The organism is Candidatus Nitrososphaera sp. 86-2 (assembly GCF_056726185.1).
In genome coordinates, this window is the sequence record NZ_JBWZON010000001.1 from 1,873,287 (window position 1) to 1,929,277 (window position 55,991).

At 51.6% G+C, this 55,991-nt stretch carries 61 protein-coding genes (2 of these 61 cut by a window edge); 17 read left to right on the forward strand and 44 right to left on the reverse strand.

The genetic code is table 11. From position 1 onward, the window contains the following. The 3 genes in view from ACYOR7_RS11240 to ACYOR7_RS11250 are tightly spaced (each overlapping or abutting the next) and all read right to left on the reverse strand, a layout consistent with a single transcriptional unit that may run on beyond the window. Positions 1 to 846, reverse strand: partial view of a glycosyltransferase family A protein gene (locus tag ACYOR7_RS11240; protein WP_479913988.1) — the 5' portion only. It extends 24 nt beyond the left edge of the window; the window shows 846 of its 870 coding nt (coding positions 1–846); it begins with the start codon at positions 844 to 846; its stop codon lies beyond the left edge, outside the window. Then, complete coding sequence (locus ACYOR7_RS11245) at positions 818 to 1,357, reverse strand: DapH/DapD/GlmU-related protein (protein ID WP_479913989.1); 540 nt, start codon at positions 1,355 to 1,357, stop codon at positions 818 to 820. Before ACYOR7_RS11245 ends, ACYOR7_RS11240 begins: the two co-directional genes overlap by 29 nt. Then, entirely contained in the window at positions 1,299 to 1,985 is a 687-nt protein-coding gene (locus ACYOR7_RS11250; protein WP_479913990.1) for a hypothetical protein, read from the reverse strand. Before ACYOR7_RS11250 ends, ACYOR7_RS11245 begins: the two co-directional genes overlap by 59 nt. Positions 1,986 to 2,680: 695 nt before the next feature. Between ACYOR7_RS11250 and ACYOR7_RS11255 the strand changes: the two genes are divergently transcribed. After that, positions 2,681 to 4,096 carry a polysaccharide deacetylase family protein gene (locus tag ACYOR7_RS11255; RefSeq protein ID WP_479913991.1) on the forward strand — a complete coding sequence of 472 codons (1,416 nt, stop codon included), beginning with the start codon at positions 2,681 to 2,683 and terminating at the stop codon, positions 4,094 to 4,096. Positions 4,097 to 4,245: 149 nt separating this feature from the next. Here ACYOR7_RS11255 and ACYOR7_RS11260 read toward each other — a convergent pair whose 3' ends face one another. The 15 genes from ACYOR7_RS11260 to ACYOR7_RS11330 all read right to left on the reverse strand — a co-directional run bounded on the left by ACYOR7_RS11260 (position 4,246) and on the right by ACYOR7_RS11330 (position 25,037). Further along, a complete protein-coding gene (locus ACYOR7_RS11260) occupies positions 4,246 to 5,256 on the reverse strand; it encodes a hypothetical protein (RefSeq protein WP_479913992.1) in 1,011 nt (336 codons plus the stop codon). Positions 5,257 to 5,299: 43 nt separating this feature from the next. Next, positions 5,300 to 8,230, reverse strand: coding sequence for a beta strand repeat-containing protein (locus ACYOR7_RS11265; protein ID WP_479913993.1), 2,931 nt, complete (start codon positions 8,228 to 8,230; stop codon positions 5,300 to 5,302). A gap of 1,086 nt (positions 8,231 to 9,316) precedes the next feature. After that, positions 9,317 to 10,732 (reverse strand): hypothetical protein, encoded by a 1,416-nt coding sequence (locus tag ACYOR7_RS11270; RefSeq protein ID WP_479913994.1) that lies wholly within the window; start codon positions 10,730 to 10,732, stop codon positions 9,317 to 9,319. Positions 10,733 to 11,079: 347 nt separating this feature from the next. Further along, a complete protein-coding gene (locus tag ACYOR7_RS11275) occupies positions 11,080 to 11,346 on the reverse strand; it encodes a hypothetical protein (RefSeq protein WP_479913995.1) in 267 nt (88 codons plus the stop codon). Between the two features lie 900 nt (positions 11,347 to 12,246). Next, on the reverse strand, positions 12,247 to 12,552 hold the full coding sequence (locus ACYOR7_RS11280; protein WP_479913996.1) for a hypothetical protein: 306 nt from the start codon (positions 12,550 to 12,552) through the stop codon (positions 12,247 to 12,249). Between the two features lie 1,270 nt (positions 12,553 to 13,822). Then, complete coding sequence (locus ACYOR7_RS11285; RefSeq protein WP_479913997.1) at positions 13,823 to 14,182, reverse strand: type II toxin-antitoxin system VapC family toxin; 360 nt, start codon at positions 14,180 to 14,182, stop codon at positions 13,823 to 13,825. 40 nt (positions 14,183 to 14,222) lie between these two features. Next, complete coding sequence (locus tag ACYOR7_RS11290; RefSeq protein WP_479913998.1) at positions 14,223 to 14,483, reverse strand: antitoxin VapB family protein; 261 nt, start codon at positions 14,481 to 14,483, stop codon at positions 14,223 to 14,225. 427 nt (positions 14,484 to 14,910) lie between these two features. Then, on the reverse strand, positions 14,911 to 15,384 hold the full coding sequence (locus ACYOR7_RS11295) for a hypothetical protein (RefSeq protein ID WP_479913999.1): 474 nt from the start codon (positions 15,382 to 15,384) through the stop codon (positions 14,911 to 14,913). A 391-nt stretch (positions 15,385 to 15,775) separates the two neighbouring features. Continuing rightward, on the reverse strand, positions 15,776 to 16,249 hold the full coding sequence (locus ACYOR7_RS11300) for a hypothetical protein (RefSeq protein WP_479914000.1): 474 nt from the start codon (positions 16,247 to 16,249) through the stop codon (positions 15,776 to 15,778). A gap of 331 nt (positions 16,250 to 16,580) precedes the next feature. Continuing rightward, entirely contained in the window at positions 16,581 to 16,985 is a 405-nt protein-coding gene (locus ACYOR7_RS11305) for a hypothetical protein (RefSeq protein WP_479914474.1), read from the reverse strand. Positions 16,986 to 17,577: 592 nt separating this feature from the next. Then, on the reverse strand, positions 17,578 to 19,695 hold the full coding sequence (locus ACYOR7_RS11310) for an AAA family ATPase (RefSeq protein ID WP_479914001.1): 2,118 nt from the start codon (positions 19,693 to 19,695) through the stop codon (positions 17,578 to 17,580). Further along, the gene (locus ACYOR7_RS11315; protein WP_479914002.1) at positions 19,692 to 21,029 is read right to left on the reverse strand and encodes a metallophosphoesterase family protein; all 1,338 of its coding nucleotides are present in this window, start codon (positions 21,027 to 21,029) and stop codon (positions 19,692 to 19,694) included. The genes ACYOR7_RS11310 and ACYOR7_RS11315 overlap by 4 nt, the downstream gene beginning before the upstream one ends. 255 nt (positions 21,030 to 21,284) lie before the next feature. Further along, positions 21,285 to 22,850, reverse strand: a complete 1,566-nt coding sequence (locus tag ACYOR7_RS11320) for a helicase HerA domain-containing protein (protein WP_479914003.1) — start codon at positions 22,848 to 22,850, stop codon at positions 21,285 to 21,287. Continuing rightward, positions 22,843 to 23,688: a DNA double-strand break repair nuclease NurA gene (locus ACYOR7_RS11325; protein WP_479914004.1), complete on the reverse strand. Its 846-nt coding sequence runs from the start codon at positions 23,686 to 23,688 to the stop codon at positions 22,843 to 22,845. Before ACYOR7_RS11325 ends, ACYOR7_RS11320 begins: the two co-directional genes overlap by 8 nt. Before the next feature lie 38 nt (positions 23,689 to 23,726). After that, complete coding sequence (locus ACYOR7_RS11330) at positions 23,727 to 25,037, reverse strand: NAD(P)/FAD-dependent oxidoreductase (protein ID WP_294808103.1); 1,311 nt, start codon at positions 25,035 to 25,037, stop codon at positions 23,727 to 23,729. A 95-nt stretch (positions 25,038 to 25,132) separates the two neighbouring features. On the opposite strand from ACYOR7_RS11330, the gene ACYOR7_RS11335 reads away from it, so the two are divergent. Both ACYOR7_RS11335 and ACYOR7_RS11340 read left to right on the forward strand, forming a co-directional pair. Further along, a complete protein-coding gene (locus ACYOR7_RS11335) occupies positions 25,133 to 27,823 on the forward strand; it encodes a DNA-directed DNA polymerase I (RefSeq protein ID WP_479914005.1) in 2,691 nt (896 codons plus the stop codon). A gap of 48 nt (positions 27,824 to 27,871) precedes the next feature. Then, a complete protein-coding gene (locus ACYOR7_RS11340) occupies positions 27,872 to 28,807 on the forward strand; it encodes an arginase family protein (RefSeq protein WP_479914006.1) in 936 nt (311 codons plus the stop codon). A 97-nt stretch (positions 28,808 to 28,904) separates the two neighbouring features. On the opposite strand, the gene ACYOR7_RS11345 is transcribed toward ACYOR7_RS11340, so the two are convergent. The 4 genes from ACYOR7_RS11345 to ACYOR7_RS11360 form a co-directional block, all read right to left on the reverse strand. Further along, the gene (locus tag ACYOR7_RS11345) at positions 28,905 to 30,815 is read right to left on the reverse strand and encodes a threonine--tRNA ligase (protein WP_479914007.1); all 1,911 of its coding nucleotides are present in this window, start codon (positions 30,813 to 30,815) and stop codon (positions 28,905 to 28,907) included. 48 nt (positions 30,816 to 30,863) lie between these two features. After that, positions 30,864 to 31,037, reverse strand: a complete 174-nt coding sequence (locus tag ACYOR7_RS11350; RefSeq protein WP_479914008.1) for a hypothetical protein — start codon at positions 31,035 to 31,037, stop codon at positions 30,864 to 30,866. A gap of 359 nt (positions 31,038 to 31,396) precedes the next feature. Then, positions 31,397 to 31,987 carry a hypothetical protein gene (locus tag ACYOR7_RS11355; RefSeq protein ID WP_479914009.1) on the reverse strand — a complete coding sequence of 197 codons (591 nt, stop codon included), beginning with the start codon at positions 31,985 to 31,987 and terminating at the stop codon, positions 31,397 to 31,399. Positions 31,988 to 32,069: 82 nt separating this feature from the next. Next, positions 32,070 to 32,780: an MIP/aquaporin family protein gene (locus ACYOR7_RS11360; protein WP_479914010.1), complete on the reverse strand. Its 711-nt coding sequence runs from the start codon at positions 32,778 to 32,780 to the stop codon at positions 32,070 to 32,072. 357 nt (positions 32,781 to 33,137) lie between these two features. Here ACYOR7_RS11360 and ACYOR7_RS11365 point away from each other — a divergent pair, with 357 nt between their 5' ends. The 3 genes from ACYOR7_RS11365 to ACYOR7_RS11375 all read left to right on the forward strand — a co-directional run bounded on the left by ACYOR7_RS11365 (position 33,138) and on the right by ACYOR7_RS11375 (position 35,742). After that, positions 33,138 to 33,848 carry a YsnF/AvaK domain-containing protein gene (locus ACYOR7_RS11365; protein ID WP_479914011.1) on the forward strand — a complete coding sequence of 237 codons (711 nt, stop codon included), beginning with the start codon at positions 33,138 to 33,140 and terminating at the stop codon, positions 33,846 to 33,848. Positions 33,849 to 34,047: 199 nt separating this feature from the next. After that, on the forward strand, positions 34,048 to 35,019 hold the full coding sequence (locus tag ACYOR7_RS11370; RefSeq protein ID WP_479914012.1) for a mechanosensitive ion channel family protein: 972 nt from the start codon (positions 34,048 to 34,050) through the stop codon (positions 35,017 to 35,019). Between the two features lie 153 nt (positions 35,020 to 35,172). After that, a complete protein-coding gene (locus tag ACYOR7_RS11375; RefSeq protein ID WP_479914013.1) occupies positions 35,173 to 35,742 on the forward strand; it encodes a YciE/YciF ferroxidase family protein in 570 nt (189 codons plus the stop codon). Here ACYOR7_RS11375 and ACYOR7_RS11380 read toward each other — a convergent pair. From ACYOR7_RS11380 to ACYOR7_RS11400, 5 genes are all read right to left on the reverse strand, one after another. Then, positions 35,729 to 36,856: a zinc-dependent alcohol dehydrogenase gene (locus ACYOR7_RS11380; protein WP_479914014.1), complete on the reverse strand. Its 1,128-nt coding sequence runs from the start codon at positions 36,854 to 36,856 to the stop codon at positions 35,729 to 35,731. The two genes, ACYOR7_RS11375 and ACYOR7_RS11380, sit on opposite strands and share 14 nt — an antisense overlap. Before the next feature lie 292 nt (positions 36,857 to 37,148). After that, positions 37,149 to 37,481, reverse strand: coding sequence for a luciferase domain-containing protein (locus ACYOR7_RS11385; RefSeq protein ID WP_479914015.1), 333 nt, complete (start codon positions 37,479 to 37,481; stop codon positions 37,149 to 37,151). A gap of 80 nt (positions 37,482 to 37,561) precedes the next feature. After that, complete coding sequence (locus tag ACYOR7_RS11390) at positions 37,562 to 37,846, reverse strand: winged helix-turn-helix domain-containing protein (RefSeq protein ID WP_294807013.1); 285 nt, start codon at positions 37,844 to 37,846, stop codon at positions 37,562 to 37,564. Then, the gene (locus ACYOR7_RS11395) at positions 37,836 to 38,480 is read right to left on the reverse strand and encodes a hypothetical protein (protein ID WP_294807016.1); all 645 of its coding nucleotides are present in this window, start codon (positions 38,478 to 38,480) and stop codon (positions 37,836 to 37,838) included. Before ACYOR7_RS11395 ends, ACYOR7_RS11390 begins: the two co-directional genes overlap by 11 nt. Positions 38,481 to 38,515: 35 nt before the next feature. Beyond that, the gene (locus ACYOR7_RS11400) at positions 38,516 to 38,683 is read right to left on the reverse strand and encodes a hypothetical protein (RefSeq protein WP_294807019.1); all 168 of its coding nucleotides are present in this window, start codon (positions 38,681 to 38,683) and stop codon (positions 38,516 to 38,518) included. A gap of 106 nt (positions 38,684 to 38,789) precedes the next feature. Between ACYOR7_RS11400 and ACYOR7_RS11405 the strand changes: the two genes are divergently transcribed. Together ACYOR7_RS11405 and ACYOR7_RS11410 are read left to right on the forward strand one after the other, a co-directional pair. Beyond that, positions 38,790 to 39,113 (forward strand): TFIIB-type zinc ribbon-containing protein, encoded by a 324-nt coding sequence (locus tag ACYOR7_RS11405; protein ID WP_294807021.1) that lies wholly within the window; start codon positions 38,790 to 38,792, stop codon positions 39,111 to 39,113. 37 nt (positions 39,114 to 39,150) lie between these two features. Next, complete coding sequence (locus tag ACYOR7_RS11410; RefSeq protein ID WP_075054845.1) at positions 39,151 to 39,411, forward strand: Fe(2+)-trafficking protein; 261 nt, start codon at positions 39,151 to 39,153, stop codon at positions 39,409 to 39,411. Here the strand turns inward: ACYOR7_RS11410 and ACYOR7_RS11415 are convergent. Further along, complete coding sequence (locus ACYOR7_RS11415; RefSeq protein ID WP_479914016.1) at positions 39,408 to 39,878, reverse strand: hypothetical protein; 471 nt, start codon at positions 39,876 to 39,878, stop codon at positions 39,408 to 39,410. The genes ACYOR7_RS11410 and ACYOR7_RS11415 overlap by 4 nt on opposite strands. 82 nt (positions 39,879 to 39,960) lie before the next feature. On the opposite strand from ACYOR7_RS11415, the gene ACYOR7_RS11420 reads away from it, so the two are divergent. Further along, a complete protein-coding gene (locus ACYOR7_RS11420; RefSeq protein ID WP_294807030.1) occupies positions 39,961 to 40,965 on the forward strand; it encodes an adenylosuccinate synthetase in 1,005 nt (334 codons plus the stop codon). On the opposite strand, the gene ACYOR7_RS11425 is transcribed toward ACYOR7_RS11420, so the two are convergent. Further along, entirely contained in the window at positions 40,962 to 41,288 is a 327-nt protein-coding gene (locus ACYOR7_RS11425) for a hypothetical protein (protein WP_479914017.1), read from the reverse strand. The genes ACYOR7_RS11420 and ACYOR7_RS11425 overlap by 4 nt on opposite strands. A 63-nt stretch (positions 41,289 to 41,351) precedes the next feature. On the opposite strand from ACYOR7_RS11425, the gene ACYOR7_RS11430 reads away from it, so the two are divergent. Next, positions 41,352 to 42,041 (forward strand): hypothetical protein, encoded by a 690-nt coding sequence (locus ACYOR7_RS11430; protein ID WP_479914018.1) that lies wholly within the window; start codon positions 41,352 to 41,354, stop codon positions 42,039 to 42,041. Continuing rightward, the gene (locus ACYOR7_RS11435) at positions 42,031 to 42,795 is read left to right on the forward strand and encodes an orotidine 5'-phosphate decarboxylase (protein ID WP_479914019.1); all 765 of its coding nucleotides are present in this window, start codon (positions 42,031 to 42,033) and stop codon (positions 42,793 to 42,795) included. Before ACYOR7_RS11430 ends, ACYOR7_RS11435 begins: the two co-directional genes overlap by 11 nt. Here ACYOR7_RS11435 and ACYOR7_RS11440 read toward each other — a convergent pair. The 7 genes from ACYOR7_RS11440 to ACYOR7_RS11470 form a co-directional block, all read right to left on the reverse strand. Next, the gene (locus tag ACYOR7_RS11440; protein ID WP_294807042.1) at positions 42,764 to 43,195 is read right to left on the reverse strand and encodes a bis(5'-nucleosyl)-tetraphosphatase; all 432 of its coding nucleotides are present in this window, start codon (positions 43,193 to 43,195) and stop codon (positions 42,764 to 42,766) included. The genes ACYOR7_RS11435 and ACYOR7_RS11440 overlap by 32 nt on opposite strands. Before the next feature lie 31 nt (positions 43,196 to 43,226). After that, complete coding sequence (locus ACYOR7_RS11445) at positions 43,227 to 43,397, reverse strand: hypothetical protein (protein WP_479914020.1); 171 nt, start codon at positions 43,395 to 43,397, stop codon at positions 43,227 to 43,229. A 59-nt stretch (positions 43,398 to 43,456) separates the two neighbouring features. Continuing rightward, positions 43,457 to 44,647: a DUF373 family protein gene (locus ACYOR7_RS11450; protein WP_479914021.1), complete on the reverse strand. Its 1,191-nt coding sequence runs from the start codon at positions 44,645 to 44,647 to the stop codon at positions 43,457 to 43,459. 94 nt (positions 44,648 to 44,741) lie between these two features. Next, positions 44,742 to 45,335, reverse strand: a complete 594-nt coding sequence (locus tag ACYOR7_RS11455; RefSeq protein ID WP_479914022.1) for an RlmE family RNA methyltransferase — start codon at positions 45,333 to 45,335, stop codon at positions 44,742 to 44,744. Next, the gene (locus ACYOR7_RS11460; protein ID WP_294807054.1) at positions 45,332 to 45,766 is read right to left on the reverse strand and encodes a helix-turn-helix transcriptional regulator; all 435 of its coding nucleotides are present in this window, start codon (positions 45,764 to 45,766) and stop codon (positions 45,332 to 45,334) included. Before ACYOR7_RS11460 ends, ACYOR7_RS11455 begins: the two co-directional genes overlap by 4 nt. Before the next feature lie 89 nt (positions 45,767 to 45,855). Continuing rightward, the gene (locus ACYOR7_RS11465) at positions 45,856 to 46,224 is read right to left on the reverse strand and encodes a VOC family protein (RefSeq protein ID WP_479914023.1); all 369 of its coding nucleotides are present in this window, start codon (positions 46,222 to 46,224) and stop codon (positions 45,856 to 45,858) included. A 66-nt stretch (positions 46,225 to 46,290) separates the two neighbouring features. Beyond that, a complete protein-coding gene (locus ACYOR7_RS11470; protein ID WP_294807058.1) occupies positions 46,291 to 47,814 on the reverse strand; it encodes a 4-hydroxyphenylacetate 3-hydroxylase family protein in 1,524 nt (507 codons plus the stop codon). A 260-nt stretch (positions 47,815 to 48,074) separates the two neighbouring features. Here ACYOR7_RS11470 and ACYOR7_RS11475 point away from each other — a divergent pair, with 260 nt between their 5' ends. After that, positions 48,075 to 48,803, forward strand: coding sequence for a helix-turn-helix transcriptional regulator (locus ACYOR7_RS11475; protein ID WP_294807061.1), 729 nt, complete (start codon positions 48,075 to 48,077; stop codon positions 48,801 to 48,803). A gap of 222 nt (positions 48,804 to 49,025) precedes the next feature. Here ACYOR7_RS11475 and ACYOR7_RS11480 read toward each other — a convergent pair whose 3' ends face one another. Further along, positions 49,026 to 49,748, reverse strand: a complete 723-nt coding sequence (locus tag ACYOR7_RS11480; RefSeq protein ID WP_479914024.1) for a hypothetical protein — start codon at positions 49,746 to 49,748, stop codon at positions 49,026 to 49,028. Positions 49,749 to 49,956: 208 nt separating this feature from the next. Here ACYOR7_RS11480 and ACYOR7_RS11485 point away from each other — a divergent pair, with 208 nt between their 5' ends. Next, positions 49,957 to 50,166 (forward strand): hypothetical protein, encoded by a 210-nt coding sequence (locus ACYOR7_RS11485; RefSeq protein WP_479914025.1) that lies wholly within the window; start codon positions 49,957 to 49,959, stop codon positions 50,164 to 50,166. Between the two features lie 6 nt (positions 50,167 to 50,172). Here ACYOR7_RS11485 and ACYOR7_RS11490 read toward each other — a convergent pair whose 3' ends face one another. Further along, on the reverse strand, positions 50,173 to 50,679 hold the full coding sequence (locus tag ACYOR7_RS11490) for a hypothetical protein (protein WP_294806505.1): 507 nt from the start codon (positions 50,677 to 50,679) through the stop codon (positions 50,173 to 50,175). A 72-nt stretch (positions 50,680 to 50,751) separates the two neighbouring features. Here ACYOR7_RS11490 and ACYOR7_RS11495 point away from each other — a divergent pair, with 72 nt between their 5' ends. Beyond that, complete coding sequence (locus ACYOR7_RS11495; RefSeq protein WP_479914026.1) at positions 50,752 to 51,303, forward strand: adenine phosphoribosyltransferase; 552 nt, start codon at positions 50,752 to 50,754, stop codon at positions 51,301 to 51,303. A gap of 2 nt (positions 51,304 to 51,305) precedes the next feature. Beyond that, positions 51,306 to 52,103: an S-methyl-5'-thioadenosine phosphorylase gene (locus ACYOR7_RS11500; RefSeq protein ID WP_479914475.1), complete on the forward strand. Its 798-nt coding sequence runs from the start codon at positions 51,306 to 51,308 to the stop codon at positions 52,101 to 52,103. Here ACYOR7_RS11500 and ACYOR7_RS11505 read toward each other — a convergent pair. The 5 genes from ACYOR7_RS11505 to ACYOR7_RS11525 are packed head-to-tail and all read right to left on the reverse strand — an operon-like array spanning position 52,095 to position 54,653. Beyond that, positions 52,095 to 52,403, reverse strand: a complete 309-nt coding sequence (locus tag ACYOR7_RS11505; RefSeq protein WP_294806514.1) for a hypothetical protein — start codon at positions 52,401 to 52,403, stop codon at positions 52,095 to 52,097. The two genes, ACYOR7_RS11500 and ACYOR7_RS11505, sit on opposite strands and share 9 nt — an antisense overlap. A 5-nt stretch (positions 52,404 to 52,408) precedes the next feature. Then, on the reverse strand, positions 52,409 to 52,816 hold the full coding sequence (locus tag ACYOR7_RS11510; RefSeq protein WP_294806517.1) for a hypothetical protein: 408 nt from the start codon (positions 52,814 to 52,816) through the stop codon (positions 52,409 to 52,411). A 34-nt stretch (positions 52,817 to 52,850) separates the two neighbouring features. Continuing rightward, complete coding sequence (locus ACYOR7_RS11515; RefSeq protein WP_479914027.1) at positions 52,851 to 53,213, reverse strand: helix-turn-helix domain-containing protein; 363 nt, start codon at positions 53,211 to 53,213, stop codon at positions 52,851 to 52,853. Positions 53,214 to 53,218: 5 nt separating this feature from the next. Continuing rightward, positions 53,219 to 53,710: a ferritin-like domain-containing protein gene (locus ACYOR7_RS11520; RefSeq protein WP_294806524.1), complete on the reverse strand. Its 492-nt coding sequence runs from the start codon at positions 53,708 to 53,710 to the stop codon at positions 53,219 to 53,221. Positions 53,711 to 53,750: 40 nt separating this feature from the next. Beyond that, positions 53,751 to 54,653, reverse strand: coding sequence for a PfkB family carbohydrate kinase (locus ACYOR7_RS11525; protein ID WP_294806527.1), 903 nt, complete (start codon positions 54,651 to 54,653; stop codon positions 53,751 to 53,753). A gap of 87 nt (positions 54,654 to 54,740) precedes the next feature. Between ACYOR7_RS11525 and ACYOR7_RS11530 the strand changes: the two genes are divergently transcribed. Together ACYOR7_RS11530 and ACYOR7_RS11535 are read left to right on the forward strand one after the other, a co-directional pair. Then, complete coding sequence (locus tag ACYOR7_RS11530) at positions 54,741 to 55,319, forward strand: UbiX family flavin prenyltransferase (RefSeq protein WP_294806530.1); 579 nt, start codon at positions 54,741 to 54,743, stop codon at positions 55,317 to 55,319. A 185-nt stretch (positions 55,320 to 55,504) separates the two neighbouring features. Further along, complete coding sequence (locus ACYOR7_RS11535; protein WP_294806533.1) at positions 55,505 to 55,903, forward strand: Hsp20/alpha crystallin family protein; 399 nt, start codon at positions 55,505 to 55,507, stop codon at positions 55,901 to 55,903. An 8-nt stretch (positions 55,904 to 55,911) separates the two neighbouring features. On the opposite strand, the gene ACYOR7_RS11540 is transcribed toward ACYOR7_RS11535, so the two are convergent. Then, positions 55,912 to 55,991 carry the final stretch of a KH domain-containing protein gene (locus ACYOR7_RS11540; RefSeq protein ID WP_294806536.1) on the reverse strand. It continues 517 nt past the right edge of the window, so 80 of the gene's 597 nt are visible here — the last part of the coding sequence; its start codon lies off the right edge, out of view; its stop codon occupies positions 55,912 to 55,914.

Genomic DNA, 55,991 nt, shown 5'->3' on the forward strand with positions numbered 1-55,991 from the left:
TTTAATCATCTTTTTTTGGCGCGTGCTGACTTGTCTGCGTATGTCCTCCGGGAACTTGGAGTAATAGCCTGCCTTGGCAGGCTTGAAAAAAAGGTAGTAGCGCAGTATGTTCAGCGCTCCTTTTCTGCCCACCGTCTTGTTTGTCAAAAAGTCCCACCCTATCCTAGCTATTGCGTAGGGAGGATAATAGCCAAGACATCTCATCCCGTAACCAAACTCCTTAAAGTTGTGGCTGTGGCCCAGCGCGTCATGATGGAATAGCTCAAGGTCGTTCAGTATCTTGATACTTCCCTGCTGCTTTACCATCATTGCCCTCTCTAGAATCTCGCTTTCATAGCCCAAGATGCGCAGATAGCCGCCAGGATAGTGCTTGAAAAAGAAAGACTGCTTGACAAAGCGCCCGCCTCCGTGCGGGGCCTTGGCGTTCATCGGCCCCCAGTCACCGGAGCATATCACAAGGTCAGGATTGTTGGCAAACTCTTGCAGTATCCTCTCGGCGTAATTGGGAACAAAGGACGCATCGCTGGGGACAATGACATGGTAATCATAGCCTTGCAAGATTCCCATATTCCAGAGCAATGGTATCCGTGTATAGTCGCGTGTCGTGTTGTGCGTCTGCTGGACTCGTATCAGTTCAGGGTATCTCTGCTCATACTTCAGCACCGTTTGATACATCCCATCGGTCGAGCCATCGTCTATTACCATTATCTTTGCCGGCATGACCGTCTGCGCCAGCAGGCTATCCAGGACTTTTCCTATAGACTTGTTGCCGTCCCTTCCAAAAACAATCGCATAATACGACTGTTTTTGGCTGTTGCTATCGGACCTTTGTCCCTGCTGATACATCCTTTGTCACCACGGCCCCCATGCAGAGGAAAGCTTTGTCCCCTATGGTCACATGATCGCGGATTTTTACGCCCATACCGATAAAGACGCCATCGCCTATCACAGAAGAGCCGCCTATCACAGAGCCGGCCACGATGACGCAGTTCTTGCCGATGTTCGCGTTATGGCCCACATGTACGAGGTTGTCGATTTTTGTATTCTCGCCAATGATGGTGCTGCCCAAGGTCCCCCGGTCGATGCAGGTGTTTGCGCCGATTTCTGCATTCTCGCCAATGATGACATTGCCGATGTGGGGCCAGCGTTTAGTATAGTTACTTTCAGGATCAAAACCAAAGCCCTCCTTGCCTATCACGGCATAAGCGGCTATTGTCACGTCTTTGCCAAGGACGGCATTTTCAATTATAGCCGTAGGATGAATGTAGGGCTTGGGCCGTGGCAGCGTCCTGAGATAGCTATGCGCTTCTTGTTGCGACGGGAACTGTTTTTTGTTGTTTTTGTTTTCTGTGCTCATTTACCATTTCCACCCAAAAGTTTCTCGCCCTATCAATTACCGAGTAAGCATCGACCCTGACCTTGTCAAATGGGTTTTCGGTTTTGATCCACCATACAGGGTGGCAGACAAAGAGCAGGCGCTCATCGGTGTGCGTACATATGCAGCCATTTCTCCACCATCCGCCACTATCAGCGATGTATTTGTAGCTATGCTGTTTGACGAGGGCCGCCCTGTCTTGCAGGGTTGCCGGAATGTGGATGTCAGGCGTTATCCCCACGAGATGCTGCGAAATGTTTACGCTCATAGTCTTGAGCATCGCACAAAAGGCAGCGTGGATTGTCTGAAGGTCCAGATCATAGTTGCCATCGTAATGCAGGGCAAGTTCATGGCCCAGCTCGCCTATTTCCTTCCATACCGCCATATTCTCAGGCGACAAGGCGTTATACCATTCAGAATGAAGCAAGACATAGTAGGTTGCCTTTATGCCGTGCTTGTTTTCCAGCCTTGCCATCTGCAAGGCGTAATCAGGGAATATGTCAATATCATGCGCCAAGACAATGTCCATGCGTTCGGTCGCTGTCCCTGCCCTGTCTTTTATTTTCTCTAGGACTTCCTCATAATGGGCCAAAGAAAACTCGCAGGGCATATACACCTAGTCCTCCTTGTCCACGTTCAGCCAAAAGGACTCGATTGACAATTTGTTCCCATCTAGGCCGCCAATTATGGTATAATATTTCTGTGCAATGGCACAGGCTGACGCTTTTTGCGTAAGCATACTTCTCTTATGGCTTTCTATAGTAAGGATAGATTTAGGCTTTTCTAGCTCTGCTACTGTAACAAATATAGCGATTTCTACATCGACTAGGAAACCGATAAGAGCCGACGTTGGGACAACAGAAATGATATACCAACAACAGATCATGCCTATTCTGGCAACATCAACGGGAAACGTGGGCAGGCCCACTCACCTTTCATTAGCTGAAGGAAAGCATATGCAGACAAAGAGTGAGAGCTAGAGCGAGAATAACAAAGAAATTAACGTCAGTCTACGCAGGGACATGGAGCGTATCTGGATAGACGTGCTCTTAAGCTGATCAAAAGTTTCTATTGCCGTCCTTAGGTCCTCTTTTAATGCTGCCTTTCGTCAATGTTGCGCCAGAAATACGCTAAATCCTTCATTTTCTTTGGCTTCAAGATTTCCACACAGAGTCAGCTAGGCCGATATCTGCTGATTACTGACCGAAATTGCCATGTCACAGGCTAGTGTGTATTAAAACCCTACAAAGATTAGCTAATAAACGGTCGTGATTCGTATATAGAAATTTCTACCGTAATTTTTACATGTATACATCTTACCTGCCGACCGACGATAGTAGGAGTAGGAAGAGAAAAGGAGTCGGCATCAAGGGAAAGATAAGCGCCAAAACCGTCTTGGCGCTGTCTGCGGCTTTGGTGCTAGTTCTTGGCATCCTAGTTTCTGCCCCGCGGTCGGCGTATGCAGAGCAACAAAACAACAGCAACAGCGAACCTGGAGCGTGCAACTGCGTCATATTTAGGCTTGACGACGTCCAGGATTACTGGCTAAGTAACGTACAAGTGGCCGTGATGGAAAAATTCATCGATGAGCATGAAAAGCTCAACCTCGGAGTCATAACGAACTACATCGGAGAAGATGACGCCATAGTAAATGAAGTAAAAGGAGGAATTGACTCCGGCAACTTTGAGATAGTCAACCACAGTCAGAACCACGATTCGTACACAGACATGTCGGCAGAAGAGCAGCACAACGACTTGGTCAGTGCAAACGGAAACTTAAATTCGCTTTTTGGCGTCAGTTCCGTTGGTGCATTTATCCCACCATACCATGAATATAATGAAGACACACTTGCAGCACTTCAAGACCTGGACATGAAAGTCATTAGCGCGCAGTTTAACTTGGAGCTACCGCAAATTTACAACCCAGGCAACCCCGACAGTCCTGACAACAAGATCTACAAGGCATTTGCAGGCTCGGACATCAAAGATGACTTTGGCATCTACCACTTACCACAAACCATAGGCTTCTACGACCATGGAACCTTCCCGCATGAAAAGGTAGAAGTTCAAGACATAATGGCAAGCATTGAAGACTCGATATCATCGTACGGATATGCAGTAGTGACGCTGCACCCGCAGGACTTTTCAGTCAAAGATGATGATGGCGTGGCCACCAACAATGTTTCAGAAAGCGACATGGATGATCTTGATGAATTGCTTGGTATGATACACGACAACGGATACTCTACAAAGACATTCTCCCATGTAGTCGGTGGAGGTTCAAATGGTTGGACAGATGACAATGATAGTAACAATAACAACAACAATGGAAATAATAACACCTCACAGCAAGGCTCAAGCCACAGACCAGCATACAATGAATACCTAGCATACTTTATCAGAACCTATCTTGCAGAAAATGGCACATCCAGTCTGCCAGAGCACAGCAACGAGGACAACTACAATAACAACTTCCTAATGGCCGCATATCCGGTCGATTATCTCTTCACCTTCGAAATAACGCATGCCACACATGATGAACAAACCCTTACTGCGGACGACCAGCATACAGTTGTTACCGTAGATGATGGTCCAATATCATACTGGCAGGATCTCACAGATGGCCAGAAGGTATGGTTAATCCAGACATTCGGCCAGATACACAGTACAACTGAAGTAGATGAATTGATCGACAGTCTGATGGCAGGAGCAAGCGACTAGCTGAAGTAACTGGAATCAACAACAGCTTCCCACTTTCTTTTTCCTCTTTTCTTTTTGCATATATGTATGGCTTTTGCTTCTGAACTTGCAATGGACAAAAACGAGTTTAATTTAGACGTTGAAAAATTTCCAAGCTTTTCTTATCGTACCTATTTGAATGAGGCTTTTATCCTCGCAAAAAGCGATATCTGAAGGGCGATTATCACAGAGATGAGGGCCAGGATGGGCAGGATGATGGAGTTTATCTGGCCGGAAGCCTGGCTCAGCTCGTTCACAGCGCTTCCTGCCTGTTCAATGTCGCTCTTTATGGCAGCCCTTGCATCATTCACCGACTGTGTCAAGTCGCTTCGCGTGGCGTTAAGCTCGTGACTCGTCTTGTCAAGCTCTGCCTTGAGCGAATTGACAGATTCCTGCACCTCCCCGATGCTGCTCCCGCTTGAAATCACCTTGGAGTCGTGGGTGAGAAATCCCCTGTAGAAGGCGATAGCATGTATAATATACGTGCCCTCCTTGTCAAGCCTGACATCTGCGTAATAGATGCCTTCATGGAGCTTGACAAACTTGCCGGCGAGGTTTATCGTGTCGTTGCCCGAATGGATGTGCGAAGACGATAGCAACTGGTTTGGATCCTCCACGTTTACGAGCGCCCCATCAAAGGTCACCTGCACGAATATCCGGAATGTCTTGCCAACCGATATTTCTGTAGGCGAGTCTAGCTTGACCGACAGGATGCCGGGCTGGGATTGAAGCGGCCCGACTGAATGCGAGTCCGAAAAGGACACCGTTCGGGTCTCCTTGTAAGTGGGAACTATGGTTGAGGCGGCCTCGATGAGGTAGCGGCCGAACACAAAGTTCTTTGACGGCTGCGGCCACGCAAAGATCTGCGCGGTGAACGAGCCGCTTGAATCTGCCTTTGCGGACTCTATTCTGACGGCCTTGTCAGCGGGGTCGAAGATCCTGAAGACTAGAGTGTCGTTTGGAAAGCTCTTGCCGTATACGACGAGGATATCTCCGGGCAGAAAGCTGTCTTGGTTTACAAGAAATATCAGGCGCGGGCCCTGGATCTGATTCTGGGCCTGGGCATGGGTCGGCGCAATAAAGTTAGCAACGATCAGAGTGATAATTATTAGAAAACTTGACGGAAGAACATAATTTGTCATTTTAAAAACAAAAAGGAGGAGTAAGTAGGCTACTCTAGCCTACTTAACTCACGGTTATGGTCGACTCGGAGACTGTTGACAGTGCTGCTGGACTGGAGATGTTGGTGACGACGAATGTCCTAGCCGTGTATGTGCCAGATGCATCCGGAGTCCACGACAATCCAATGTTGGTCGAGCCGTTTGCGTTCAGGGTGCCTTGCTGCCACTGGAGGTAGACGGTTTCTCCGTCAGCGTTCCTTACCTCAACGATTGCGGCAAATGGCCTTACTGTGCCCTGGTTGTTGGTGACGGTCGACGACAGCACTACCTGCTGGCCTGATGTGACCTCAGTTATGTCCTTGCCGCTGAAGTCCTTCAGTACAGGGTTTGCAGCTGTTGTTGCATTTACGTCTCCACCTGATGCGATGCCGACTGGAACAACGAAGGTGAAGTCCTTGCTCGGGTCCACGACCTGCTTGACTCTGTCTGCATAGTCAGCTGGGTACTTGTCGGTGTACTTCACCATGACGTTATCTCCGACCTTTGCAGAGACTGAACCCGTGGTCACACCAGTTGTTGTCGTAATCATTCCGGTGAACACTCCGGTGTTGGGGCCTGTCTCAAGCGCAGTCACAGAGACTCCGACTGGATCAGAGGTTGAAGTTACCTTCAACGTAACCGAATCGACTGCATCTCCATCAGTGTTTGCATCTGGATCCGTGACAGTGATTTGGGTCGAGCCGTTTGCGTCAACGGTTGTCTTACTGGAGTTCATGATTGGGTCCGCGCTGATGACCTTGATCACTTGGGCTACTGTTGCCTTGCTGCCGGATGAGTCCTTCTGATCAGTGTATCTGATAGAGAGGATGTCTCCAGGCAATACAAATCCAGTTATTTCCTTTGTGGTATTTGGTGGGAAGAGTGGTGATGGTGCAGGGTTTGTAGTGATCGGGCTCAGAGTCAGCTTGGTTCTGAATATTCCAGTGTTGGCACCTGTTTCCTCTCCTACTGCAGTGGTCATTGTGTTGGCGCCGCTTCTGTCAGAAGTTACTCTGATGTATTCGACTCCACTTTGAGTTGTGTCGATACCTTGCGGGTTGGCATTAAGGTCTGGATCCTTCACTTCGATGAACAGCTTTGTTCCCGGACCGACGAGTGTTGGAGTGACTGCGATTGTGCCAGAGCTTGTCTTGACGGTTCCGTCAAACTCTCTGTCAACGCCAGTGCTCAGGTCGCTTGCTATGAGATCATTGTAGTGGATTTCGACGGAGGTAGAGAACTTGTTGCCAGTGAGGTCAGAGATCTTGAAGTCCTTTCCTACAGTGATTGTCTTTGTGAAGACGCCGGTGTCTACTCCTGTTTCCTTGAGGTCGCTTATGGTAACGAGTGTCTGGTCATCGCTCTTGCCCTGGACTGTGACAGAAGCCTGTTCAGCAGTGGCTGAATCCTTGTTCAAGTCTGGGTCAGATACGGTTATCGTCAGGTTGCCACCGTTCTGAAGCGCAGAGACGTTTGACGTTACTGTACCATCATAGGATCTCACCGTGACGGATGCGGAGGATGTTGTGCCACCAGATGTGTATGTGAACTTCAGCTTGGCGCTATCCATGTTGATGTTGGTTTCTGTTCCAGCTTTGACAGTATAGTCCGCTGTGAAGACGCCTGTGTTTGGACCTGTTTCAGTGAAGGTCGTTGTTCCAAGACCAGTCATTAGGATTGGGTTGATCTGTGTAGAACCATCCTTCTTTGTCATTGTCCATGCGTTAGATCCAACTGAGATTGTGTCGACGCTGTTGGAATTGGTGTTCTGGGTCGGATCAACGATTGTCACTGTAAATTTGGATCCATCTGTAGATAGTGCTCTTGGAAGCGGAATTGTGCCTCTGTTAATGGATATCGAAGCTGTTGGCTTACCGATGCTGAATGTTGCTGTGCTTGTCTGTACTGGGTCTTCTGAATTGTCAGATAGTTTGAATTCAATCTGATCACCATCAGATAGGCCACCTGATACTGCACTGTTGATGATTGACATGTCGATGTTGTTCGCAACGAATACGCCGCTGTTGATATCTGTCTCTATGAAGGTCATAGTCAGTGCGCTACCGAGTGTCAGAGCGTTGCCCTTTGCCTTCAAAGTCATCGAGCCTAGACCGTTTCCAAAGTACACTTGGTTACCAGTGCTCTGGCTTGCCGGGAAGGTAACGATGAATGAATCGACAGACTTGCTGTTGCTGTTGAGGTCAGGGTCGGTTATGGTGAGGCTGAATTTGTCAGTTACACCCGCTTGTGATGGACCTGTGAGTGTACCTGCAGTGTGGGTCAGATGGGTTATCAGCTTGAATATCTTTTGGCCTGATGGATCAGCTGCTGGATCTTTGTAGCTGATTGTGATATCAGGATCGCCTGCGATGGTCGCGTTTGTCAGTGTGATGCCTGTCGCTGTGATAGAGTCAGATGTTCCTGCAGAGATTGGAATCTTGTTGTCCGTAGTGTCCGGTAGGAATAGGCCAGAGCCAAAGGTCGTTTCCTTCAGGGATGTGCCGTTTACAATTCCGGTAACGCCTGCAACAGTTACATTGAGGGCGCTTGATGCAATGGTGTCTCTTGATTGGGTATCAATGTTTCTGTCAGAGTCATTGATCTGAAGCTGGATACCATTACCAAGGGTTATCGGCATCAGTGTTGTCATAACACCATCAACGTTCTGAAGCGTCACAGATTTTGACGAGGTGATGCTGCTTATTCCAGGAGTTACAGTGTTGAATGCAACTGGACCATTTCCTGCCACGTAAACATCCTTGTCGTTAATTGTCAGTGTGGCAGATGAAGGGAATGTCGCTGTTAGCGATGCACCGTCTGTTGGAGCAGATGCTGCAACCGCGATAACCAGTTCAAATGCATTGGTATTCTGTCCTGTCTCCTTGAATTTTGCACCTGTCAGTGTGAGTGTGCCTGCTGATGTCGTTGCAAGGCCTGTCGCATTGAAAATGTCCACCTTTGTCGGGTCAATGTTTGCATCTGTATCTGTAAGGGTGAGAACTACATTGTTTCCACTACCCGCGGTATTCCTGTCAACACTCGCTACTGCATTGCTCTTTGCAAATTGAACTGTCTGAGTTTGACCACCATAGGTAACGACTACAGAGTCCCCGTCTTGCAAGTTCGACGCGGTAGTGATTGTTTGATCATTGGTGTTAACGGTCGCCGGACCGGTGTTAACTCTTAGGACGAACGCTCCGCCCGTACCGGTGAATGTTGGAGCTGCTGGATTCAGGGTATTTGAGGTGGTAACAAAGAGCTCAAACGTGCCCGAGCTACCAATGTTGCTCAAAGTCATATCCTTTGAACCCAACACCGACGATCCGCGCTTTACATCCACGTGTGCAATGATTGTGTCTGAGGCTGTGTTCTTTGCTGTATCTGTGATGACCACCCTTAACAGGTTAGGTCCATAGAATTTGTCAGAACTTGCTGTTATTGAAGTTGCCGCATATGCAGCGTGCGGGACCACTAGAACAGCTGCTACTGCGCCAAAAATTAGTAGCGCTGAAATGGCGATTCCGCCGTACTTCTTCGTACCGTATGTATAATCCATGCTATACGCACCGATTGTAAGGCGAGTAAACTATTCAGACTATATAAGGCTAATGAACAATTTGTTCATTCCCCCTCAGAGACTTGACATAACCGTGTCAGGATGATCTTAATTATAGCAATATCCAAGCACATTGTTCAAATTACTATCGAAAATCTAGGAATTTGTTCTCAGAGAGCTTGTACTCGCTTTCCATTATATAAATATTATATGCATTTTAATTAGGTAAACTACAATTCGAAGTTCACATTGCAAAGCTGGTAAAGAAACCCATATTCGTGCATCCACCCTATCATCACTTCATAGTATAAAGATCTGCCAGGACTCCAAGAATAGAGTCTCCTGACGAAAAGATATCCCTAATTGACAAACATGCACGAATTCATGATATATCTTTTATCCATCCGTTGTTAAGCTAATAGGCGTCTTAAGCTGACGATCAACAGAAAATGCAATCAGACCGCTACTACAAATGCGAAGAAATATTCATTTTCTCTTGACATGTTCGCGTACACGCAAGAGGAACAACCTCTTGTTGCCATCTGTCAGGTTGACGCGCCTTTCCTCCAAGAATGTTCTGGTCGTCGTAGTTGCAGTTTTAGATACACGATTTTCCTTGCACCATTGAAAATATTCTACGACAAGGGTAGGAATCATCGCTTTTTGCTTCTCTATGCGCAGGGCTTCTAGTTGGTCGCAAGCTACTTTTTCTACGTCATGCACTAGCCGACGCCACATATCGGGAAGATTGTTTTTGTTTCTTATCCCCTTTTGCTGCCAAAACAATCTCCCCAGATAGCCAGGAATTCGTTTTCCACCGACATCATCTCCTGACTGCAATATGGCATACTGCACCAAGTCTCTTACAAGTTCTTTCTTTGTGCACTTTTCCAGCACACCAAGGGGGCCAGATTGCATGCTGCCTTTTCTGAGGTCAGCGCCACTGCCGCCTCGGCTACCTCTACCTATCCTGTAGCTTCGGATAGCTCTACGGGTGCTCCCGTCGCGGACTACAAGTTCATTGTTCCTTTTGATCCCTAGTTCGTTTGCAGCTAGGTACCTCGACAGAAAGCGCCGGACTGCAGCCCTCTTGGCGTCGTCTCTAGAGTACCGCCAAGATGACTCGCGAATATCGTCACTACTATCATCATCGTCTACATAGGAGAGAAGTTCTGCCAGAATCTTGTACCAGTCGCAAACCTCTGTCAGAATAAAGGTCGCGCCATCGGCCATCCAGAGAAACTCGTACCTGCCAACGCGGCCAACATGTGAGGCGAGCTCTTCACAGATTGCGTTGCAAACTGCTTTGGCCGCCTCCTTTCCTGTCTCTCCAGCATCAGATTCGCAGAGGTCCTCCGCATTGTCGGAGGCAGGAGCATTGTTGCCAGCGTCGCCCCTCTTTGCATCTTTCCCACCAGCAGAATCATGGCCATCGGCAGCACGCGAGGAGCAGAGCGGACCGCGCTGATCTGCGTGTTCCCGAACATTATAATCCTCTGGTTTGACTGCATAGTTGTCAACTTTGCTGTAGCTGTCGTCGGCTTTTTCTGCTCCAGCGATGTCAGGAGCAGGAACGACAACACCCCCACCATCACAAACACTGTCTTCAGCCTCCCCATCATCAGGACTTGAAGGCTGCAGTTCTCTTTCGACCAGTTCCCGGATCGCGTCAACGTTGCTTTGTGTCAACGTCTTTACCCTTGCCACCAAGCATGATACGCCGCGTCGTTTTGCAATGTCAAGGAAGCCGTGCCAGCCTCCAGCTTTTGTGATATCCCACTGAAAAAAGGGCGCGCTGTAGTCTTCTCGCCGTCTTTTTGCAAAAAAGAGTTCAAAACCTGCTGTCTTTGCCTCTGCTGTGATTTCAGTTACTGTTTTGTCTAGATCTCGTTTTTCAGCCACTCATGATCTAACGCTCTTTATTAGAAGATTCCAAGCTTTAAATTTTTCGGTACAAGAGTATAGGCGAGAGAACATCAGTTAACAGATAATGAAAGAAATGGCGGCGCAACGGAAGATGCATGTAGAGAGATGGGAAGATCAGAGACTGCCAAACACCGGTAGCTACGAAACACCCTCTCTCATCTCCCTCAATATTTCTCTCTGGCAAGTACAGCGAATTGTATTTTTCCCCGCGTGTCAGGACACAGATGCACCTGGGGTAGTTTCTCTTACGACGCTGCAACAGCCGTCACAAAGGTCACACACGTCACAAGGATGATGATGCATGTGATTGCTCGCAAAATACATCAACAATAATAGTCGTCATCCGCCGCTGCCTCGCATTCTTGCGAGATGTCAGTATGCGCAATATCTGTGTCCTTGAGATATCCACTAGTTGTGCTTTCGCCGTACGGATCCTCATCCTCTTCCTTCTCTTCGCACCCTTTCTCCCCTTCTTCGTCTTCTTCCGCAGGTAAAGATTCTAGTTCGGCAAACTCTGGTTCCTCCAGTACAAGTAGCCTGCACATGTCAACGATGCGACTGGCGAATTTGACCTTTTCCGCATAGTCCATGTTTCTAGACGCAATCTTGTAGCCCTTCCAGGATTTTCTCAGGCATGCCCATGCAGCGGCTACTGTAAGATCCGACCGAAGGTCCTCGGCGCCGGTGTGGCAGATGCCGTTTTTGTCATAATAGCAATAATTGCCACTGTTTATTCGATTTGGAGATCGTTTTCTTCTTGCACCTGCGGTAGTGACCTCACTATCTGTCTGGCTGCTTGGAAAAACGTACGAATTTCTAGAGTCACCGAGAAATGCCCTTTCCTTTTTGTTCAGTTGTCGGTATCGGAGGTAGCACCCACGGCATCTCCCTCGTCCAAGGGCGCTTTGCCGGCTCCTCCTGCATCCGCAGTCGATGCAGCTTTTTGAAAGCCTCTTCGTATACGGAAACCGTATCGCGGCAATACGATATGGATTGCACCTGCGGCAACGAACACTTCGCCTGTCGATAGGGACATTGCAGAGGCGGCAATAGTGATTTATCCCCATTTGAACCTGCATCCATACAGGTGGAAGCGTAGGCACTTCTTCGCTATCTGTCGTAAAGTTGTACTACTTCTTGGTATTAAGCATGTTGATGGACAGAATCACAGGTCAGGCGTACTTCAAAAACAACTCGACCGGGCCAGACAGGGTCGTCCGACGCAACTATCGACAATATACCGAACGGAGTTACCACAGAAACACGGACACATAGGACTTCTCTTATGTGGACAAGTTCTAGGAAAGAGCTCTTACTCCTGCAACAATGCTGAACTTCTGCCAAATTAGCCAGCACGGGGATTCCCCATTACCATCATCATCTACACTCGTACATTACCGCCTGAGTCGATGTAAGGCCAACAAAAAGTGAAAGGTCACTGATTACTGTGTGACGGCTCAAAAGTCAATCCGTTTTTTGACCGGCTTGTCCTAGACGGTAAACGTGTCAAGCGACGGGGTTCTGTTCGGGTCCGTTCGCCGGTTGTGGTGGATGACGCCCCACTGCGCCAACATGCTCCACTCCTCTTCACCCATCGCTGGATAGCGCGCCCTGAACCTGGCCTTCTCCTGCGGGTCGAGGGCACAGTTGAAGATATAGTCGGAAAACGCGGCGACCTCGGAGGGCGAGTACCGCTGAAATAACATGCCAACCCATGCATAATCTGAAATTATCCTGAGCGCTTCGGCGTTTGTCGTGCCCCACTTACGCTCCTGGACATACCTGACATGCTCCATAAAGGACAGGGGTACGGCCAGGTGCTTTGTGGGTTCGTCGTGTTTCCCGCGTTTTGGCTTGCCTGCGTACGGGTCCCGGCCCCCGTGTTCATCGTACCATTTTTCCTTAACCGCTTCACAGATGAACCGGTTAACCGCGCCGTAACCATCCTTTGCAATAATCCCCAATGCGTGCCTAAACCACTGGTCTTCGGCGCCTTTCGGTCTAAACGCGTAAAGTTTTCCTCGCATACGCTCAAGGTATAACCGGTTATACCTTTAAGGTTTTTCGTGCTTGTTTTAACACTTGTTCTTTTTAAAGAAACGTTGAGCTCAAAGGCAAAAAAGGGCACCCCCCTCCGCCGTTGGCCATACAGACTATCCATATACATACATACAACAACAATACATACAACACCGGCATATCCACTATGACAGGCAATCCATTGCCTGGCATCCATCATTGGGTACTGTATGTATAAAAATTTTTTTTCAGACAATTGCCGCAATTCCTCCCCGGAGGGGGGGGTGGGTACTTTCCCCTATGAGCTCAAACGCGTTTTGGAGCAGCTTTTGTCACCGGAATCTGACACACCGGCAGCCGCTTTTCACCGGCAGCCGCTTTTCACCGGCAGCCGCTTTTCACCGGCAGCCGCTTTTCACCGGCAGCCGCTTTTCACCGGCAGCCGCTTTTCACCGGCAGCCGCTTTTCACCGGCAAGCCTTATTATCCGCGGCTCTCCATATTGTGGAACGGGAGACATATAGACCGGAGATGAGGACCACCAGTGGAAGCCAGCCGGGAACACGGACCTGAAACAACTGTCACCGGAATCCGGATGTTTTTACGCGGCTTTCAAAGTGGCGGCAAACGGGTGTACTTTGAAGCCATAGAGCAGCTGCTCACCAGATTGCACCCGGTCTTGGAGGTGGATTACGCGGACCTCCTGGACTTTATGGACAACCAGCCGGACGGGCCCAGCAAGTTCGTCCTGCGGCACACACCGGCTCGATGCTCCTCGGCCGGCCGACCTCGACCATCCAGTTCTTCCACAACGAGGTGCTTGCCATTCTGGTTCCCAGGTAAAGCAAATCAGTTGTCCCTGCTCCCCAGTCTCTAGCCTTTCAGCCAAGTGACCCTATCTTAGCCTTGCCTGCATCTTTTCGGTAATCATATTACCTGTATGCAATGTGCTACTATTACTACGGTATAGAACTTGTATATCACTATCAGACTTGTCCGATAGTAGTTGACCGAAGTTCAGATTCTCCCGATGGAGCCACACATGCTACTACCACCACCCTTCCACTTGCAAGCCCGGCACTCGCTCAAAGTGCTTCTTGTTCCTTGTTACGAGTGTCTGCTTGATTGCAAGGGCAATCCAGGCAATAAAGAGGTCGCGGTCTCCGATGGTGCTTGATTTGAGTTCGCTGTAAAGCCGACCCCACAGGAGCGCGGAATCCTCATCCAGCACCACCAGCACTGAAAACTGTCTGAGGTAGTCGCGTGCGCTTTCAACGGCCCCTTTGGTTTTCGACCGGAATGTACCGGCATAGTATTCGGCTACGCTGATGATGGTTGTGAACAAGAGCTCGCCACTGTCAGAAAGCTGGGCGACCTTGGCGATGGCTTTCTCATCGTTTTTGGCCAAATCTATTAGAGACAATCGGTCTCCAAGCAGACCAAAGCAGTCAGATCTCCGGTACGGAGGCTTTGAAATTGCGCCGCAGCTCCTTGCCGGTTTCCATTATGCTTTCTGCCGTCTCTTCATCCAACGGCCTGTGATCTTTGAGGTAGGCTAGGATACGGTGCGGCTCGCCACGTGGAAAGATGCGGAGGATTACATCCGAAAATGATTCATCATCATCCTTCTTTGCGGCTTTGAGCACCTTGTACGCCTCCTCGGAGATGGTTATTGTTATGCTCGGCAATGCATACAGTGCACTTTTCATGCATTTATACTTCAAATCTTCATTTTACAGGGAACCAGAACCTGCTTGCAGGCTAGGCCACGACAGCATTGTTGACCTTCAGCCCGACATGCTCAAGGCACCCATATCATCGTCGTCATCGTCTCAGGCTAGATTTTTCCGCGTATCTAGTCAGCCGGTGCGGGGATGCCGCGTGCGTGCAGATGTTGCATATGCAATGCGCTTTTCTACCGGATTGGTTCTTCTTTAAGAAAGAAAATAATCAATTCTCGCAAAGAAGCAAGACGTCCTCCTGGAAACACGCCCCCTCCTCATTCCCCAATACGCACACCCCATGATAATTATTATTATTGCTCCCTCACCACCCGGGAGCCATCGGCGATCAGAGTCTAAAGACGGCGCCCACCTCCGAGTCCTCAAGACATTGTGTATTCATAATGGGATATAGTTATCTGCCAGCTCCTCTTCCTCTTCGCTCTCGCGCGTCGTAAATTACGGTATCCCCAACTTTGCGGTATACTTGCCTGCCCTGCAGCGGGTTTCCACAGCCACATGTGAGCACCTTTACGTCGTGAATATTTCTATATCCACAACTACCACAACGAAATGAATAAAGCTCTTTTACTCGCAGGGTAGAACCCGCTTCCGATGAGCTTGCGTGAGCACTACTACTACTGACACGCTCAGCGTTCTTGCTGCTATCGATGTTGTGCTGGTCGCCGTTAACCTTGTCATCACGGGAAAAGTCATTACCAATATCTCTCCTGAGCTTGTTATATCGGTCGTCTATCAATGGCGCCGTCAGCCGCTGTATGCTCTTCTTTTGTATATGTGTGTACCTTGACAACCGCGCGCTTGCATAAGAAATGCCCATGAATCTTGGATTGAGAAGCATCGCAACTTTAGGCGGGGCAAATGCCATTTTCCTGCCACCCGCTCGTTTCCAGAGAGAGAGACAGACAGAATCCCGAATCCTGCCAAGCCGCCTTCTCTACTAGTCGGATACACAGATAGAACTTGTGATTGAGTAACCAGCTAACAGTTTGTTCGGCTTGCTATTTTTAATGCCTGTCTGGCCTGAGGGAAGAATGGACTAAGGGCAGTAGTAAACAAATTCATCTCGCCTCCAAAGAGAGAGAGAGAGAGAGCCGGCATCATTGCGACAAATTCTCTGTGATGCATAGAGAATAATAAGCAATAGATTAGTCCCTTCTTTATTCAAATTTTGCAAGTTTAATGATCCTGTCTCAAGACAGTATTGTTTGGAAAATAAAAAGAGAGAGAGCCGGCATCAGCCGGCGAAGTAAGGCTAGCTAGTACTCCTCCTCTTCTCCACTCTCCGAGTCTTCGCCATGGTCTTCAGACTGCTCACTGTCATCGTTCGCCGCAGTGGTGGTGCACTCACAGTCACCACCACCGGTGCTGCTACCATTTGCTTCTGCAGCGGCGATTGCATCATCTCCAGTATCACCGTTTTCATCCTCTGCCACCTTCGTTGTTATCGTCGTCTTTGTCCCTACAATCTCCTTCTTGGTTATCTGCTTGTGGATATCTGTAGTAGTAGTTTTTGTCTTTGTATTTTCATACGTCTGAGTATCTACGATGTCGCCTCCATTGTTAGAGGCCCCTGTTCCCTCGCTGGCGCCGGAGGAAGAGGATTTGTACTCATTCTCTCCATAATTACTGGCAAATGCCATTGATGGCACCGCCAGCGCAAAAGAGGCTATTACGGCACTGGCTACCCATAAAGATAGCAATGTTGTCTTGTTGGTTCTATTTTTGGACATCAGCGTTTTTTCATAAAGTAATAATTTTAATGAGTTAAGGCATAATCGCAAGCGATATTCAATATGAAGCTACCATAGGAATTTTTCGCATCATATTTATACACTGGAACCGTATCTTATATTCGGCAAATGTTGAAGTGTTAGTCAGGGTCAGACGGTAGTCAGTCCAGCCCTTCCGTCTAACCAAAAACGGTGGCGGTGTCTTCCATCTGGAGCTTGCTTCACGTCCCCGTATACAAGGGCAGTGTTGGTAGCGACAGGGATATAATTCGAGCTTGCAAAGAAAAAATATGGATTCATACCATTTTCACTTCTATGATGACGATGACGACTACAGGATTTTATCCGCCGCAGCTTTTACGCACTTGGCAAGATCACCTTTCTTTGCATAATCTAGCTCCGGTGGCGGTGCTGGTATCAAGCCTTCTGTTTCAGAATTTGGAGCATCAGGCGGATAGTAGTAGTAGTGGTACAGCTTAAGTTCATAGAGCGTAGCCTTCCATACAAATGCAAGTACGCTCCCACCAGCCCTAGGCCCTATAATGTCAAGGAATGCTTGCTCGAAAATGGCGGGCCTATCTGCTAGGAGCTCTGCAACGGTCATCTCGGCCCCGACATAATGGTCTTGGATCTCCTTTATCAGGGGATAAAAGACAGTCGCGCCAAAGATAGATTCCATCTGGTTCAGGATTACAGATGCAACCTTGTCTGCTCCCTCTTGCGCATCGGAGCTCAGATTCTTCCTTCCCTCCCCCGTAGTCTCGCTCTCCCGGCTGACGCGCTAGATCTGAAGAAATTTAAGTTTGCCTAGGAAGAAAAAATATCGTCCTGTTCAATATCCAGGTCATCTTATTTGTTGAATGTCTCGCTATACAATTGGTATATAAAAAAAATAATTAGCACATCTAGATTTCATTCCGCTGGCCATCTCTCTTTCTTTTGCAGCCTGCAGGTAAGAGGACATCCAGGCTGCTGCTGATACCACAAAGATGGACGAACAGGGTGAAGGGAATGGAACAGGAAAGCAAGCGAGGGAGGTTAATGCAAGAGCAAAAAAGATGGGAAGAAAATAAAGAGAAGAAGGGAGACAGAAAGAAAATGGGTCGCGAAAATCTGTACGCTCATCTTCAGGCTGCGCAGGCCTGTAACTAAGAAAGCAAGAACCTCTCTGCATCTGGCCCCTTGAGCCAAGGGTTGGAGTGGGCGGGGGGGAGGATTGTCTACAAGGGCCTGCCCCTGATCACCAGAGTGTCCGAAAGCGGCAAAGGTAGATAGAACATAAGGGAAAACTCAGATTCCACCACTTGCCCTCTCTTTCACTCTCTCTTTCACTCTCGAGTTACGCGCGAACCCTCTGTTGTCATCGAGAACCTAAACACAGCATCGACTTCCGAGTCCTCAAATATCTCTGCGTCGTGCGTGATTATTATCATCTGCGACAGCGGGCCCGAGCCTTCTCTAAAAGCCTCCGAGATTATCTTGACAAGGGCTTTTCTGCGCTCATCGTCCAAGTGGGTAGTTGGCTCGTCAAGTATTACAAAGTCAAGTTTGTTTGAGCCCATCATCTGTGCTATTCCTAGCCGGAGCGCAAGTGCCACTGCCACCTTTTCTCCGCCAGACAGCGAGTCCATGTCCACCTCGCCGTTCTTGCCATAGCATGTAATTGCAATTTCACGCGCTTTCTCTGACAGCTCTATCCTAGAGATTCCGATGTTAAACAGCGCCGCGTATTCTGATGCCTTTCTTGAAATGACCGCCAAAGCCCAAGAGCGAAGGCTCATTCCCACAGACCCGTCGCGGTTGTACACCGTAGAGCGGATGCGCTCTAGCATCCTTACAATCTCTGACGCGTGCTCTAGCTCTTGAAGAGATTTTCTGTCAGAGTCAATGGCCTGCTTTAGCTCTTGAACAGCGTTTTGGTATGCCCCAAGCTTGGAGCTGATGGTTTGCAGCTTTTGGACGGTGTTCCACCTTTCATTCTTTGCCTCGGTGTATCGGGCATTGCTAAAGTTCCTGGTTTGTGCCCTAAGAGACACGATTTCGTCTGCAAACGACCGCGATACTTCATCGATTGCAAGTTGCAGGGGTTCACTTCCAACGCTTGACACGCTTTTTGGGAGGCGTAGAATTGCCTCCTTTTTTGGGCCCAGCTCCGACTCTATCCTGACAACATCATCAACGGCCTTGATTGAATTGGCAGACAGAAAGGATTCTGCCCCCGCGATGGCCTTGGCCTCTTCGGTGAGCTTTTGCTCCTCCTTCTTTAGGCTTATTCGATCTGCCTGCAGCTTTGACTTGTCGCTTTCTATCTTGCGAATGTCGCTTTGAATGTGCTCGCCGTCAAACATTTCGTTTATCTTGGAGACGACCACCGAGTTGCACACAGGGCACCTTCCGTCCACTATCTTGATCTTGCTTGCGCATTCAACAAATCCCCTGAGCTTGCCTGCCTGGCTTTCCTTTGCTTCAATCTGCTTTTGCACTTCTTCAAGCTCGTACTTTACCATCTGTAGCCTCATGCACGCCTCTTCCTTTCTCTCCAGAACGGTAAGCGCGCCCCTTGCCTCCCGAACAACCCTTTCCATCCTTGCAAGTTCTGCGCCCACTTGGTCCCTCTTTTCAGCTACGTATCGCACAAGACGCTTTTCTTTTGCCTGCACCTCGGCAGCCTTTTCCTTAAGGGGCTCCATTACCTCGATCTCTGTGTCGATTTCCTGCAGCCTATTGTCCTGGCGCATTTTTTCATCCAGATACTCTCCGGCAAGCCTCTCAGATTCGGCAAGCTTTTTTTCAGCCTCTGAAATTTGCGATTTCACTCTGGGCAGGTCTTCATCCGTGTATCCTCCCCTGTCAGGCGCAATCTCGCTCTTTAGTCGTAAGCGAAATTCAGAGATGACATCCTTCATCGTGGCAAAGGCCAAGTCAAGTCTGTCTATGCCAATAAGGCCATTCAACAGCTCCTTGAATTCCTTGGGTTGCGCCTCCACTATCCTTGCCAGCTCGCCCTGCTGTACGACTGCTGCCACCTGTAGCTTCTTGTAATCCAGCCCAAGCACCTTGGCCACTTCAACGCTCATGGACTCGCCAAACTGCCGGCGCTCTCCTCCGGCCAGCTTTTTGCTGACAGACTTGCCTCCCTCTGACACAAGCTCTAGCTGCGAAAAAGAAGGCGACCCAGCTGCAGATACCGACCTTGTAGCCTGAAACTCTTTTGAATTAAGAGAAAAACGCATCCTTACCATTGCAGAGCCTGTGCCGGAGCCTCTTCTTACCAGGTTCTTGTTTGTCCTTCTCATGTGCTCTGCAAAGAGTGCAAACGTTATGGCATCAATTACTGATGACTTGCCCGCTCCGTTGTGGCCAACAAATATCGTAATTCCTTTGCCAAACTCCAGCCGGGTGTCTTTGTGGGAGATGAAATCCTTCATCTCTAGATCTTTAATCATGACGCTTTCCTTGCACCTCCTTTTTCTACTTCTTTAGTGCCGTCAGAGAGATTATGACTCTCATCAGCAATATCGGAGAGGGCATTATTCATTTTGCTATTAACACCAACAGTAGCAGAGGCAGAAGAAGCAGAATAAGAAGAAGAAACGGCCGCTCCAATCGAGGTATCAGCATCATCATTACCATGACCATCACTACCCTTCAGCTTTTTCTTGAAGATATCCCATACGATATCAAGCACAGCCGAAGGATTTCCTCCTGCCGCCGGTGGTAAAAGATCTCGTACAGCGAGAGTGGCTGCATCTTCAGACCCCAGCGCATCCTTTGCAAGTCTTAAGAGTTCTGCGTCAAGGTCCGCAGGTCGCTCATCAAATGCAAGAGACGACGGCTGCTGCTCGTCGGCAGGTTGCCACACGTAATGCAGACATGACTCGTTTAGCCTGCGCAAATTTGCGGCAATGACTTTGGGGTCCAAGTTCTTACCACCATCTACAATGACCTTCACCACAGGCCTTTTTGACAGAGCGGATGCCTTGGAGATGATGTTGTCAACGCCTTGGGTAAGCCTATCATAATCTATCTTCATGGAGAACTGTGGCCGCCGGGAGGAAAGAGTCACCCACCGAGTTGTCGCCTCTTGACCGGACATATCCACTATCACAAAGCCTTTGTCAACCTCCTTGATGCCCTCGCTCGGTGTTAGTTCTATCGAGCCGGGATACACCAGCACTGCTCCGCCGAGGTTCTGGTACCTCTTTTCAATGTGGTCGTGATAGTGGCCCATTGCATAGTAATCAAACCCCGCAGGCAGGTCTGTCGAGTTTATTTCGCCAGCGAATTTGTTCATATCGGTGAGCCCCTGATGGAGTACGAGGATTCTCTTCTTCTGACCGTCGGACGTCTTTTCTATGCTGCGCAGCCGTTCCACTAGCGCATCGATGTTACTTCGCCTCTCCTTGTCAGCGCCATAAACTGCGCAGTCGCCTACGATAAAAGGCTCGTCCAGTCGCAATTTTTTGGCAAGCCCGAGATTGCTAAAGACGTGTGCCAGTGGCACATCGCGCATCCTACTGATGTCGTGCTCGCCAAGCACATATGCTACGGGAATCTGCTTTTCCTTCAGCTTCTTGAGCGCGTTTGCCAGCGTGATTATGGCCTTGCCGTTAGGCCGAGGAGTGTGAAAAATATCGCCGCCGAAAATAACAAGTTTTACGCCTTCTCTTATCGAAATGTCGACAGCCTCATTGAACGTGGCATACACATCTTCCTCCCGCTCTTCAAGCCCAAACTGCGAATATCCAAGGTGCAAGTCGGAAAGGTGGGCGATGAGCATATGTATCAGGACCAGACAGTGTACCTAACATTCTCTAAACTAAAGGTTTTGAATAAGTGTCATCTTTTGGGGTATGTCCATTATCGCCGGCGGAAAGACTGTGCCACATATGCTCACCGACAACAACAAGTCGCTCCTCCTTGTAGAATGCATCTGGCAATTGCATATCCACAACAAGATGCCGGCTCGTTCATTCTTTGTTGGTCTGGTAAGTAAACTACCAATTTTCACGATGTTTCCGAGTGCACTGTGTGTCTAATCCTGTATGTAGCCGGAAGGCACGTACGAGTCAGACGACTCTTTTGCCATCTCCTTTACTTCCGCAAGCATGTTCCACTGCTCTACTGCCTTTTGGTCTCCGCCTATCTTGCGCTCCCTGACCTCGTCTGCCTTGACAAATGCAGGAAGGTTGACCCACTGGCCGGCAAATACCGCTTCACCGGGATTCAAGGACGGAAGCTGGTCTATCAGGTCCTTGCTGAGAGCTTCGCTTGCTGCCGACACCTGCATTTGGTCGTCCTGCTGAATCATGCGCATTACCGCAAGTGATCCCATCTGGCTTAGGATGTTGGCGTCAATACTCCTCGGTCTCTGCGATACGATAACGAGGCCAAGTCCGAACTTGCGGCCCTCCCTCGCAACCTTGGACGCAAAGTGCTTTGTTTCGGTCTTTTCATCCTTTGGTATGAATATGTGCGCCTCTTCGATGACTACAAGCACCGGCGCCGTAAACCGGGGAGGAGATTTCATGTCCTGTTGCGAAGGAGACTTGATCTTGGCCTGCCGGGTAGCACGTTTGCGGTCATCCAGCAACTCCTCCAGGTAATATGAAACCGACACGTTGGCCTGCTTTTCTGTCAATTCTACAAGGTTGATGATGTTTATCTTGCCGTTTTTTATTAGCGCAAGCGGGTCTGCCATCCCGGGATCTAGAATCCCGCTGAACTTTTTGCGCACATAATCTATCTTGTCCTCCACCTTTGCAGCCGCTTCTCGGTAGATCTTGTCCTCCGCCCCTACTTCTCGTACCCCTTCTGAAAGCGAGTCCCAGAAATCATCTCCCTTTTTCTGGCGCACACTCTCTGTCAGGGCCTGCCTCACGACATGAATCTGATTCGTCGCATTTTCCTGAATCTCGATTACCTCCGCAAGCTTGTCTGCAGGGAGCATTCTTGGATTTATCTTGGCCGGCATCAGGTTGATGCACCTGCCCATTTCAAGCGTGGAATAGTCGTCATGATAGTCGAAAATCACCATTGTCCCGTTGACTTTGGCAACCTCCTTTGCAAGCATCGACACCAGGTTGCTCTTGCCCATTCCCGTCATGGCAAGGATCGCCAGATGTCTTGAAACCACCTTGTCAATGTTTATGCGCGCCTCGACTTCGGTGTTGCGTAACAGCGATCCAATCTTGAGCCACTGCTGACCATCAGGCGCAAATATAGTCCGCAGGTCCTCCGGGTATGCTTCAAAGACTTGCGTGCCCGGCTCTGGCGGCAGCGCAGGGATTATTGCCTTGCATTTTTTTAGCTCGTCTAGGTATCCTAGAACACGCACGCTGGCCTTGTAGCTCTTGTCGTGCCGGTTTGCCTGCGCCACCAACCTACTCTCCGACGCCTCTTCATAGTTGCGGATGTTGGCGCCAAGCGCGTCGCTTGCGATGGACGAGCGCTCCACCAGCCCAAGGACCTTGCCCCGCCCGTACTTTAGAATAACGTATTCACCAATACTCACTGGCCGTCGGGCCTCGACCGTCACCTGATCGGGTTTTGCCACTCCAACGAGTATCCCAAGCTCGTCTGTTGTTGCACCGTCATTCATTTAGTGCATCCCTCGCGCCCTGTTCGTTCTGCAAGCTGTATATGCTTGCGAGTCTGTCTATATCTTCATTGCTTATTTTGCAATTCTTGTGTGCCAGCTTCAAACAGTAAGGATAGCCGGAGATAGAATGGTATCGCAAAAGATCCATCAAGTTCTTGATCTCTTGTTCTGATGCGCCGGTTGTTCCGCTTATCATCTCTACTCGCAAAACGGGCATGCCATCTCGAAGACGCATATAGATCTCGTGCACAGGTGCGCCTCGCGACTGCACCTCTGCAGGAATGCTAAACCCTGCCTGCAATGTAGCATGTCTGTAATAATAGATGTCGCCTGCCTTGGAGCCCCGTGCTCCAAATTGCGACCTGCTCTCAGACGTTTTTGAGATGAACACAGCGTTGCCGTATTTTCTTGCTGCCTCAAGCGCAGCGTTAGGTATGCTCTTCAGTAACCTTGAAACGAGCGAGCCATCTACACACACAATGTTTACCCTGCCACTTGTCTGCGCCTTTTGCGCTATCAAGGCCTCCATATCCATCGCCCTCGACTCCATCTGTTCTCCACGGGCCGAGCCGCTTATGTCGTTCTCCCAATCCTTTGCAAGGACCTCGTTAGTGCTAGTGACAGCCACCGCCGCAATGGCATAGAGGTCAAAGCCCTGCAGGGCTCGCTTGTTCCAGCTTGAATCTATTCCTGCAGAAACACAATCTTTAGGCTTGGGCTCATAAGCTATCCAGCAAGACCTTGCGTCCATTATTATGCCGTCATGGTTTGCATCTTTTATCTTGGCGAGCTTGGCTTCCCTGTTCCTTATGGCGTCAAGTATTATCTCGTTGAACAACGCGACGGATAACGTGGGAGCCCCAGATTAAAAAGTAATCAGGCGGAAGACATCCTGCCTGCTATTTCTGCAGGGTCCCACATCATTCTTGCATTGGTTTCTGCTGTTGCAAGCGCGCCTGCTTCTGCTACCTGCGCCGCCACCTTTGCGGCCATCGGTAGCGCGCCGGTTGCTCCCGGCGAGTTGTAGTTTAGTATGTGTATGGACGAATCACGCTTCAGGATGAGCGTGTCAGGAACGAACTTGCCATCGCCGTCAATCACTGACGAGCGTATGCCTGCCGTGCCTCGCTCGGTAAAGGCAGAAGGTTTCAGCGCCGGCAGGAACTCTCTTACCCTGTTTATCATAGCAGTTTTTGAAAGCGAGCTTTTCAGCTCCGTGCTTGCAAGCGACAGGAACTGCCTATCAAAGAACACTTTGCGGGCGCCCGTTGCAGACGACTCTATCATCTTTGGGAGCATGTCAGCAATGTTCCGGCCAAGTGAATAGGCGTATGGTCCAAAGACGGGCACGGCGTTTGGCCCCACTTCTCGCCTGCCGTCTGCCCTCACTATCCAGTGCGGGTCTAGGAACGGATACTCGGGATGACGTGGAACGGAATACACGGACAATCTGGTTAAATCGCGGTACTGCTCTGGCGCCTGCCAGTACTCGCCACGAAAGTGCAGGTCGGTGTATTCCCTTGCGACTCCCATCAAGTGCGCGATGTCCACCGCGTTCCCGCCTGCGGCGTTTACGACAAACTCTGCTTCTATCTTGCGACCCTGCTTGGTTGACAAGACGTACGCGCCAGCCCCACTCTCCACGCGCGTGACGCTGTGACCCAGAAGCACGGCGCACCCGAACGACCGCAGGTCCTGCAGGAGGGTGCGTGAAAACGAGCCATAGTCGACAGAGCCGTCCCTGCCGCAGTATATTGCAGCCTCGCACTGCACGTTTGGCTCCATCTTTTTGGCGCCGGCCTTGTCCAGGAACAACAGATCATCCTTGGCAAGGCCGTTTGCCTCTCCCCACGACATGTACTTGTGCAGGCGGTCTATGCCCCGCTCGTCGGTCGCAACTTCAAGTACGCCGTCGCGCTCAAACGGCAATCCCTTGGCCTGCGCAAACTTTTCCCACATTTCAAAGCCAAGCGATGCGGCCTTGGCGAACAGCTTTTTCTTTGCCGGGTCATAGAGAAAAGGCGCGTGCACCTTGCCGGTGTTCCGGCTGCTGGTGTGTCGGGCTATATCGAGCTCCTTCTCCACCAGGGCCACAGAGCCGGGGTCTCTTGCCTGCCCGGAGAGGAAATACGCGATTGAGGTGCCGAGGATGCCGCCTCCTATCACAGCCACAGAGTACAAGCTCAAGACAGGATTGAACTCTTCATTATTTATTCTTGCAAAAAAACGGTAACGGTGCCCGTAAAACGTTTAATACGATACGTTGCGAGAGTCATTGAGAATTGGCGCAAGAGACCTTTGTACAGGAGAAGAGGAGGCGCTTTGACGACCTTCCCGAGCTCCCCGAAGACAGGCCGGCCCTTCTCCTTTCCGCAGTCTACTCTGGCGAGGAGAAAAAGGTCTACCTGAAATTCTACGATCCGCGTGACAACGTGGTCTACCACTGGCGTGACAGGACGGGCCACCTGCCGTACGCCTACAGCAAGGTGCAGTATGCCGATGAGGTGGGCCAGATAGCTGCAAAGGAGACGAAATACAAGGTCGAGCGCACAAAGAAAAAGGACGTAATAGCCGACCAGGAAATTGAGATATTAAAAATAACTGCGCCAGACCCGCTTTCCATAGGCGGAACCGACAACAGCCTGCGCGAAAGAGTACGCTGTTGGGAAGCCGACATAAAATACCACGAAAACTATCTGTACGACCGCAGCCTGATAGCAGGGATCTATTACGTCAGGCACGGCGACAAGATAGAGCGGCACATGTACAAGATTTCAGACAAAGTCGAGGCGGAGCTCAAGGGCTTGCTGTGGGACAAGATAAAGGAGGAAGGAGAAAGCGGCAAGGAGTACAGGCAGTACGTGACTACGTGGGCCAACCTGCTCAATCAGCCCATACCGGAGCTCAAGAGGGTCGCAGTCGACATCGAAGTCGAGTCGGAGGAAGGCAGGATGCCGACGCCCCGCGACCACGACAGGCGTGTCACTGCGGTCGGCTTTGCCGGAAACGACGGCCTGAGAAAGGTGCTGGTGCTTGGCGAGAACATGGCCGACAACGGCAAGCCCCTCGTCAAGGAGGCAGAGGTGTGCAAGAGCGAAAAAGAGCTTCTCGAAAAAGCCTTTGTGATAATCAACAGCTATCCCATAATCATAACGTTCAACGGCGACGACTTTGACCTGCCGTACCTGTATGCGCGCTCGCAGGACGCGCGAATCAGCAGCGACGGCAAGGCGATACCAAAGGACGCCGTGCCGATAATCGTCAAGAAAGAGTCGTTCATCAAGCACGGGATGCAGGCCGAGCCGGTGGGGATACGCCACGGCATCCACATCGACCTCTTCCGCACGTTCCAGAACCGCTCTGTTCAGATCTACGCTTTTAGCAGGAAATACACAGAGTTCACGCTCAACGCTATCTGCGAGGCGCTCCTGGAAGACTCTAAGCTGGAATACGAAGGCGACATCGGCGACCTGCCGATGCAGACGCTTGCAGAATACTGCATGAAAGATGCCGACCTGACGTTTCGGCTCACCAGCTTTGGCGACAACCTGCTCATGAAGCTGCTCGTAGTCATCGCAAGGATAGGGCGCCTGTCGGTTGACGACATCGCCCGCTTTGGAGTCAACCAGTGGATCAGGGGGATATTGTACTACGAGCACAGGCAGCGCAATGAATTGATACCGCGCACAGACGAGCTGCACGACAAGGGCACCGCGTCCACGGCGGCAGTCATCAAGGAGAAAAAGTACCGCGGAGGAGAGGTTGTAGAGCCCACTCCGGGCATCCACTTTAACGTAGTCGTGCTTGACTTTGCGTCCCTCTACCCGAGCATAATCAAGGTGCACAACCTCTCGTACGAGACTATAAACTGCGTGCATCCAGAGTGCAGGGAGACGGGCAAGATAGAAGGCACGACCCACTGGGTCTGCCAGCGGAGAAAAGGATTGTCATCGCTCCTCATCGGGTCGCTCCGCGACCTGCGCGTCAACTATTACAAGTTCCTGTCAAAGGACAAGACTCTCCCCGCGCAAGAGCGACAGCTTTACAACGTGGTAAGCCAAGCTATCAAGGTCATTTTGAACGCAAGCTATGGCGTCATGGGCGCCGAGATCTTTCCATTGTATTGTTTGCCTGTCGCCGACGCGACTGCCGCAATCGGCAGAAACACAATCAACGCCACGATAAACAAGTGCAAGGAGCTTGGAATCGAGGTCGTGTACGGAGACACGGACTCGCTTTTCCTCAAAGAGCCTACGCAGGAGGCGATAGGCAAGGTGGTCGCGTGGGCCAAGGACCAGCTCGGAGTCGACCTGGAGATAGACAAGCACTACCGCTACGTCGTCTTTAGCGACTTGAAAAAGAACTACCTCGGCGTTTTGCCAGACGGCACAGTCGATGTCAAGGGCCTGACGGGCAAAAAATCGCACACGCCGCCCTTCATACGAAGCGCGTTCTACGAGATCCTCAACATACTTGGCAGGGTCGGCTCCCAGAAGGACTTTGAGACCGCAAAGGAGAGCATCAAAAACATCATCCAGCGCGACGCCAAGAACCTAGAATCGAGCAAAATCCCGATGCCCGACCTGAGCTTTAACGTCATGATAAACAAGTCGCTTGCAAGCTACGGCAAGAAAGTCAATTCGGTAAAGACGATGGACGGCAAGGCTTCACAGGTAGAAACGTACAAAGGCCTGCCGCAGCACATCAAGGCGGCCAAGCTGCTTGCCGACAGAGGCAAGGATATCAAGGCCGGTGACATCATCTCGTACGTCAAGACAAAGAACGGCGACGGCGTTAAACCGGTAGAGCTTGCCAAGGCCGAAGAGATTGACACCGAGAAATACCTGGAGGCTATGGAGTCGACGTTTGACCAGGTGCTTGGCGCGCTCAGCTTTGACTTCAAGTCGATGCTCGGCAAGCCCAGGCAGCAGAGCCTCGACGAGCTCTTTTGGAGCAAGCCCTCGACGATGTAGTAGTATGTAGTAGGTTTATTATCCACGCCTTTTGAGAAAGAGGGCATATTGGACAAGGGCTTTTTCGACCTGTTTGTAGTGCCGGAAAAGACAAAGGCCGGCTATAGCTTTGCCGACACGCCGGTCAGGATCTCGTTCCAGGAGGCAAAAGTCGCAGTCTATGGCGTTCCACTTGACGCGACCACATCGTTTGGCAAGGGCACGGCAAGAGGACCGGAGGCGATCAGGCTCACTTCTGCAAGACAGATAGAGACTTTTGTGCTGGATGAAAAGGCCGACATTTACGAGCTGAATTCGATATTCGACCTTGGAGATTTAAGGATGCCACCAAAAGCCAAGGGTGCCAAGACCGTGCTTGCATACCTTGACAGGACGATTCCACAGGTCGTGACAGCATTGCGGGAAAAGAACAAGATCCCGGTGATGCTTGGCGGCGAGCACACACTTTCATATTATCAACTAAAGGCGCTGGCAGGCGAAAAGCCGTTTGTCATGCACTTTGACGCTCACCGCGACATGAAGGCCGAGTACGATGGCATGAAAATGTGCCACACGACTCCGTTCTACCATCTGCTAGAGTACATGCCGGGCGAGGACCTCGTGCAGATAGGAATCCGCCAGACCGACAGGGAGGAAAACGACACGGCCGTCAAGAGCGGCGTGACAACGTTTGACGCGTGGCAGGTGCACGACGACCTTGACAAAGTCGCGGATTTCCTTGCCAAAAAGACGGCGGGCAGGAACGTCTACATCTCGTTTGACATCGACGCGTACGACATCCCGTACGTGCCGTGCACGGGAACGCCCGAGCCGTACGGCCTTGACCCGTTTCAGGTGCTGCGCCTGATAAAGGCGGTGCACCTGTCGGCCAGGCTGATAGGCATGGACATGGTCGAAGTCGGCCTGAAAAACGACGACTATAGAGAAGGCACACTTGCCACGCAGACTCTGTTACGGATACTGTCACGCAAGTATGCGCGCTAGCAGGCAGAGGGGGAGGGAGCGTGTTTCCAGTGGAACACGGCTACCGGCAATTACTTCTTTTATATCGCTGCAGGTTGGCATCGCGTCTAGTCGTCATCTAAGCCATTATCTGCGGCCTGACCGAAACGTGCGTTGGCAGGTTCAGTGGCAGATACGGCTTGTCCTTTGTCTGTGCCTTTATCTCGTCGATGAGCTCTTGCACGGTCATCTCGCGCTGCTTGCCCTCGTTTCTGTCTCGCACCACCAGCTTGCCTGATGCTACCTCTTTGTCTCCGATTACGACAGTATAGCGTATCCACTCTGTTTCTGACTCGCGGATCTTTTTTCCAACCGACTCGTCCCGGTCGTCAACGTCGGCGCGGATCTGGTTTGACGACAGCTGCGCAAGCAGGTTGTCGCAGAACGGCAGGTGCTCCTTTGCCACCGAGATGACGCGCACCTGTGTGTGCGCGAGCCACAGCGGAAACGACGGGACGCCTCCAGTCCTGGACACCTTGGCCGCCTTTTCCATCAGCGCATACATCACGCGCTCGACTGCGCCCGAAGGAGAGTTGTGCAGTATTATCGGGTTCTTTTTCGTACCGTCTTCATCTACGTACTCGATGTTGTAGCGCTTGCCGTTTTCCACGTCTATCTGGTCGGTGGAAAGCGCTGACGCCTTGCCGAGGCCGTCAATGTAGTTAAACTCCCATTTCAGCGTGAAGTAGAAAAAGCGCTCCTTCCACACCTCCGCAAGCACTGGCCTGCCGAACTTGTTTATCAGTTCGGTGATGAAATCCTTGTTCTCGTTCCAGAACTCCTCGGTGAACCTGATTGCCATCTCGACGTCCTCGTTCTGTAGGCCAAACGCATTCAGCACGCTTATGGAAAGCTCAAAGCGCTTTCGGAATTCCTCCTTTGCCTGCGCAAGGTCCTTGCAGAACGCGTGGCAGTCAGGCATTGTAAAGGCGCGCAGCCGGCGCAGGCCCACAAGCTCGCCGGACTTTTCCCGCCTGAAAGAGTAGCGCGTCAGTTCATAGAGCTTGAAGGGCATGTGCTTGTATGACACGTTCATGTCTTTTGCTATCAAAAACTGCCCAAAGCACGCGGCAAACCTGAGGAACAGCTGCTTGTTGTCTGACTGGATGTTGTACTGCCGCGCCGGAAAGCGGTTAAAGTAGCTCTCCATCGACGGGTGCTTTGTGTCGTACATTATCGGAGTCTCGACTTCGATGCCCCCGTACTCCATCACCCGGCGGGTCACGTACTGCTCGATGAGCGACTTCATCAGCCTACCCTTTGGGTAAAAGCGCATGTTGCCCGCATCTGACGCCGGCTCATAGTCGGCTATCGCCATCTTTTTCATCAGCCGCACGTGCTCTGGCTGCTGGTTCACCGCGCGGTTCTTTGAAATTTCATAGTTGGCAAGCGTCTGGAGGTTTGAATCCTGCTTTTTGAACTTGTATTCGCTTACCGGGGTAAGTATGCCTCCCGGCTGCAGCACATACCAGAATGATTTCAGTTTCTCCTCGTTCTTTAGCGCTGTCGACTCTTTTCCCTCGTCGTGCTCGTGTTCATGTTCGTGAAGGTGGATTTCCTCTGCGCCTGCCTGCTTGGAAATGGCCTTGGCGTTTTCCGCCAGCGGGTGGCCCTTGACCTTGATGTTGAACGACTTGGTCCAGCCAAATGGCGACCTGTGCACTTCGCCTATTGACAATTCTCCTTTGGCAAAGCTTTCGACTGCCCTTACAATGCCCGCCGCCACGTCGGGCGCGGCAAGGTCGGAACTCAGGTGTGCGTACGGGTAGACTAGGAGCCTTGACACCTTGACTGCGTCCATGTACTTCTTTATCTCGCCTGCCGCTGCTTTTGCAACGCTTTCGTCGTCGCCGGTCTCTACTGCAATGAAAGCAACGACGAGATCCTCGAGCCTCACCTTGGCCTTTGAAGGTATTTCCTCGGCGCTTTTGATCTCTTTCTCAATGGGTTCGTACTCGATAAAATCAGAATGCAGTTGCAGCAGGCGCATATCTCTTGATCACAAATCTATGCTAATTTATTGTTTATAGTAGTACTATTAGCCCCATCTGGCCCTCTCGTTTTCCCGGTCTCCCTTCGTGGCCTTTTTCCATTCCTTGTAGTGCTCGTGGCAAAGGTAGACGTGCTTGGAACTGTTTAGGCCCATGTCCGGGGCCATTGCGGCCTTGCTTCCGCTTATCGAACGTTCCGCCTTGTTTTCGCAGCCGCTCATGCTGCAAGAGACTCCCTTATCGACTCGGCCCATAATAACTACTATCCAAAAGTCACCACGTGAATATAAAAAGCTGACTGGAATGCTTATGGACGGCCGATGTGAAGCTAGTGTATGACGATGTACGGCCCCTTGTGCGAAAAGTGCCTCCATCCCTTAGATCGCCACGGCTACGTTCTCACACGGGTGGACGGCAAGGAGGTGAGGCGCTGCGAGATAGGGGTATGTACATGTGTCATAATGACAAAGAAATGAAGCTAATCGTTGTTGTTGTTCAGCCACTATTGGTTATCAGCAGCATAAAAACTAGCAGAAAAGAATAGTGTGAGGCTCTCGTATCATAGTGCGTGTGTCTCGCATCAAGGACCGGCGCGTGCATACTGTCCAAGATCGCTTACAGGGGCGTCCAAGCGCACTTCTGCACCGTCAAATCCCTGCACCCTTTCTTTTGGAATCAAGAACTGAGATCTGGACCCTTGTGTCTCGACGTGTATCGCGTCTCCAAGGACTCCTACGACGTTGCCTACTGGCTCCCCATCGGCGGCGCGGACATTCTTGTGCACAATGCTGTTCCAGTCAAGCACCGGAGATTCCCTTGCAGGATCAACCGTCCTCCTTGACTTTATCACATGGACTTTGGTTTCAATGTCCGGAGGAATGTGGGCAACCCTGTACTGGGCATACTCTTCGTACGCAGGCGGGGCTTCTCTGCTAAATCTTTGCATTTGCTCTTCCGTGACGCCAAAGTAGACGGTATGTCCATCGTATCCTTCGGCCAAGTACTTTGGTATATAGAACCTTTCTTTGCTCACCCTGCCCTTTTGGGTTACAATGAAGTTCCTACCCAGTTCTTGGACTTCGCCCAGATCGATATCACCCTGCGTTGATCTGGCCTCCTTTCCTTTCAGTTCGTCCCAATCTACGTACCTAGTTACGTCATCACCCGTCATACGGTAGCTTCGCAGTTATTACTTTAATGAGGTACGCTCCTCTTTTCTCATATCCCAAGGTACCGTCCGTGTCTGCACCGCGTCAATTTGCCTTCTTTTTCTTGTCGTCCTTTACCATTTCAAAGGCAAGCACAGCAACAAGTGCGCCGATGATTGGTGCTAACCAGTAGATCCATTGGTCTGAAAAGTTTCCGGCTACCAGAGCGGGGCCAAACGACCTTGCAGGGTTCATAGACGCCCCGGAAACAGGCATACCGATTATGCCAAGTGCAATTATGGCTGCGCCTATGGCTATTCCGCCAAAAGCCTTGTAACCTATGTCTTCCTTGAGCGAGATTGCAATAAACATCAGAATAAACGTAAACACCGTCTCCATGACAAACGAGGCAGGCCAACCTGTGTGGGGTACCGTAAGCCCGGTCGTGCTTGAATGACCATAGGGAGCAATTGCAAACGCGACTGCAAGGCTTGCAACTATTGCAGCAGCAACCTGTACAGCAATGTAGAACGGCAGATCGCGTTTTCGCAGATGCCTTGTAAGAGCAAAACCAATTGATATTGCAGGGTTAAAGTATGCGCCAGATATCTTGTCAACGGCGTAAATCATTGCGGCAAGGGCGAGACCAGGAGCGGCGACTACGGCCAGCTTGCCTAGTTCATGCCCGCTGAGCGCATCTGCCACATCAGCTCCTGTCGCAGCAAACACCAGCGTAAAAGTTCCAATGAACTCGGCCACGACACGTTTTGAGAGCGGGATTACCTTTTCCGCATCATTAGAGTCTTTTCGCTTCATTTTCGATCTAATGGACGGAATGAGAACCGTCACTATTGCGTAGGACCGATTTTAATGAATAATGCTTAGCTTCTTTTTTGCTCGCAATGCGCTCTTGCGTTTTTTCTGCATCCGTATGCGTGTACACGGTAATAATGATTGACAGGCATGATTATTGAATATGGTGCTATTGCTAGAATTATTCTACTAGGTTTTCTGCGCCAAGATATCCTTGGTGAAGTTTGACTTCATTTTAAACGACATTTGTGCATTTGAATCTAGGAGTGTATATCAAATATGATACGCGCACACACATCGACAGCAGACAGGCATGCTGGCTGGCGATAGTCATTAATAAAATTGCGAAGAAAGTACAGAATGGAACACAAAACATCTTCGATAGATTGGAACGACGTGATAAAGAAAGAAGCTAGAGGTACAGATGATAGCGATTTTGGAGAGGTGCAGGAAGTAGGACCAAATTACGTCCTAACCCAGAGAGGCATGCTTGAGAAAGAAAGGTACTTCATTCCAAAGTATCTAGTCTACGGTTATGACGGCCACACGCTGTGGTTTGACGTGCGCAACGCAGACGTGACAAAATTCAAGCGGGACACTGCTCCACAGTATGAAGAATACGCTACGCAGTACAAAAAGACAGACATGCCCGCGGACGTTGAAACAAGGATACCCCTCATAGAAGAAAGGCTGGACGTTTCGAAAAAGGTCAGGACGGATGAAGTGACCATCGCCAAAGAACCTGTCACAGAGACAAAGACCATAGAGGTTCCGGTGACGCATGAAGAAGTCAGGGTAGAGAGGAGGCCCGCAAGTGCGGATACAGTAGCTGAACCCGGCAGACCAGCAGAGGCAAGGACGGAGGTCAACGTCCCTGTAACTAGCGAGGAAGTGGAAGTAACAAAGCGACCGTATGTCAAGGAAGAAGTGGTTGTAACAAAAGAGCCGGTTACTGAAACAGAGACCGTAAGCGACACAGTCAGAAGCGAAAAGGTAGTAGAAGACACCACCAAGGAAGTTACCGGCCGCAGAAAAGATTTCAAAAAGACAATGCCATCAGAAACTTCCTGATCCTCTTATTTTCTTTCATGAGTGGGCAATGGATAAAAGCAGGCCGTACAAACTCATATTTTTCCAGATTATCTAATATAATATATATAAAGAGTTACTTGAAATTACCTAGAACTTACTATGTATTAGTATAATATAAATATAAATTCATGATTTTCAATAACTCGTTAATATCTCTATCACCATATATAAGACCAGAATGAGTTTCGAAATCTTAGGCATCCTTACGTTCCTAACTACTCTTCAGGCAGTAGGGGCAAACGACCTAGTAAGCCCCATCACAAATTCGCTAAATCAATTTGGGACCACCATAGCGGCCGCCCTGCCAAGGGTCGTTGCAGCCCTTATCCTCTTGGGGATCGGATATCTGGTAGGCAAGATTGCAGGGTGGGTAGTCAGCAGGGTGATAAAGACGCTCAACTTGGACAAGCATTGGAGCAGAAGCGGCATAGGACAGGCTACGATAAACACTGGCTGGAGCATGTCGAGGATCTTTGGGACGGCGACAAAGTGGTTCATTTACCTCTTTTTCATAGGCGCGGCGGTAAACGTGCTGCAGTTCCCGCAGATATCGCAGGCAATCAACAACGTATGGCTATGGATTCCAAACGTCGTCGCCTTTTTGTTGGTGCTGGTGATAGGCTCGCTCCTCGCAGATTTCGTAGGAAGCTGGATCCAAAGGGAGCTGCCAAGAAGAGGCATCATAGCAGGAAAGACAATCGGCCTTGCGATAACCGGGATACTCTATGCCATAGTCCTGACGGTGGCAGTCACGCAGCTAGGTATTGGACAGCAGATATTGAATTCAGTGATCACTGCGCTCATCTGGGGCCTTGCAGCTGCAATTGCAATCGGGTTTGGAGTGGGTCTTGCATATGGGTTAAGAGATGCAATCCCTTCGCTCATCAAGGGCAATACGCTCATACAGCCGGCCATAAAGCAGGGACAGAGGATCTCGTTTAACCAGCACAGAGGCACAGTACAGGAGGTCGGGGCCTTTAGCGTAATAATAAAGGACGAAGAAGGAAGGACTGTAGTCATCCCGACAAAGAACATGGTAGACGAAGAGATAATCGTAGAGGCTGGCCCGACGCCAGAGACGCAGGAAAAAGTGATGGAGAGAGGAGAGGGATCGTCCTCCTCGTCTACGTCATACTCTGCGACAGCATAACGCGCAGCCAAGTAAGAGTGCAAGACCAGAGAATTTGCAAGTAGTATAAGCACACTTGATGGTGGTCTGGCAGCTCTTGGCTTTGCAGCTGATTAAAAACATGCGCGCAACTCTTTAACAATATGCTTTGATTAGAAACAATCAGAGAGAAATATGTCAAGTCCGTCAGCTACTAACAACAATAACAATAGTAATGAAAAATTTATCCAGTATCTCAACGAGGCGCTGGCTATGGAAAACGCGGCTGAAGAAAGGCTTCGCTCAAGGGCAGGCGAAACGCCAGTAGAACAGGCCAAACAGCAATTGCAATATCATCTTGAGCAGACAATACAGCAGCAAAATAGGCTCAAGGGTGCCATTACCAAGATGGGCGGTCAGCCTACCAGCTCAAAGGCCACGCTGCCGGCGTTTCAGCCAATGAACGCTCCAATGTCTGTTGCAGAGCAGGAACTTGTCAGGACAAAAGAAGACGCCATAATAGAGAATGCAGAAGTCACGTCGTACAAGATGCTCATGCAGATAGCAGAAAAGGCAGGACTGCAAGATGTTGTCCCTGCGCTTCAGGAAAGCCTGCAGGAAGAAGTGGCGATGGTGAATTTCATCTCGGCAAGTGCCCCGCTTGTGTTGACCAAACTGTGGCCGGAGCTTGGGATGCCAGACTCTTCTTCTTCTCCAGACAAGCAACAGAAGAAGTCCCAAAATCGCGTATCTATGGCGTCATGACTACCTTGGTCACGTCTTCCTTTTTGTCAAACATTTCATAAGCCTTTGTCGCCTCGTCAAGCTTCATCCTGTGGCTTATGAGCTGCGTCGGGTCTACCCTGCCGACCTCTATCAAGTGGAGCAGTTGTTCGTTGTACTTTTTCACAGGGCACTGGCCCATCTTGATCTGAAGCTCCCTTTGGAAGAACTGGCCTAATGGAAAGTCGGCGTATTCTGTCAGGTACACCCCGGGTATGCTCACGGTAGTGAACTTTTTTGCAGCCTGCGCCATCCAGTTTATCACCTGCAGCGAGTCTTGCGGTATGTATGCGGGGTTGGCGCTGTTGTCGTGCAAGTGGTGGCCCACGGCCTCATAGCCCACGGCGTCTATGCATATTGCGCCCCTGCCTTTTGTCTCCTGCTTTATTCTGCTGACTGGGTCTTGCTGGTCAAAGTTTATCGGCTCGGCTCCTGCTTTTTTTGCCTTGTCGAGCCTTGCGGGCCAGTGGTCGACGGCAAAGACCCTCGCCGCGCCGCGCAAAAATGCGCCCACTACTGCAAAATAGCCTACGGGGCCGGCGCCAAACACTGCAACGTCGTCTCCCGGCTGCACGTTTGCCATGTCGGCTCCAAAATATCCCGTGCAAAACACGTCGCTTAGGAAAAGTGCTTGCTCTTCGCTCAGGTTCTCAGGGATTTTCAGCGGGACGGTGTTGGCGTACGGCACCCTGACGTACTCTGCCTGCCCGCCGTCATAGCCTCCCATGTTTTGCCCGTATCCAAACACTGCCCCAAGCTCCCCCTTGGGGTTTGAGCGGTCGCACTGGGACCACAGCCCGTGGCGGCAGTACCAGCAGCGGCCACAGTTGATATTAAACGGGACGACTACTCTGTCGCCTTGCTTGACCTCCTCCACTCTGTCGCCGGCTTGCTCGACAACCCCTGCGAACTCGTGGCCGAGCACCTGCCCGGGCTCCATGCCTTTTACGTTGCCGTGGTAAAGGTGCAGGTCTGACCCGCATATCGCAGTCTTGGTTATCTTTAGGATAATGTCTTCGGGATGCTCTAGCTGGGGCTTGGGCCTGTCATCGTCAATCTGCACGTCCTTTGGTCCACGATAAACTAGTGCTCTCATTTTTTTCTCTTCTCTCTCCAAGTACTTTTTCTTGGGCATTTCTTAAAACAGTTGATAACGACGATACTGACAGGATTCTTTACAGTTCTTGGAATTTTCCTGTGTGTAACGCAACAATAACGTTCGCTTGTATCAAGTAAAGTAATCCTTATAACAAGCCTCTAGTCGGTTATTGGTGACGCATATGTCAGAAGACGACGACTTTGAGGATGACTTTGAAGACGATGACGACGAAGAATCCTCCGACGATGACGACGAAGGGGACGAATGAGAGAGAAAGTCCCCGCGATTTTTATTGCTGCAGTTTTTTGTTGCCCAGCCTCTCGTACTGCATCCTGAATAATTCGACAAGTGTCTGCACGTCCTCCTCGCTTTTGATGCGAAACGTCACCCAGCCGGACTCGGGCAGGATGTGGTGCGGCGACACCGTGCCCTTTTCAACCAGCTCTTTTCTCACGTCCATAGGAAACGGCAGGTCAGCCCAGCTGGAGCCGTGCATGTGTCCCATCTCGCGGCCGTTTAGGTCAAACTCGATCCCGCCGAACCTATGGTTTTTTGTGACCACCCCGGGCCACGAGAGAAGCTCGCTTTTCACCCTGTCTAGCGCACTTGCCGCTGTCGCCATACGAGATAGCATTGGCAAAAGCGGGATTTAAGCATGGTAGGAATAACTTACTTACCTGGCTGGCAGGAGGCAGGAATATGCTAGATCTTTAGGCCAAAGTTCTCGGCAAAGCCCTTGAACTGGTTGTACGAGTTCAAAAATTCCATCCCCTTCTCGCTGATGCGGTATTTCGAGTCGGGCACCTCGTTGAGGAGGCCGTATGCCTTTAGCTCCGAAACGATGGAAGAGAGACGGCGGTGGGGGACGTTTGCTTTGCGGATGAGGTGCGTGACTGGAGCGCCTTTGTACCCCTCGTAGCTGTATTGCCTCGCCGTGTCCAGTATGTCGGCTATGATGCTGATGTGCGTCCTGTTGCTATTCGGCATCTTGTTTTATCCTCCTTCCAAAACCGCTTGCCAGACCGAATTTCGAGTACGGTATGAACATGAGGCCAAAGCCGGCCACCTTGGCCGCCAGGGCGGGATAGCTGAACGTGCCGGGGAATATGAAATCGTACCAGGCTAAAAGCTCCGCTACGGCAAGCGTGCCAAGTCCCGAGCCAATCATGAGGGTATTGGTCCTCATGGTCTGCATATATGACGCTAATGTTTCAATCGACACATATACTAATAGAATAAAAGAAATTGACCTGACAAGATGTTCTATTGAATTTCCAGGTATTACAAATCCAGTAGTGGCTAACGGTACGAGGACAAGGGCGGCAGATCCTTTTGGCGCAAAATCAAACGACGATTTCAAGCCATGAGACATGGCTATGAAAAAGTAGCCGACTGCTTGCGCAGCGAGGCCGGCGGTGTCTATCGCCTGTGAATAGTCGAGAGGAGCAAAGAGGGAGCCTATTATCAGCCCAAAGCCGACGGCTATCGATGCAAACGCAAGGGTGAGGCGCAGGAGGTTGGGGCTTACGATTGTCGCATAGCCACTGTAGGCGAACCGGCCTATCATCGCGGAAATGGCGAGGCCAACGAGGTTTATCGCGAGTTCAACAATCTCTACCAACCGGCCGGTCGCTAATGGTTTGCGTGCAGAGTTATTTACTTTTTGTAGTCGCTGAGGATATCCCGGTAGCGCGCGTCCTTGTACGCAATGTACTTTACGTATTCGCCGTAGGTCATGTCAAACCCGCACTTGGCGCATTTTACGTACGTAAAGTCGTCTGCCAGCTCGGCTATCGCCTTGCAGTCGGGGCAGTGCACTTTCATAACAACCGTACATACTTCATGGCAAAACTATAATAACTTTGGGAAAAATCAGGTCGGATTTGGAAAAACCTTCTTAAGCAATGGGCGGCAAAGTACAGTGAGATATATGGACGGCAGCCTAAAGCCGGTGTTAAAGCGCCAGATAGCATTCCTGGCGGCAAGCCTGGGAATAGGGATGGTCTTGACATACTTTTTCGGCTTTCTGGTCGGCATGGCTGCAAACATTGCGATATTTGTAGGCGCCATCTTTTTCATACGCTACCGCCAGTCAAAGGCGCTAGGGTCGTTTGGCTTTGGAAGCGGCACGGCCGGAAGGGGCCACATGAGCGAGGGAGTGAAGCTAAAGTACGTGTGCCTGTCCTGCGGCACCGAGGTCAAGGGCACGAGATGCTCCAGCTGCGGCTCGAACATGAAAAAGCCGCTCTTTTAACGTATAATAATGGCTAGCGCGGAGGATCCTCACACACATGAGCGGCAAGACCTGCCTGAAATGCGGCAAGCCGATAGACGCGCCATCAGAAGACCCGGCCGCCGACAAGTATCCAGCGTGCAACGCGTGCTGGAAGGAATGGACTACGTACGCCATCATGGTCATGAACGAGCTCAGGCTCGACATGTCACTACCAGAGCACAGAAAGGCGCTGCGCAAGTACGAGAGGGCGTTCTTTGGACTTGAGAAGGGCATCGGCGAGATAGAGAAAAAACCCGAGCAGCCACCGTCACACTAGAGGCCGAGCGCTTTTCTGGAATAATCAGGGATGGCTGCAAGCACCATCTCGCGTTTTGGAAAGATAAACAGCACCTCCTTGAACGAGTCTGTTAATATCTCTCGCTCTCTGTCGCCAAGCGACATGAAAGTATTCGTAAGCGACTGGAAGTTGAGCCGCTGCAATGATTCCGGCTGCTTTGTTATCTGGCTGCAGTAGACGCTAAAAATTGCGGTGCGTTTTTCTGCGTCAAACCCTGCAAGGACTTCAAGCCACGTCTTGACAAGGACTGACAGTTTCTGCGGGTCTATAGTCGGCGCCGCTGCAAGTGCGAGCGCTATTGTCTCCTGCCTTTCCGGCTCGGCCATGTCGAAAAATTCAGAGAGTCTCTTTTGCAGCATCGGCTTGCGCAAAAACTCTGGCAGGTTCGCTAGGATCTGGATGATGTTTCCCGCCGCCCCGCCGAGGTCCTGCTGCCGCCCGCTCAACAGCCCATCTTTTACCGCGGCTTAATTTAATCCGTGTGCAGGTGGAATTAAATAACGACGGGCTGCCAAAATTCTCGTACATATGCCGTGCCTTGTGACAGTAGGCGGATTCTTTGGCGACGAGGGAAAGGGCAAGATAATAGCGTACCTGGCAAAGAAGGATAACCCCGTAATTGCGGTGCGCGGTGGCGTCGGCCCAAACGCCGGCCACACCTTTGCGTTTGAGGGCAAGGAGTACAAGGTGCGGATGCTTCCTAGCGCGGCGCTCAACCCGGCCACCAGGCTCCTGATAGGTGCCGGCGTGCTCGTAAACCCGCAGGTCTTGCTAAAGGAGATCGAGATGTTCAAGGCTGACGACAGGACCTACGTCGACGCCCAGTGCGGCGTAATAGAGCAGGCGCACATCGACCGGGACAAGAGCGAGGACCACCTGAAGGGCAAGATCGGGACGACAGGTACTGGGACTGGCCCGGCAAACGCGGACAGGGCGCTTCGCACGCTGAAACTTGCCCGCGACGTGCCAGAACTGTCATTATTCGTGGAGGACGTCAGCAACTCGGTCAACTATGCACTTGAGAGCAACGAGAAGGTGCTGGTGGAAGGCACGCAGGGCACGTATCTTTCGCTGTTCCACGGCGGATACCCGTTCGTCACGTCAAAGGACGTCACGGCGTCTGGCATCTGCTCCGACATTGGCATCGGGCCGAAAAAGGTGGACGACGTGCTCGTCGTGTTCAAGGCGTACGTGACCAGAGTCGGAGGCGGGCCGCTTGCGAACGAGCTTGCCGAAGACGAGGCGAAAAAGCGGGGCTGGATGGAGTTTGGCAGTGTGACTGGCAGGCAGAGGAGAGCGGCGCCGTTTGATTTCGACCTTGCGAAAAAGTCGACAAGGCTAAACAGCGCGACGCAGATAGCGATAACAAAGCTGGACGTTATGTTCCCGTCATGCGCAGGCGTGCGCCAGTACGAAAAGATGCCGGCTGACGCAAGGAAATTCATCGAGGAGATAGAGGGCGAGCTGGGAGTAAAGGCGACTCTGATCGGCACCGGCCCGGACCTTGACGACGTGGTCGACAGAAGGCGCTAGGGATTCTTTGCCAAAAGCGCCTTGAGCGCATCGCGGCACTCGCGCAGCTCATAGAGCAGTTTTTTCCTGTCTTCTTTTTCTTCAAACTCTAGGCGCGCCAGTTTCCCCCTTGCGGCAGAAAGGAGGTCTTCCCTCTTGGCCGTCCTCTTTGGCGCAGGGGGCGGTTGCTCGTGCTCCAAGTCGTACCGCAGTTTCATGTCAAGTATGGCGTACTCTATTGCCACGTAGGCGCGCCAGAGCGACACAGGGTCGTCGGCCCTTGCAAGCACGGCCTGCGCCTGCACGACAAGGTCGTACGTCCTCCTGCTGCTGCCTTCGGCCATTTCTCACTGTAAAAAAGGCGGATGACTTTAATACTGTATGCTTTCACCATAATGCGATTCGATTTGCGCCTCAAAGCCCCGGTGTACATACCGCTTGCAGGCCTGAAGGATTTTGGCAGGCTGGTGTGCGCGCTAGAGCGAGCCCCGATGCCGTCCTTTGCCCTCACGGTCGGTGGAAAGCAGGTGCTTGCCGCGCAACTGGACGTCATGAACGGCAGGCCGGTCATATACACTGCCGAAGTCGAGGTAGGATGGAATTCTCAATACCTGGCGTACAGGGTGTCAAACGGCGTCGAGGAGGTCGTGCTTGCCGATTCTGTCGGCAACCCGACGTTCGTGTATTCTCCCATCCTGAACGTGGAAAAGTTCCCGCCGGCGCTCGCCAAGGTTGCAAAGGTGGAAAAGGGAACGGGCTACACCGTGATAAAGCTGAAGGACATGGCGAGCTTGGCTAAAGTCGCCGCGTACAAGACCCTCTATGAGGAGGCGCCGCTTCCGCTGTTCCTTGCAAAACAACAGAAAAAGGCGGCAACAATAATCGGCACGACCATGAGCGTCAACGAGAACGATTCGCTGTCTTACTTTTACTACGTGCTGCTGGAATCCGAGCCGGCAGAGCCGTTTTTGCGCTATGCCAGCCAGAGGCCGGAGCAGCCGGCGTTCTGCACGAGCCTTGACGAGCACGGCTACATCTATTTGAAAGTGATAAGGCTTGCAGCGGGCCACCCGCTGGTAAAGGCTTATGGCGACTAGCTCGCCCCCCTTTTCGCGCCGGATGGCGCAGCTGGCAAGGAAGAAAAAGAGCAGGATAATAGTGGCGCTTGACCCTGCCCCAGTAAAGCGCAACCTGAAGCAGTTTGCGATAAGGACCATAGACGCGGTGGCAGGCGACTGTTGCGCAGTCAAGATGAACTTTCACCTGCTCCTTCCGCTGTCGTCTAGGGAAATCGCCGAGGTGACAAAGAGGGCGCACAGCCGACAGCTCTTGTGCATAGCAGACATCAAGCTGAACGACATTGGCGACACCAACGAAGTGGCACTTGAGCACCTCGCAAGGATGGGTTTTGACGCCGTGATAGCAAACCCGTTCATGGGCGCAAACACGCTTGCGTCGCTTGCAAAAAAGGCGCGCGCGCTCGGGATGGGAGTCATTGCGCTTGTGTACATGAGCCACCCGGACGCGGGGGAAGGGTACGGCCTGCAGACGCACGGCGACATGATGTACAGGATATTCCTTGACAGGGCAGTCAAGGCCAGGGTCGACGGAATCGTGGTCGGCGCGACTCAGACTGACATACTGAGCGAGATATCCGAGAAAAAGAAAGAGCTGAAGGTTTCTTCGCTTGCCGTGTATTCGCCGGGCGTCGGCGCCCAGGGAGGCGACGCAAGACAGGCAGTTGAAAGCGGCTCGGACTATTTGATAATCGGAAGGTCGATAGTCCAGACAAAGGACCAGGCGGTGGCGGCGCGCTGGTTCAGACTGCTGGCGGCTTCTCCTTCTCCATGAACTGCGCGGCGGCTTCAAGCAGGTTCCTTGCGCTTTTGTAAGTGAGCTGCTCCATCGCGTCGTCGTAGCTTTTCCATGCAAAGCCGATGTGCTCGTGCGATATCGTCACGTCCCTTGTCTTTGTCAGGGCCAGAAAGAACACGACCTGCTTGTCGACGAGCCTCCGGGCCCTTCTGTACTTGTACGATATTGTGTTGCTAAAGCCTTCGACGAACTCGACGTCGGCTATCCCTGTCTCTTCGCGGATCTCCCGCACCGCGGCTTCCCTTTCGGTCTCACCAGCCTCGATGTTTCCCTTTGGAAAGTCCCAGTGGCCGGCGGTGTAATGCAGGAGGAGGTACTCCGGCTTGCTGTCCGACATGAAAACCACCACTGCGCCGGCGGACCTCTCGTCAACCACACGATCAGGTCAACGAGGTTGTTTGTATGTTTTACCCTTCTTCTTCCTCTTGTTCTTCTTCCTTTTCTTCCTGCTGCTCTACGATGGCGCTGCTTGGCGGCGCATAGTCGTGCACGTCCTCCCATTCTTCTTGCGTCATCCAGTAGCCGCAGAACCACTTGTTTTGTTGCAACTGCGGATCAAGCTCGCCGTGCTCAGGCATTGTAATAACCAGGGTTGGGAAGAAAAGACGAGTTATTATTTTTTATTATTATTATTATTTCAGCCGCTGCCGCTGCTGGTGCCGTCGTTTGCTTTTACCTGCTCGCCACCGCGCCTGTGCCTGAAGTGCTGGTACAGGAACGCGGCCGCCACGAGCGACACTGCAAGCCCTATCAGGAGAGATGAAACCAGCGTGAACGGGCTGGTGGACAGCGTGAGCACGTCGGTGAACTGGAGCACTGGTATGTAGAGCAGGCCGAGGACTACGAGGCGCAGTATGTCTGCCATGGCGTGCGAGCTACCCTTCAGCCAGTTGCTCAAGAGCACGCCAGCCATTATCGTGGCGACTCCTATCCACATCATCGTTATCATGCCCTTGGCAAAGCTACCCACGATTGCCTTGTTGGTGATCAGCTGCAGCGCGTCCATTTGCGACACGGGTATGTCGTGCGGTATGCTAGAGACGCCGTTTGCTATTGACGCAAGCATCATCAGCACGCCCCCGATTACAGAGAATATCTTGATAAAGTCGGTCGGCCCCATCTTGCCTAGCGAGCTTACCGCCCTGTCGACGTCAAAGGCGCGCACCATGAACGCGCCGCCCAGGATTGCAAGTATCATCACTGTCAGCCACTTTGTCGCGTCAAACGCGACCGCAAGGCCGCCTGCGAGAAGCAAAGTCCCGGGCACTCCGAGAAAGAACTTGCTGTACTGCGGGTCGTACATCAACGCCTTTAGGTAGCGACCAAGCACCGCGTACGAGTATTCCACGCTCCTGCTGTGGCGGATTATTATGCGCTGGACTGACACGACGGGCACCCTCGACTGTATAACAGGGAGCACCGTCTCGTCATCCTCGCCGTCTGAAACTATCACCGCGCCGGTCGCCTGGTATTTCTCAAGTATGGCCTGCACCTCACGGCTTATTTTTTCGTCCGCCTCAACTCCCCTGTTGAACTTGCCGGCCACCACTGCGACTTCGACGTTGTAGCCCTTGCTTACTAGCTCTTCATAGGTCTTGACCGCTCCGAAAATGGCGTTTCCGTCGGCGTCCTCGGGGTCCTCGATTGCAAGCCGGGTGCCGGCGTTTATGCACTGGTCGCGGCCGACAATCGGCGTTTCGATGCCGCCCTTTGTGCCGATGTCGTCGTCCCTGTCGATGCAAAGTACGAGCAGCCTGCTCTGTGTAGAGTCCTGTTTTGGGACTTCCAGCTTGTGGTTGCGGGCATAGTAGTCAGGCTGGCTTGGCATCCGGGGATATTTTACAGGTTGCCGTCACAGCTTAATTAATTTAATCAACTTTTGCAGTGGTTATTTGGTTTGATCGGAAACGCATGAGAGAAGATCAGTGAAATCCAATGCACACCAGGTACAGCTCGGAACTTTCCTGCCGGCTTGCGGTAGGCTTGCTCACGAGCACCTTGCCAAAGCTTGCCTTCATCTCTCCTTTTAGCTCGTTGAGAAATTCGCCCTCAAACACCTTAAAGACGGCGTTGCCGCCTGCTTTCAATACCTGCTTTGCAAGGGCAAGGGCACTCCTCGTGAGGTCAATCTGCCTGGCGTGGTCCACCTCCCACATGCCGCTGACGTTTGGCGCAAGATCGGACAGTATCACGTCAGCCTTTTCATTTCCCAGTGCCTCGACCATCTTGGCTACCGCGGCAGGATCGTCGATGCTCCCCTGAAATATCGTCGCTCCGGCCACCGGCTCGACCTCCTTGAGGTCGATTCCTACCACCCTGCCCCCCGGGCTGACCTCCTTTGTCGCGACCTGCACCCAGCCGCCGGGCGCGCAGCCGATGTCGATAACCCTGTTTCCGCGCTTTAGAATGCGATAAGAATCATTTATCTGCTTTAGCTTGTACGCGGCCCTGCTCCTGTAGCCCTGATCCTTGGCAAGGCGCCTGTAATGGTCCCTGCGGGCATCTGCAAGCCTCATTTGGCCTGATCTTCTGCCCCGGAGGCCACAGCCGTCGCCGTCGGTTGCTCCTGCCTCTTTTGGTTGGCCACGTTGAGAGACAGCACCAGCCAGTCCTCTATGAGATTGCAGGTGATGGGGCTGTACGAGCCGTCAAGGGAGCACATGTGCTCCACGGGGCATGTGAGGCACGGCGCGTTTTCGACGCTGCTGGTGTCAATCGGCAGTTTGGTGGCGAAAAGCTTGTAGGTCCACCTGCCATTTTCCAGCATCTTTTCCCTCCTTATAAGGGCCCGGCGCTCCAGGCGGATTGCGACCCGCGAGCCGTCGCGGCTTGTCAGGTCGAGTTCCTTCCAGAGCTCTGACTGCAGTATGCCACCCTTGCCGTTTGAGACGATCGTGCGAAAGACCTTGCCGGTCAGATCCTCGATCTGGGCTTCATTTAGTTTCAAACACAGCTACCCCGAAGATGCTTCTTTTGACGCATAACTGATAAATAATCCTTTTCGGCCGCGCACTCGTGTACGCGACAAAAAAAGCTCTATTTGGCGTTCCTGTCTTCCTGAATTATGCCAAAAATGTTGCCCTCGGTGTCCTGGCAGGTGGCAAACCAGCCGACGCCGGGTATCGGCGACTTGGGCATGACCACCTTGCCGCCACTTGAGGCCACCTTTTTGGAAAACTCGTCAACGTTTGCCACGCCTATCGTGTTCATGGCAGGCATTCCGGACTCGCCCCTCTTTGAGAGGCCGCCGTTTATGCCCGGCTCGCTCTTGTCGCCAGTGGTGCACATCCAGTATTCCATCGGCCCGTCCCATTTCTCAAACTTCCATCCAAACACGCTCTGGTAGAACTTGACTGCCCTTTCAGGGTTGTCTGCCGTCATGTCAAAGTGTATCGGTCTTGGCATGGCGCCGAGTAGATCGCTGGAATATTTAAGGATGCTTACCAAAAGTAAGCAGAGTAAAGAAGGTTACTACTGCTGTTTGCCCTTCTTTTTGACCCCGAATATCTTGTTGAAATATTCCGGATTTTCCATAGCCATCTCGGCCGTCTCGCCTTCCTTGACGCTTGCGAGGTTCTTGGCAAGCTTTTTCTTGTATTCCAGCTGCATCTGCCTTGCTATCTGGATGCGCTGCGCCTGAGGCGAGCCGGCGCCGTGCATCGACTCTGTCAAATAGCCTACCGCGTTTCTGCCAAGCGTCATGTTCTCGATGAGACGAAGCATCCTTATCCTGCTCTCGGTCGAGACGCCCTTGCGCCCTTTGAGGTACTTCTCAAGAAGCGGACCTGTCTCGGCGCCGCGAAAGTCCTTTTCCGACGGAAGCGTGACCATGAGGCCGCCTGCGATGTCCTGCGCCAGCCTGCTGATTTCATAGGGGAATTTCGTCACGTTGTGCTTGCAGACGTTGGCCAGCATGTCGTCGCACTGCCAGTTTCCAGACGCCGTCTGGTGAGCCATGTAGGAAGACGCGATTCCTGCGCCGAATATCGTCTCGTTGAGGTGCGTCATCTCCACGAGCTTGTCCTTGATGTGAGAAGCGCTTGCCACGCCGTTATAGTCTGCGATTGCTGCCGCGGCGCCTATCAGCACGTCGCCAAGGCCGGTCTTGCAAACGTACGAGCGCCTGTGGTAGCATGTAAAGCGCTCGACGAGCATTGCCGCATAGTCGTACTCGCCGTCAAGGAAGATGAGCTCGTTTGGAATGAACACGTTGTCGAATATTATCATGGCCTCCTGGCCGCCGAACTTGCTGTTGCCGGCGTCAATGTCGCCTTCTTCCATCGACCTCGTGTCGCACGACTGCCTGCCATAGATGTAGGTGATGCCAGGGGCGTCGACTGGCACTGCGCCCACGATTGCATAGTCCTTGTCCTCTGATTTCAGGCGCATGGTAGGCATGACCAGTATCCAGTGCGAGTTGATGCAGCCGGTCTGGTGGGCCTTGGCTCCCGTGATGTAGACCCCCTTTTTGTCTCTCTTGATAATGTGCACGAACATGTCCGGGTCTGGCTGTTGCGACGGCGAGAGGCTCCTGTCGCCCTTGACGTCGGTCATGGCGCCCCCGATGACATGGTTTTCGCGCTGGATCATCTTGATGAACTCTTTCAGGCGCGAGTGGTATTTCGTGCTGTGCTTCTGGTCGACTTCGTAGGTAGTGGAATACAGTGAATTGAGTGCGTCCATGCCTACGCAGCGCTGGAAGCAGGTGCCCGTCAGCTGACCCAGGCGGCGCTGCATCTTGTTCTGGTTCACGAGGTCCTCGGCGCTTTCGGCAATGTGGAGGAACCTGTTTACCTGCAGGCCGGATATGGATGATTTTGCGCCGGCCATCTCTGGCTCGGCATTTGCAAGGTCATACGTGGCGGCCACTGCATTAATGGAGGGGCGGATCATCGGATGATCCACCGGCTCTTTTACAAGCTGTCCAAAAAGGTATACCTTGAGTTTCCTTCCCCTGAGGCTCTCTATGTACTCAGCCCCGTTCTTTATCGGCATATGATGAGGTACTTTACGATGTTCTTATTTATATCTTCCAGCTTTCGTTCTATACGAGAAAATTGGCTTTTTTTGCGGCATTATTGTGGGAAATTTAGTACGGACTAAGTTGCCACCGCGGCTTTCAAGAGCAAATTCCACATGACGCCATCAAGTTGAAAAATCGCCTCTAAAACACACTCTAACAGACGGCAAGTTGAAAGCGCCTTAAAGACTATATGGATACTATAAAGACTTAATAGTTGTTAAACAAAGTAAATATGATGGCAGGTAACAGCGACGCGTCCAAGGACATTGGATTTGGCGACACAAAACGGAAAATTATGGAATTATTGCTGGATAAACCTGCGTCAGCCGCCGGTATCGCAGAAAAGTTAAGGATTCAAAAAAGCGCCGCAAGGGTCCATCTCGAATCACTTCAAGCAGAGCACGTTGTAAAATCGAGTTTCAAGAGCGAACGGTTCGGAAGGCCGAGAAAAGTGTATGAATTGACAGAATACGGTCGAGAACTCTTTCCAAGAAAATATGATCTAATCCTAAATTACGTCCTGAAGAAAATTGCAGAAAAAGACGGGGAAGAGCATGTTAGGAAGATAATAGAGTCTGTTGCTGATGTCCTGGCAATGGATGTCAGGGACAGAATAGAGAAAAGCGGCGATTCCAACAACCTCAAAGATTCGCTAAAAATACTCAACCTAGTATCCAACGAATTAGGATTCGCGTCTATGCTTGCTGAAGGAACCGGAGATAACACGGATGTGGACAAGGATAACGCATATTCCATCATAAGCAAAAATTGCATCCTTCACAGGGTCGCGCTGGAAAACCAAGACGCCGTCTGTCATGGACTTCACGACATGATAATCAAAAGATCTTTGGACGGCAAGTCGCCGAATGTCAATGTTGAGTTAAGGGAATGCATGGCTCTTGGTAATGAATACTGCAGGCATGTCATAACAACAGACAAGAGAAGCAAAAAGAACTCTTGAACGCACAAACGACATATGCGCCGACATGTGCAGACAAGCAATTTGCCTTCATGTAGAATAAAATATTCAACCAATAAATTTGCGCCCAGGGTTTTTTGCACGTCATCATCCAGTATTCTGTTGCTTTCGACAAAAGCAAGAAAAGAAAGAAAGAAGAAAAAGGAAGGAAAAAATCCGATGACGGGTTTGGCCAGTTGCCTGCTGCACTGACCTATCTATCATCTATCTCATGTTTCGCATTTGCTTGACTATCCCGTAGGACAGGTCGTCTGCCATCATCATTGCTTCCTTTTTGATTTCATCGAATGCAGAAACATCGTCCTTGTAGTTCCCGGTCAGTCTTGCAACGGCCTCGGCTTTGGTAAGGGTGAGGTGCTTGTTCAGCATTTCAAGCAGGTCTTTCTTGGACCAGTTTGGATTCGCATCGCTGAGGAAGGTCGCAATATCATCTGCATTCTGGTACCACCTTTTCTCTGCAGCTTGCACTCCTGCATTGTCCCCGGCTTTGGCTGCGTTTAACAGGTCTACGGCGATCAGGATGTGGTCCTTGAGGAGCGAAGTGAGTTTGTTCCCTGCTTCCTCGCCGTAGAAAGGCTTTATCGCATTGCCAATGTCTTCTTGGTTCTTCAAGAGTCGTTCTGCTGCAAAATCAACGTCAGGTGCTTCTGCAGCCGCGCTTATGATGTACATCCTTGTCCAGACTACATGATCCACCCACAGGTCACGCATCGCCATCTTGAACGCGACGGCATTGACGCCGCTCAAGCGTGGTTTTTCCGTTACAGCGGGTTTACCGTGTTCTTTTGTCGTGTCTGACGGGGAGTCTGTGTTGCTGTTGGTTTGGTTGGCAGCCAACGCCGCCGGCATGACGGAAATAATCATGGCCGACAGTAATCCTGCTGCCGCTGCTACCGCAAGAATGCGGACGGAATCATTATGATTCACGCCATTGGCACGGGTGCCTCTTTTATAAACTTTAGCTACTATAAAGTATCTAAAATAGCAATATTATGCAAGCCGGTACAACCGCGTTAAATTCTCTGGCAGGCTTGCCGCTTTTGCTGTTTGGGTCTGGTAACTTGTCATAGCATTTTTGGGTGATTTTCCAAGCGACGAAGGGTTAACATGCCTTCCATGCATAGCAATACATGCATTGGACCGCGAGAAGGCCATAACCATAGCCATCATGGTCGGCCTTTTTGGTGGGCTTGTCGGCGGGCCGGTCGCGTCGCTTGCAGACTATTATGCCCCGCCGGAAAAGAGGCTGTGGCTGTTCATGGCACCTGAAATCATCGGCTTTATCTGCATGGGCCTGATGGTCTATTACGGCAAGTCAAGGAAAAAGGAAAAGCAACAAGCCTAAACTGTGTTATTGTATGTAGGACTGGCTCGCCCTGTCGAAATTCTTGACTACCTGGAACTCCCTTCCAAACTGCGTCTGCACCATGTTGCGCAGCTGGGGAAACAATGACGACGGGTCTTCCTTGGCCATTTTCGTCGAGCTGTGGCTCTCCCCGAGCATAGTCTTGCAGAGGTCATAGGTCATCTGGCGCACAGTGTTCTCGTCGATGATGCCCAGGCTGTGCAGGTACTCGTGCGCAAGAACCATGAACACGTAGGCGTTGTATTCTGCCTCCGAGCCGGACAGCCTGCGGATTGCGGCAAGCACGTGGCTGTTCATCACTATGACGTTTGATCCAAGGATGTGATAGGCGCCAAGGTTCGTCGGCATGACCTGCAGTATCAGGCTCAGGCCGGCGCGGTGCATCTTGAATTTTTCATAGACGGCGCTCTTGACCAGCTCAAAGGCTTCGTTAAAGTCCTTCAAGCCTGCGACCTTTGCCCGGAACTCCTCTTGCGACTGCACTCCAGCCATTATTGTGCGACCGGCCGTATAAAGCCGGCAGTAAGCCGGAGCTTACTTCGCAATCTTTTTTACTGTCACCCCATGTGTGTAGTGTCCGTGGCCAAGGCAAAGCTAAACCTCGACAGGATAATCAGCAAGCACCCGGACTTTCCAAAACCAGGCATACTTTTCCGCGACATCAACCCCGTTTTCAGAAATCCCGCCGCGCTAAAGTTCATTGCAAGCGAGGTCTCCCGCAGGTTTTCAAAGACAAAGTACGACGTGACGGCAGGCATCGAGTCGCGGGGTTTCGTGGTCGCCACCGCGCTTGGCATGAAGACTGGCAAGGGCGTGATAATGATAAGAAAAGCAGGCAAGCTCCCCGGCCCCACGATAAAGAAATCGTACGACATCGAGTACGGCAGCGCCACGATGGAGCTGCAGACGGACGCGGTGAAAAGGGGGCAAAAAGTCCTGATAGTCGACGACCTTATTGCGACCGGCGGCACCGCAGTCGCGGCCGCGCAGCTGGTAGAGGAGCTTGGGGGCAAGGTCGCAGGGTTTGCATTTGTGATTGAACTTGCAGGATTAAAGGGCGCCGACAGGCTGCGCCAGATGGGCTACAAAGTCGAGTCGCTGGTGGTGTACGATTAATGATGGAAGAAAAGGCAGACATTGGCATCATCGGAGGCACCGGCGTATACGACGCCGGCCTTTTCAACGACAAAAAGGAGGTCAAGGTGCACACGCCGTACGGCGAGCCTTCCGATCTCGTCACGATAGGCGAGTACGCGGGCAGAAAGGTCGCGTTCCTGCCCAGGCACGGCAAGGGCCACAGGATACCCCCTCACAAGATCAATTTCCGCGCCAACGTCTGGGCTCTAAAGCAGCTGGGCGTCAAGCGCATAATAGCGCCGTCGGCAGTCGGGAGCCTCGGCTTTGACTACAAACCCGGCCACATCGCGCTTCCCGACCAGTTCATCGACTTTACCAAGAAAAGGGAATACACGTTCTACGACGGCGGGCAGGTTGCGCACGTCTCGATGGCAGACCCGTTCTGCCCGGAGATCCGCGACGTTGCCGCAAATGTCATCAAGAAACTAGATTTCCCGTTCCAACCAAAAGCCACGTACGTCTGCATCGAAGGCCCGCGCTTTTCGACCAGGGCAGAATCAAAATTTTTCCGCGACGTTATGAAGGCAGACATCATCGGCATGACGCTCGTGCCAGAAGTCACGCTTGCGCGCGAGGCTGAAATCTGCTATCTGTCGGTGGCAACCGTCACCGACTATGACGTCTGGGCAGAGATACCCGTCACGTCAAAAGAGATCATCGAGACTTTGCACAAGAACGTGGAAAAGACGAAAAAGCTGGTCGCAGAGCTGATACCGGCCGTGCCTCTTGAACGCACAAAATGCGCCTGCGGCAATGCATTGGAAGGTTCCTTACTCTGACGACGATGGCGGCTTTATCCCTTCCGGCAGGGTGACGTCGCCTTCCACTATCTTGCGCTGGATGGTGTCCACCAGCGCGTCAGGGTCGATGCCCAGTTTTGCGACCTTTTCAAGCGTCGTCTTGGCAATCTTGACGCTTGCGTTGTGGCCGCCTATCCTTCCAAAGGCGATGGCGGTGAACCTGAACTCCTTTCCCTTTACCACGAAATAACCTGACAGTTTTGCGGCGATTTCGCTTCCGTCAGCGTTTTTGACAAACACTGTTACTGGAATATCGTTGTTATCGCCGGCGCGCTCCATTTTGATTACTTGCCCTCTACCTCTACGTTGCGGTTTACGTTGTCCTTGACCAGAAAGCTCCACCATTCCGGGTCGGCTATGGCAAAGTCCTTAATGTCGATTTCCACTGGCTTTTCGTCGGCGTCCACAAACCTGAACCGGCCTTCTTTTACCAGTTTTACAAGGCGCCAGCGCAGGTGCCCCTTGCGTTTCCTGCTGACTGCGACCGCCCATTCTTCCTCTGGCTTTTTCTTGGGCATTCCGATATAGTCGACGATGTCGAGGATGCCGAGGCGCTTTTCCTCGCAGAACATGTCCTTTGTAAGCAAACTGCGCCAGATGTCCACCGAGCCGAGCGTCCTTCCGTTCTCGTTGATGTTTATAACTCCAAAGTAGACTACCTTGTCGCCGCCCGTCGGATCTGAAGTCGTCATATCCTCTTTTGCAGTACAGAGAGCCGGCGGACGCCTATTTAGTCCTTGCATCTTCAAACGGCTTTTCAAGCACTATTCCGATGTTGTCCACCCGGAGATTCTTCTTGAAGGGGATGCCGTCCTCGGCGCAGCGGCGCCTGTAGCGGTTGGTGACAGCAAAGCGGGGATGCAGCGACTCAAACTCGGTCGCAGTTATCTCGATGACCATGCCCCGGCCGACGAGGGATTTTGCAACCTCTTGCGCCTGCTTTTCGTCAACTCCTATTGCCCTTGATATCCTGGCGGCGTCCATCTTGCCATTCTTTACGATGACGACGTACGCCCTGGCCTCTTCCGGGGTTATCCTCAGCTCTTCTATTATGGCCTGCTCGACGTTTGCGAGGTTGACTGCTGACATCTCTCTTACTTTACTTCAAGCGAGTTGAGGATATCTTCTGTGTGCTGCTCGTCCTTGACCTCGTCGGCAAGGATCGTGGTGGCGAGGTTGTACGTGACAAAATCGCCCAGCTCCAGCGCCTTTTTCGCAAGCGCGTTATAGTTTTCGACAGCCTTGCCCTCGAATTTCACGGCGCGCTCTAGCGCGGACCTTAACGTCAGGTGCTTTACCGGGTCAAGCGGACCGATGGTGCTCAGTTTCTCCCACTCGGCCGGGTCGCTTGGCGCCTTGCCCCCAAGCTCGGAAATCCTGTTTGCCAAAAGCTCTGCGTGCATCAGTTCGCCCGTCGCCTGCGTTTTTAGCGCCGGCGCGTAGGTGACGAGTCCTATCCCTTCCATGTTGATGCCCACGTACCAAAAGTAGTGGAAGATGCGCATCTCGTCCGAGTACGCCTTCTTTAGCGTGTCGATTATCACCTGCGCGTTCTTGCCGAGGATCTTTTTCTCTGTGCGTCCCATATGTATGCACGGCATAGAGGCGGCGTGGTATTTATTTTTGCTAGAATTGCACCAGATTGCGGTATTTCTGGTAGCGCGCCTCGACGTCGTCCTTTGTGATTGCAAGCAGGCGCCTGACGCCAAAGTCCTCGACGGCAAAAGAGCCCATGACGTTGCCGTATATCACCGCCTCTTTCATCGTGCGGAAATCCAGGCTTCCCTTGCGGGCGATGTGGCCCAGAAACGCGCCGGCAAACGAGTCGCCGGCGCCGGTCGGGTCAGAGATCTCGTTGAGAAAGAACGCAGCGGCTGGAAACACGTCGCCTTCCTTGGTAAAGAGCACGGCGCCGTGCTCGCCCTTTTTTATTATCGCAAATTTTGGCCCAAAAGACATTATCTGTCTCGCGCACTTTGCGATGTTGACCTCGTTGCAGAGAAGGCGCGCCTCGCTGTCGTTTATCACGACGCCGTCCGTTTTCCCCATCATCTTTACCACGTCGTCCCTCGCAGTCTGTATCCAGTATTCTATGGTGTCGCAGACTACCAGTTTGGGCTTTTCAAAATGGCGCAGTACCTTCAAGTTCTGCCGCGGGTCGTTGTTTGCAAGGTAGACGTACTCCGACGTTGCATACTCTTCCGGGATGACCGGGTCGAAATCTGCAATGACGTTCAGCTCTGTCTTCAGAGTCGTCCTGTTTGACAGGTTATAGTCAAACTCGGAATCATAGTGGAAGCACTTGCCGCCGCTGACTGTCACGATGCCTTTCGTGTCGACGCTCTTTGACCTGATCGCCTCGATGCTGGCAGAGGGCATGTCTTCGCCGATGGCGGCCACCATTCCGGTCCGGGCAAATATGCTTGCAGAAAGCGAGGCAAAGGTCGCGGCTCCACCAAGTATCCTTTCCTCCACCCGGAAAGGCGTGCGCGTGGTATCAAGCGCCATCGTGCCAAAGACGGTCAGCACGGCAAAAATGAACAACAGTCAGTAAATAAACCCTGCGCTGCTACTGTCGGCGGCACCGTTATATAACAAGCGTACGAGCTTGCCAGTGTGCGGCTGGTAATCGCCATAACGGGTGCCTCCGGCGTGATATACGGGATACGGGCCCTTGAGGCGCTCAAGAAGCTGAGGGTGGAGACGCACCTCATCCTGAGCGAGTGGGGCGAAAAGACCATCAAGATAGAGACTGACAAGACGGGCGACTATGTGCGCTCGCTTGCGACCAAGGTGTACGAGGACACCAACATGGCCGCGCCAGTCTCCTCCGGCTCGTTCAGGACGGACGGCATGGCAGTCATCCCGTGCAGCATGCGCACGCTTGCAAGCATTGCAAACGGGCTTGACGACACGCTGGTGTCAAGGGCCGCAAGCGTCTGCATAAAGGAGGGCAGAAAGGTCGTTCTGATGCCAAGGGAGGCGCCGCTTTCTAAAATCCACATCGAAAACATGGGAAAGCTTGCGGGGATGCACAACATCGTCATCATGCCGGCGATGCCCGGCTTTTACCACAGGCCACAGACCATGGACGACCTGATAGACCACGTGGTGGGCAAGACTCTCGACCAGTTTGGAATCGACCACGGGCTTTTCCGGCGCTGGGGAGAGCGCGCCGGCGGCAAGATGGCGTGATCTACAGGATTTCTCACAACAGAACAGAGATAAATCCAGCTAGAGCGGCAAAGCCTAAGGTTTTATAGTCTCGGTACGCTACTATTTTTAGTGGAATGCCGGAGGGGTGAGCGGGTTTAGCTAAATACACAAAGAAATATTCCACCGGGCGCTCGGTCGGCTTTATCGTCCCGCTCCTGGCACTGATGGTTGTCGGCGCCATGTACGTCATGACCGCAAGAAACGGCCAGAACGGCACCAGCTTTATCCTCGTCACAGTCGCGGCGGGATTTGTAGTATACTGGGTGCGTGAGATCCGCAAGATGTCCGGCCCAGCGGAGCAAAAAGTAGCGATGCCCCGCAACGTGGAACAGAAAGACTGGGTCTATGACCTGATAAAGAACAGCGATGGGGCGACGGTGTTCGTGGCGGAGGTGCCCGGCCCGGAGGACCAGATAAACGTCCGGCTGGTATCAGGCATCCTAAAGATAAAGGGCGGCCAGAACTTTTCCCGGGATGTTCAGCTTGACATGGCCGATGAAATCGGCATATCCGACTACAAGTACAGAAACGGCGTGCTCACGATAAGGATGCAAAAGGTATAGGTTTCCTCTTATTCTTCCGCTATTTCGCGCTCTTCTACGTCGCGCTTGTCTTCCCACAGGCGCATCCTGTCCATCTTGTCGCGCCTCC

Bases quoted from the DNA above. Each gene is read 5' to 3' on its own strand.
- ACYOR7_RS11495 (WP_479914026.1), top strand. From the start codon at position 50,752: ATGTGTGTAGTGTCCGTGGCCAAGGCAAAGCTAAACCTCGACAGGATA.
- ACYOR7_RS11250 (WP_479913990.1), bottom strand. From the start codon at position 1,985: ATGCCCTGCGAGTTTTCTTTGGCCCATTATGAGGAAGTCCTAGAGAAA.
- ACYOR7_RS11535 (WP_294806533.1), top strand. From the start codon at position 55,505: ATGGTTGTCGGCGCCATGTACGTCATGACCGCAAGAAACGGCCAGAAC.
- ACYOR7_RS11350 (WP_479914008.1), bottom strand. From the start codon at position 31,037: ATGAGCGGCTGCGAAAACAAGGCGGAACGTTCGATAAGCGGAAGCAAG.
- ACYOR7_RS11365 (WP_479914011.1), top strand. From the start codon at position 33,138: ATGGAACACAAAACATCTTCGATAGATTGGAACGACGTGATAAAGAAA.
- ACYOR7_RS11360 (WP_479914010.1), bottom strand. From the start codon at position 32,780: ATGAAGCGAAAAGACTCTAATGATGCGGAAAAGGTAATCCCGCTCTCA.
- ACYOR7_RS11390 (WP_294807013.1), bottom strand. From the start codon at position 37,846: ATGCCGAATAGCAACAGGACGCACATCAGCATCATAGCCGACATACTG.
- ACYOR7_RS11465 (WP_479914023.1), bottom strand. From the start codon at position 46,224: ATGCCAAGACCGATACACTTTGACATGACGGCAGACAACCCTGAAAGG.
- ACYOR7_RS11500 (WP_479914475.1), top strand. From the start codon at position 51,306: ATGGAAGAAAAGGCAGACATTGGCATCATCGGAGGCACCGGCGTATAC.
- ACYOR7_RS11510 (WP_294806517.1), bottom strand. From the start codon at position 52,816: ATGACGACTTCAGATCCGACGGGCGGCGACAAGGTAGTCTACTTTGGA.
- ACYOR7_RS11295 (WP_479913999.1), bottom strand. From the start codon at position 15,384: ATGGCATTTGCCCCGCCTAAAGTTGCGATGCTTCTCAATCCAAGATTC.
- ACYOR7_RS11455 (WP_479914022.1), bottom strand. From the start codon at position 45,335: ATGAGGCTTGCAGATGCCCGCAGGGACCATTACAGGCGCCTTGCCAAG.
- ACYOR7_RS11445 (WP_479914020.1), bottom strand. From the start codon at position 43,397: ATGCCTGAGCACGGCGAGCTTGATCCGCAGTTGCAACAAAACAAGTGG.
- ACYOR7_RS11435 (WP_479914019.1), top strand. From the start codon at position 42,031: ATGGCGACTAGCTCGCCCCCCTTTTCGCGCCGGATGGCGCAGCTGGCA.
- ACYOR7_RS11420 (WP_294807030.1), top strand. From the start codon at position 39,961: ATGCCGTGCCTTGTGACAGTAGGCGGATTCTTTGGCGACGAGGGAAAG.
- ACYOR7_RS11400 (WP_294807019.1), bottom strand. From the start codon at position 38,683: ATGAAAGTGCACTGCCCCGACTGCAAGGCGATAGCCGAGCTGGCAGAC.
- ACYOR7_RS11410 (WP_075054845.1), top strand. From the start codon at position 39,151: ATGAGCGGCAAGACCTGCCTGAAATGCGGCAAGCCGATAGACGCGCCA.
- ACYOR7_RS11405 (WP_294807021.1), top strand. From the start codon at position 38,790: ATGGACGGCAGCCTAAAGCCGGTGTTAAAGCGCCAGATAGCATTCCTG.
- ACYOR7_RS11260 (WP_479913992.1), bottom strand. From the start codon at position 5,256: ATGACAAATTATGTTCTTCCGTCAAGTTTTCTAATAATTATCACTCTG.
- ACYOR7_RS11320 (WP_479914003.1), bottom strand. From the start codon at position 22,850: ATGAATGACGGTGCAACAACAGACGAGCTTGGGATACTCGTTGGAGTG.
- ACYOR7_RS11355 (WP_479914009.1), bottom strand. From the start codon at position 31,987: ATGACGGGTGATGACGTAACTAGGTACGTAGATTGGGACGAACTGAAA.
- ACYOR7_RS11375 (WP_479914013.1), top strand. From the start codon at position 35,173: ATGTCAAGTCCGTCAGCTACTAACAACAATAACAATAGTAATGAAAAA.
- ACYOR7_RS11520 (WP_294806524.1), bottom strand. From the start codon at position 53,710: ATGGGACGCACAGAGAAAAAGATCCTCGGCAAGAACGCGCAGGTGATA.
- ACYOR7_RS11280 (WP_479913996.1), bottom strand. From the start codon at position 12,552: ATGGAGCATGTCAGGTATGTCCAGGAGCGTAAGTGGGGCACGACAAAC.
- ACYOR7_RS11345 (WP_479914007.1), bottom strand. From the start codon at position 30,815: ATGCGCCTGCTGCAACTGCATTCTGATTTTATCGAGTACGAACCCATT.
- ACYOR7_RS11515 (WP_479914027.1), bottom strand. From the start codon at position 53,213: ATGTCAGCAGTCAACCTCGCAAACGTCGAGCAGGCCATAATAGAAGAG.
- ACYOR7_RS11275 (WP_479913995.1), bottom strand. From the start codon at position 11,346: ATGGACTATGCGGAAAAGGTCAAATTCGCCAGTCGCATCGTTGACATG.
- ACYOR7_RS11380 (WP_479914014.1), bottom strand. From the start codon at position 36,856: ATGAGAGCACTAGTTTATCGTGGACCAAAGGACGTGCAGATTGACGAT.
- ACYOR7_RS11475 (WP_294807061.1), top strand. From the start codon at position 48,075: ATGATGGCAGGTAACAGCGACGCGTCCAAGGACATTGGATTTGGCGAC.
- ACYOR7_RS11255 (WP_479913991.1), top strand. From the start codon at position 2,681: ATGTATACATCTTACCTGCCGACCGACGATAGTAGGAGTAGGAAGAGA.
- ACYOR7_RS11385 (WP_479914015.1), bottom strand. From the start codon at position 37,481: ATGGCGACAGCGGCAAGTGCGCTAGACAGGGTGAAAAGCGAGCTTCTC.
- ACYOR7_RS11505 (WP_294806514.1), bottom strand. From the start codon at position 52,403: ATGGAGCGCGCCGGCGATAACAACGATATTCCAGTAACAGTGTTTGTC.
- ACYOR7_RS11300 (WP_479914000.1), bottom strand. From the start codon at position 16,249: ATGTCCAAAAATAGAACCAACAAGACAACATTGCTATCTTTATGGGTA.
- ACYOR7_RS11470 (WP_294807058.1), bottom strand. From the start codon at position 47,814: ATGCCGATAAAGAACGGGGCTGAGTACATAGAGAGCCTCAGGGGAAGG.
- ACYOR7_RS11290 (WP_479913998.1), bottom strand. From the start codon at position 14,483: ATGAAAAGTGCACTGTATGCATTGCCGAGCATAACAATAACCATCTCC.
- ACYOR7_RS11315 (WP_479914002.1), bottom strand. From the start codon at position 21,029: ATGCTCATCGCCCACCTTTCCGACTTGCACCTTGGATATTCGCAGTTT.
- ACYOR7_RS11310 (WP_479914001.1), bottom strand. From the start codon at position 19,695: ATGATTAAAGATCTAGAGATGAAGGATTTCATCTCCCACAAAGACACC.
- ACYOR7_RS11370 (WP_479914012.1), top strand. From the start codon at position 34,048: ATGAGTTTCGAAATCTTAGGCATCCTTACGTTCCTAACTACTCTTCAG.
- ACYOR7_RS11245 (WP_479913989.1), bottom strand. From the start codon at position 1,357: ATGAGCACAGAAAACAAAAACAACAAAAAACAGTTCCCGTCGCAACAA.
- ACYOR7_RS11450 (WP_479914021.1), bottom strand. From the start codon at position 44,647: ATGCCAAGCCAGCCTGACTACTATGCCCGCAACCACAAGCTGGAAGTC.
- ACYOR7_RS11425 (WP_479914017.1), bottom strand. From the start codon at position 41,288: ATGGCCGAAGGCAGCAGCAGGAGGACGTACGACCTTGTCGTGCAGGCG.
- ACYOR7_RS11490 (WP_294806505.1), bottom strand. From the start codon at position 50,679: ATGGCTGGAGTGCAGTCGCAAGAGGAGTTCCGGGCAAAGGTCGCAGGC.